At 73.5% G+C, this 57,671-nt stretch carries 44 protein-coding genes, 9 tRNA genes and 1 other RNA gene (1 of these 54 only partly in view); 30 read left to right on the plus strand and 24 right to left on the minus strand.

Features of this window, described 5'->3' with window-relative positions; translation table 11 throughout:
- The first annotated feature begins 28 nt into the window (after positions 1 to 28).
- The 6 genes from ffs (at position 29) to AC0693_RS23925 (ending at position 8,478) form a co-directional block, all read left to right on the plus strand.
- An RNA gene (gene ffs, locus AC0693_RS23900) (signal recognition particle sRNA small type) lies at positions 29 to 127 on the plus strand.
- 166 nt (positions 128 to 293) lie between these two features.
- Positions 294 to 2,468, plus strand: a complete 2,175-nt coding sequence (locus tag AC0693_RS23905) for a DNA polymerase III subunit gamma and tau (protein WP_478802809.1) — start codon at positions 294 to 296, stop codon at positions 2,466 to 2,468.
- 61 nt (positions 2,469 to 2,529) lie between these two features.
- Entirely contained in the window at positions 2,530 to 3,783 is a 1,254-nt protein-coding gene (purD, locus tag AC0693_RS23910; protein ID WP_468466882.1) for a phosphoribosylamine--glycine ligase, read from the plus strand.
- A 332-nt stretch (positions 3,784 to 4,115) separates the two neighbouring features.
- Complete coding sequence (locus tag AC0693_RS23915; RefSeq protein WP_469330926.1) at positions 4,116 to 5,780, plus strand: M48 family metalloprotease; 1,665 nt, start codon at positions 4,116 to 4,118, stop codon at positions 5,778 to 5,780.
- A gap of 202 nt (positions 5,781 to 5,982) precedes the next feature.
- Entirely contained in the window at positions 5,983 to 7,458 is a 1,476-nt protein-coding gene (locus tag AC0693_RS23920) for a N,N-dimethylformamidase beta subunit family domain-containing protein (protein WP_356403534.1), read from the plus strand.
- 108 nt (positions 7,459 to 7,566) lie between these two features.
- Positions 7,567 to 8,478 (plus strand): phosphoribosylaminoimidazolesuccinocarboxamide synthase, encoded by a 912-nt coding sequence (locus AC0693_RS23925; RefSeq protein ID WP_469319912.1) that lies wholly within the window; start codon positions 7,567 to 7,569, stop codon positions 8,476 to 8,478.
- 114 nt (positions 8,479 to 8,592) lie between these two features.
- Here the strand turns inward: AC0693_RS23925 and AC0693_RS23930 are convergent.
- From AC0693_RS23930 to AC0693_RS23945, 4 genes are all read right to left on the minus strand, one after another.
- Positions 8,593 to 8,665, minus strand: a tRNA-Gly gene (locus AC0693_RS23930).
- Positions 8,666 to 8,823: 158 nt separating this feature from the next.
- Positions 8,824 to 8,896 (minus strand) — tRNA-Gly (locus tag AC0693_RS23935).
- A gap of 92 nt (positions 8,897 to 8,988) precedes the next feature.
- Positions 8,989 to 9,060, minus strand: a tRNA-Gly gene (locus AC0693_RS23940).
- A 98-nt stretch (positions 9,061 to 9,158) separates the two neighbouring features.
- Positions 9,159 to 9,476: a histone-like nucleoid-structuring protein Lsr2 gene (locus AC0693_RS23945; protein WP_356403540.1), complete on the minus strand. Its 318-nt coding sequence runs from the start codon at positions 9,474 to 9,476 to the stop codon at positions 9,159 to 9,161.
- A 327-nt stretch (positions 9,477 to 9,803) separates the two neighbouring features.
- Between AC0693_RS23945 and purS the strand changes: the two genes are divergently transcribed.
- The 5 genes from purS (at position 9,804) to AC0693_RS23970 (ending at position 14,445) form a co-directional block, all read left to right on the plus strand.
- A complete protein-coding gene (purS, locus tag AC0693_RS23950) occupies positions 9,804 to 10,049 on the plus strand; it encodes a phosphoribosylformylglycinamidine synthase subunit PurS (RefSeq protein WP_042801325.1) in 246 nt (81 codons plus the stop codon).
- 2 nt (positions 10,050 to 10,051) lie between these two features.
- Entirely contained in the window at positions 10,052 to 10,732 is a 681-nt protein-coding gene (gene purQ / locus AC0693_RS23955) for a phosphoribosylformylglycinamidine synthase subunit PurQ (RefSeq protein ID WP_478802810.1), read from the plus strand.
- Entirely contained in the window at positions 10,729 to 12,978 is a 2,250-nt protein-coding gene (gene purL / locus AC0693_RS23960; RefSeq protein ID WP_478738332.1) for a phosphoribosylformylglycinamidine synthase subunit PurL, read from the plus strand. Before purQ ends, purL begins: the two co-directional genes overlap by 4 nt.
- Positions 12,979 to 13,103: 125 nt before the next feature.
- Complete coding sequence (locus AC0693_RS23965; protein WP_478802811.1) at positions 13,104 to 13,643, plus strand: hypothetical protein; 540 nt, start codon at positions 13,104 to 13,106, stop codon at positions 13,641 to 13,643.
- A 10-nt stretch (positions 13,644 to 13,653) separates the two neighbouring features.
- Entirely contained in the window at positions 13,654 to 14,445 is a 792-nt protein-coding gene (locus tag AC0693_RS23970; protein ID WP_478802812.1) for a maleylpyruvate isomerase family mycothiol-dependent enzyme, read from the plus strand.
- 27 nt (positions 14,446 to 14,472) lie between these two features.
- Here the strand turns inward: AC0693_RS23970 and AC0693_RS23975 are convergent, their stop codons facing one another.
- Together AC0693_RS23975 and AC0693_RS23980 are read right to left on the minus strand one after the other, a co-directional pair.
- A complete protein-coding gene (locus tag AC0693_RS23975) occupies positions 14,473 to 15,927 on the minus strand; it encodes a sulfatase family protein (RefSeq protein WP_478802813.1) in 1,455 nt (484 codons plus the stop codon).
- A 111-nt stretch (positions 15,928 to 16,038) separates the two neighbouring features.
- Positions 16,039 to 16,134, minus strand: a complete 96-nt coding sequence (locus AC0693_RS23980) for a putative leader peptide (protein ID WP_356403555.1) — start codon at positions 16,132 to 16,134, stop codon at positions 16,039 to 16,041.
- A 159-nt stretch (positions 16,135 to 16,293) separates the two neighbouring features.
- On the opposite strand from AC0693_RS23980, the gene purF reads away from it, so the two are divergent.
- Together purF and purM are read left to right on the plus strand one after the other, a co-directional pair.
- A complete protein-coding gene (gene purF / locus AC0693_RS23985; RefSeq protein ID WP_356403558.1) occupies positions 16,294 to 17,811 on the plus strand; it encodes an amidophosphoribosyltransferase in 1,518 nt (505 codons plus the stop codon).
- Between the two features lie 49 nt (positions 17,812 to 17,860).
- On the plus strand, positions 17,861 to 18,931 hold the full coding sequence (gene purM / locus AC0693_RS23990; protein WP_356403561.1) for a phosphoribosylformylglycinamidine cyclo-ligase: 1,071 nt from the start codon (positions 17,861 to 17,863) through the stop codon (positions 18,929 to 18,931).
- 163 nt (positions 18,932 to 19,094) lie between these two features.
- On the opposite strand, the gene AC0693_RS23995 is transcribed toward purM, so the two are convergent.
- The gene (locus AC0693_RS23995) at positions 19,095 to 19,358 is read right to left on the minus strand and encodes a DUF3073 domain-containing protein (protein ID WP_356403564.1); all 264 of its coding nucleotides are present in this window, start codon (positions 19,356 to 19,358) and stop codon (positions 19,095 to 19,097) included.
- Between the two features lie 335 nt (positions 19,359 to 19,693).
- Entirely contained in the window at positions 19,694 to 20,803 is a 1,110-nt protein-coding gene (locus tag AC0693_RS24000; RefSeq protein ID WP_469319907.1) for a Leu/Phe/Val dehydrogenase, read from the minus strand.
- A gap of 189 nt (positions 20,804 to 20,992) precedes the next feature.
- On the opposite strand from AC0693_RS24000, the gene AC0693_RS24005 reads away from it, so the two are divergent.
- Entirely contained in the window at positions 20,993 to 21,847 is an 855-nt protein-coding gene (locus AC0693_RS24005; protein ID WP_356403570.1) for a DUF8083 family protein, read from the plus strand.
- A 512-nt stretch (positions 21,848 to 22,359) separates the two neighbouring features.
- Complete coding sequence (gene bldC, locus AC0693_RS24010) at positions 22,360 to 22,566, plus strand: developmental transcriptional regulator BldC (protein WP_003949541.1); 207 nt, start codon at positions 22,360 to 22,362, stop codon at positions 22,564 to 22,566.
- 344 nt (positions 22,567 to 22,910) lie between these two features.
- Here bldC and AC0693_RS24015 read toward each other — a convergent pair whose 3' ends face one another.
- From AC0693_RS24015 to hrpA, 3 genes are all read right to left on the minus strand, one after another.
- The gene (locus AC0693_RS24015) at positions 22,911 to 23,066 is read right to left on the minus strand and encodes a DUF6274 family protein (RefSeq protein ID WP_469319906.1); all 156 of its coding nucleotides are present in this window, start codon (positions 23,064 to 23,066) and stop codon (positions 22,911 to 22,913) included.
- A 130-nt stretch (positions 23,067 to 23,196) separates the two neighbouring features.
- Positions 23,197 to 23,270, minus strand: a tRNA-Asp gene (locus AC0693_RS24020).
- A 79-nt stretch (positions 23,271 to 23,349) separates the two neighbouring features.
- The gene (gene hrpA, locus AC0693_RS24025) at positions 23,350 to 27,273 is read right to left on the minus strand and encodes an ATP-dependent RNA helicase HrpA (RefSeq protein ID WP_478802814.1); all 3,924 of its coding nucleotides are present in this window, start codon (positions 27,271 to 27,273) and stop codon (positions 23,350 to 23,352) included.
- 118 nt (positions 27,274 to 27,391) lie between these two features.
- On the opposite strand from hrpA, the gene AC0693_RS24030 reads away from it, so the two are divergent.
- Genes AC0693_RS24030 through AC0693_RS24040 form a run of 3 tightly spaced genes read left to right on the plus strand, consistent with a single transcriptional unit; the run spans position 27,392 to position 29,415 of the window.
- The gene (locus tag AC0693_RS24030; protein WP_469319904.1) at positions 27,392 to 27,787 is read left to right on the plus strand and encodes a hypothetical protein; all 396 of its coding nucleotides are present in this window, start codon (positions 27,392 to 27,394) and stop codon (positions 27,785 to 27,787) included.
- 60 nt (positions 27,788 to 27,847) lie between these two features.
- Positions 27,848 to 28,573, plus strand: a complete 726-nt coding sequence (locus tag AC0693_RS24035) for a DsbA family protein (protein ID WP_478802815.1) — start codon at positions 27,848 to 27,850, stop codon at positions 28,571 to 28,573.
- Entirely contained in the window at positions 28,570 to 29,415 is an 846-nt protein-coding gene (locus AC0693_RS24040) for a cytochrome c biogenesis CcdA family protein (RefSeq protein WP_469330914.1), read from the plus strand. Before AC0693_RS24035 ends, AC0693_RS24040 begins: the two co-directional genes overlap by 4 nt.
- A gap of 36 nt (positions 29,416 to 29,451) precedes the next feature.
- Here the strand turns inward: AC0693_RS24040 and AC0693_RS24045 are convergent.
- The 4 genes from AC0693_RS24045 to AC0693_RS24060 form a co-directional block, all read right to left on the minus strand.
- Positions 29,452 to 29,528 (minus strand) — tRNA-Phe (locus AC0693_RS24045).
- 22 nt (positions 29,529 to 29,550) lie between these two features.
- Positions 29,551 to 29,624: transfer RNA gene (locus tag AC0693_RS24050), tRNA-Asp, on the minus strand.
- 39 nt (positions 29,625 to 29,663) lie between these two features.
- Positions 29,664 to 29,736, minus strand: a tRNA-Glu gene (locus tag AC0693_RS24055).
- Positions 29,737 to 29,856: 120 nt separating this feature from the next.
- Positions 29,857 to 30,207, minus strand: coding sequence for a metallopeptidase family protein (locus AC0693_RS24060; protein WP_330331644.1), 351 nt, complete (start codon positions 30,205 to 30,207; stop codon positions 29,857 to 29,859).
- A 101-nt stretch (positions 30,208 to 30,308) separates the two neighbouring features.
- Between AC0693_RS24060 and AC0693_RS24065 the strand changes: the two genes are divergently transcribed.
- The 5 genes from AC0693_RS24065 (at position 30,309) to AC0693_RS24085 (ending at position 35,068) form a co-directional block, all read left to right on the plus strand.
- Positions 30,309 to 30,797 carry a FluC/FEX family fluoride channel gene (locus tag AC0693_RS24065; RefSeq protein WP_356403708.1) on the plus strand — a complete coding sequence of 163 codons (489 nt, stop codon included), beginning with the start codon at positions 30,309 to 30,311 and terminating at the stop codon, positions 30,795 to 30,797.
- Positions 30,794 to 31,171 (plus strand): fluoride efflux transporter FluC, encoded by a 378-nt coding sequence (locus AC0693_RS24070; protein WP_478802816.1) that lies wholly within the window; start codon positions 30,794 to 30,796, stop codon positions 31,169 to 31,171. Before AC0693_RS24065 ends, AC0693_RS24070 begins: the two co-directional genes overlap by 4 nt.
- Before the next feature lie 113 nt (positions 31,172 to 31,284).
- Positions 31,285 to 31,833 (plus strand): hypothetical protein, encoded by a 549-nt coding sequence (locus tag AC0693_RS24075; protein WP_478802817.1) that lies wholly within the window; start codon positions 31,285 to 31,287, stop codon positions 31,831 to 31,833.
- Between the two features lie 287 nt (positions 31,834 to 32,120).
- Positions 32,121 to 34,490 (plus strand): DEAD/DEAH box helicase, encoded by a 2,370-nt coding sequence (locus AC0693_RS24080; RefSeq protein WP_478802818.1) that lies wholly within the window; start codon positions 32,121 to 32,123, stop codon positions 34,488 to 34,490.
- Positions 34,491 to 34,696: 206 nt separating this feature from the next.
- A complete protein-coding gene (locus tag AC0693_RS24085) occupies positions 34,697 to 35,068 on the plus strand; it encodes a protease inhibitor I9 family protein (RefSeq protein ID WP_469319898.1) in 372 nt (123 codons plus the stop codon).
- Here the strand turns inward: AC0693_RS24085 and AC0693_RS24090 are convergent.
- The 4 genes from AC0693_RS24090 to AC0693_RS24105 all read right to left on the minus strand — a co-directional run bounded on the left by AC0693_RS24090 (position 35,052) and on the right by AC0693_RS24105 (position 38,683).
- A complete protein-coding gene (locus AC0693_RS24090; protein ID WP_478802819.1) occupies positions 35,052 to 36,266 on the minus strand; it encodes a S8 family peptidase in 1,215 nt (404 codons plus the stop codon). The two genes, AC0693_RS24085 and AC0693_RS24090, sit on opposite strands and share 17 nt — an antisense overlap.
- 156 nt (positions 36,267 to 36,422) lie before the next feature.
- Positions 36,423 to 37,634: a S8 family peptidase gene (locus AC0693_RS24095; protein WP_469330901.1), complete on the minus strand. Its 1,212-nt coding sequence runs from the start codon at positions 37,632 to 37,634 to the stop codon at positions 36,423 to 36,425.
- Positions 37,635 to 37,832: 198 nt separating this feature from the next.
- Positions 37,833 to 37,905: transfer RNA gene (locus tag AC0693_RS24100), tRNA-Lys, on the minus strand.
- Between the two features lie 187 nt (positions 37,906 to 38,092).
- Positions 38,093 to 38,683, minus strand: coding sequence for a TetR/AcrR family transcriptional regulator (locus AC0693_RS24105; protein WP_478738358.1), 591 nt, complete (start codon positions 38,681 to 38,683; stop codon positions 38,093 to 38,095).
- Positions 38,684 to 38,769: 86 nt separating this feature from the next.
- On the opposite strand from AC0693_RS24105, the gene AC0693_RS24110 reads away from it, so the two are divergent.
- The 4 genes from AC0693_RS24110 to AC0693_RS24125 all read left to right on the plus strand — a co-directional run bounded on the left by AC0693_RS24110 (position 38,770) and on the right by AC0693_RS24125 (position 42,201).
- The gene (locus AC0693_RS24110) at positions 38,770 to 39,264 is read left to right on the plus strand and encodes an FBP domain-containing protein (RefSeq protein ID WP_468466847.1); all 495 of its coding nucleotides are present in this window, start codon (positions 38,770 to 38,772) and stop codon (positions 39,262 to 39,264) included.
- 95 nt (positions 39,265 to 39,359) lie between these two features.
- A tRNA-Met gene (locus tag AC0693_RS24115) sits at positions 39,360 to 39,433 on the plus strand.
- 204 nt (positions 39,434 to 39,637) lie between these two features.
- Complete coding sequence (locus AC0693_RS24120; protein ID WP_469319920.1) at positions 39,638 to 40,804, plus strand: PP2C family protein-serine/threonine phosphatase; 1,167 nt, start codon at positions 39,638 to 39,640, stop codon at positions 40,802 to 40,804.
- Positions 40,805 to 41,097: 293 nt separating this feature from the next.
- Positions 41,098 to 42,201, plus strand: a complete 1,104-nt coding sequence (locus AC0693_RS24125; protein WP_478802820.1) for a M23 family metallopeptidase — start codon at positions 41,098 to 41,100, stop codon at positions 42,199 to 42,201.
- Here AC0693_RS24125 and AC0693_RS24130 read toward each other — a convergent pair.
- The 3 genes from AC0693_RS24130 to AC0693_RS24140 all read right to left on the minus strand — a co-directional run bounded on the left by AC0693_RS24130 (position 42,167) and on the right by AC0693_RS24140 (position 46,183).
- Positions 42,167 to 43,492 (minus strand): PrsW family intramembrane metalloprotease, encoded by a 1,326-nt coding sequence (locus AC0693_RS24130; RefSeq protein WP_478802821.1) that lies wholly within the window; start codon positions 43,490 to 43,492, stop codon positions 42,167 to 42,169. The two genes, AC0693_RS24125 and AC0693_RS24130, sit on opposite strands and share 35 nt — an antisense overlap.
- Before the next feature lie 103 nt (positions 43,493 to 43,595).
- The gene (trmB, locus tag AC0693_RS24135) at positions 43,596 to 44,402 is read right to left on the minus strand and encodes a tRNA (guanosine(46)-N7)-methyltransferase TrmB (protein ID WP_469319892.1); all 807 of its coding nucleotides are present in this window, start codon (positions 44,400 to 44,402) and stop codon (positions 43,596 to 43,598) included.
- A gap of 62 nt (positions 44,403 to 44,464) precedes the next feature.
- Positions 44,465 to 46,183 carry a sporulation protein gene (locus tag AC0693_RS24140; protein ID WP_478802822.1) on the minus strand — a complete coding sequence of 573 codons (1,719 nt, stop codon included), beginning with the start codon at positions 46,181 to 46,183 and terminating at the stop codon, positions 44,465 to 44,467.
- A 591-nt stretch (positions 46,184 to 46,774) separates the two neighbouring features.
- On the opposite strand from AC0693_RS24140, the gene AC0693_RS24145 reads away from it, so the two are divergent.
- Complete coding sequence (locus AC0693_RS24145) at positions 46,775 to 49,033, plus strand: asparagine synthase-related protein (protein ID WP_478802823.1); 2,259 nt, start codon at positions 46,775 to 46,777, stop codon at positions 49,031 to 49,033.
- A 693-nt stretch (positions 49,034 to 49,726) separates the two neighbouring features.
- The gene (locus AC0693_RS24150; protein WP_478802824.1) at positions 49,727 to 53,215 is read left to right on the plus strand and encodes an ATP-binding protein; all 3,489 of its coding nucleotides are present in this window, start codon (positions 49,727 to 49,729) and stop codon (positions 53,213 to 53,215) included.
- Here AC0693_RS24150 and AC0693_RS24155 read toward each other — a convergent pair.
- Together AC0693_RS24155 and AC0693_RS24160 are read right to left on the minus strand one after the other, a co-directional pair.
- Positions 53,202 to 55,127 (minus strand): sigma-70 family RNA polymerase sigma factor, encoded by a 1,926-nt coding sequence (locus tag AC0693_RS24155; RefSeq protein ID WP_478802825.1) that lies wholly within the window; start codon positions 55,125 to 55,127, stop codon positions 53,202 to 53,204. The genes AC0693_RS24150 and AC0693_RS24155 overlap by 14 nt on opposite strands.
- 333 nt (positions 55,128 to 55,460) lie before the next feature.
- Entirely contained in the window at positions 55,461 to 56,243 is a 783-nt protein-coding gene (locus AC0693_RS24160) for a TetR/AcrR family transcriptional regulator (protein ID WP_469319887.1), read from the minus strand.
- 342 nt (positions 56,244 to 56,585) lie between these two features.
- Between AC0693_RS24160 and AC0693_RS24165 the strand changes: the two genes are divergently transcribed.
- On the plus strand, positions 56,586 to 57,671 hold the 5' portion of the coding sequence (locus AC0693_RS24165) for an NAD(P)/FAD-dependent oxidoreductase (protein WP_478802826.1). The gene runs 330 nt beyond the window's last position; the window shows 1,086 of its 1,416 coding nt (coding positions 1-1,086); the start codon lies at positions 56,586 to 56,588; the stop codon falls past the right edge of the window.

Consider the following 57,671-nt stretch of genomic DNA (forward strand, 5'->3'; position numbering starts at 1 on the left):
TCCGGGGGCATCCATCCGCTAGGGTGGGGCCAGCCCCTCACGTGGCGCTATCTCACCGAACTCCCCCAGGGCCGGAAGGCAGCAAGGGTAAGTGGGCTCTGGCGGGTGCGTGGGGGGCGCTTTGCGTTCCGGGGCGGGTTCGCAGGGTTGGCCGTGCGAGTGGCGTCGGGCGCCGCGCGGAGGCCGGTGCGGGCGTACTGGCCGGTGCTGGGCCGACCGGCGGGCGGATGTTCCCCGGGTCCCGGCCGCTCGACTGCGTCGCGTTGTCGGCGGGCCCGGATAACCTCGTAAGTGTGTCGTCCCTTGCGTTGTACCGCCGCTATCGCCCCGAGTCGTTCGCCGAGGTCATCGGGCAGGAGCATGTCACTGCCCCGCTGATGCAGGCCCTGCGCAACAACCGGGTCAATCACGCGTACCTGTTCAGCGGGCCGCGGGGGTGCGGCAAGACCACCAGCGCCCGCATCCTGGCGCGCTGTCTGAACTGCGAGCAGGGCCCCACGCCCACGCCCTGCGGGGAGTGCCAGTCCTGCCGGGACCTCGCGCGCAACGGACCGGGGTCCATCGACGTCATCGAGATCGACGCCGCCTCCCACGGTGGTGTGGACGACGCCCGTGACCTGCGCGAAAAGGCGTTCTTCGGGCCCGCGTCGAGCCGGTACAAGATCTACATCATCGACGAGGCGCACATGGTCACCTCGGCGGGCTTCAACGCCCTGCTGAAGGTGGTCGAGGAGCCGCCGGAGCACCTCAAGTTCATCTTCGCGACCACCGAGCCCGAGAAGGTCATCGGGACGATCCGGTCGCGCACGCACCACTACCCCTTCCGGCTCGTGCCGCCCGGCACCCTGCGCGACTACCTCGGCGAGGTGTGCGGCCGCGAGGGCGCCACCGTCGAGGACGGGGTGCTGCCGCTGGTCGTGCGGGCCGGCGCCGGTTCGGTGCGTGACTCGATGTCCGTCATGGACCAGCTGCTCGCGGGCGCCGCGTCCGACGGTGTGACGTACGCCATGGCCACCTCCCTCCTCGGCTACACCGACGGCTCGCTGCTCGACTCCGTCGTCGACGCCTTCGCCGCCGGCGACGGCGCGGCCGCCTTCGAGGTCGTGGACCGGGTGGTCGAAGGGGGCAACGACCCGCGCCGGTTTGTCGCCGACCTGCTGGAGCGGCTGCGCGACCTGGTGATCCTGGCCGCCGTGCCCGACGCCGGCGAGAAGGGGCTCATCGACGCCCCGGCCGACGTGGTGGAGCGGATGCAGGCCCAGGCCTCCGTGTTCGGGGCCGCCGAGCTGAGCCGCGCCGCCGACCTCGTCAACACCGGGCTCACGGAGATGCGCGGGGCGACCTCGCCGCGGCTCCAGCTGGAGCTGATCTGCGCCCGGGTGCTGCTGCCCGCCGCCTTCGACGACGAGCGGTCCTTCCAGGCCCGGCTCGACCGGCTGGAGCGCGGCGGAGCGGCCGCTTTGGCCGCCGCCGGCATCGGCGCGGGCGTCGCCGGGCCGGTCCCGCTGCCCGCCTCGGTGCCCCCGCCCGCCCACGCCGCCCACGCTCCCGCGCCCGCCGCGGCCCCGGTCGCGCAGCCCGCGCCCGCCGCACCGTCCATGGGCTACGTCGCAGGGCCCGAGGCGCACGCCATGGCGCCCGCCCCCGCCTCCGCACCCCCCGCCGCCCAGACTCCCGCCGCGCCCCCCGCCGCGCCCCCGGCCCCCGCGCCCGGGGCCTGGCCGGGCGCCGCGCAGCCGGGGCGCGGGGCGTGGCCCAGCGCCGCCTCCCCGGGTTCCGCCTCCGCGGGCGCCGCGGCTCCGGCGCCCGCGGCCGCCGTACCGCCGCCCGCCCACGCCGCCCCGACCGGGCCCGCCGCCCCCGCCGCCTCCGGTCCCGCGATGGCCGCCGGGGCCGGGCAGGTCCAGGCGATGTGGCCCGGGGTCCTGGAGGCGGTCAAGAACAAGCGCCGCTTCACCTGGATCCTGCTCAGCCAGAACGCCCAGGTGGCCGGCTTCGACGGCGCCACCCTCCAGCTCGGCTTCCCCAACGCCGGAGCCCGCGACAACTTCGCCAGCAGCGGCAGCGAGGACGTCCTCAAGCAGGTCCTGTCCGAGCAGTTCCAGGTCAACTGGAAGATCGAGGCCGTGGTGGGCGGCGGCCAGCCCGCCCCCGTCTCCACCTCCTACGCGGCCCCGCCGCCGTCCTACGCGCCTCCGGCCCCGGCCCCCGCGTACCAGCCGTCGCAGCAGCCCCCGCCGCAGCAGTCCCCGGGCCCGGCGCAGCCGCCGCAGCAGCAGTCCCCGGGGCACCGCCAGCAACAGCCCCCGGCCGCGCCGCCGCCCGTACCGGCACGGGAGCCCGTACGCCCGGAGGACGACGTACCGGAAGAGGACGATCCGGACCTCGTGGACAGCGCGCTGACCGGCCACGAGCTGATCGTGCGCGAGCTGGGGGCCACCGTTGTGGAGGAATACACGAACGACTAGGGGGCCCGTCATCGGGTGGCCGCACGAAAGGCATCGGCGCAGGCGGGCTAGGCTGCACCCCGTGAAGGTCCTCGTCATCGGCGGCGGCGCCCGCGAACACGCCCTGTGCCGCTCTCTGTCCCTCGACCCCGACGTCAGTGCGCTCTACTGCGCCCCCGGCAACGCCGGCATCGCCGAGGTGGCGGAGCTGCGCCCGGTGGACGCCCTCGACGGCGACGCCGTGGCCCGGCTGGCCACCGAACTGGGGGCGGGCCTGGTCGTCGTCGGGCCCGAGGCGCCCCTGGTCGCCGGGGTCGCCGACGCCGTGCGCGCGGTCGGCATCCCGGTCTTCGGCCCGTCCGCCGAGGCGGCGCGGCTGGAGGGCTCCAAGGCCTTCGCCAAGGACGTGATGGCCGGAGCCGGTGTCCCGACCGCCCGGTCCTACGTCTGCACCACCCCCGCGGAGGTGGACGAGGCCCTCGACGCCTTCGGCGCCCCGTACGTCGTCAAGGACGACGGACTCGCCGCGGGCAAGGGCGTCGTGGTGACCGACGACCGCGCCGCGGCCCGCGCCCACGCGCTGGCCTGCGACCGGGTGGTCATCGAGGAGTTCCTCGACGGCCCCGAGGTCTCCCTCTTCGCCATCACCGACGGCGTCACCGTGCTCCCGCTCCAGCCCGCGCAGGACTTCAAGCGCGCGCTCGACGGCGACGAGGGCCCCAACACCGGTGGCATGGGCGCCTACTCGCCGCTGCCCTGGGCCGATCCCAAGCTCGTCGACGAGGTCATGGCGAGCGTGCTCCAGCCGACCGTGGACGAACTGCGCCGCCGCGGCACCCCCTTCTCCGGGCTGCTCTACGCCGGCCTGGCGATCACCTCGCGCGGCGTGCGCGTCATCGAGTTCAACGCGCGCTTCGGGGACCCCGAGACCCAGGTCGTCCTCGCCCGGCTGCGCACGCCGCTCGCGGGCGTCCTGCTGAACGCGGCCCTCGGCACCCTCGACGCAGAACCGCCGCTGTCCTGGCGCGAGGACGCGGCCGTCACCGTCGTGATCGCCTCCCACAACTACCCGGAGACCCCGCGCACCGGGGACCCCATCGAAGGTCTCGCCGAGGTCGCCGCCGAGGACGCCCCCGAGGCGTACGTCCTGCACGCGGGCACCCGCCGGGACGGCGACGCGGTCGTCAGCGCGGGCGGCCGCGTGCTGTCGGTGACGGCGACCGGTTCCGATCTGGCGCAGGCCCGCGAGAGGGCGTATAAGGCCGTCGCGCGGATCCGGCTGGCGGGCTCCCAGTACCGCACGGACATCGCGGCCCGGGCCGCCGAAGGCCGCTGACCGCGGGACCACGCCGCCCCACGGGGCGCTGACCGGCGGGGTCACTCCCCGGTCACTCCCCCACCACCTCGACGCGGGCCCGGAGCGCACACCACGCGCTCCGGGCCCGCGCGTGCGACTGCATCCGGCCGCGTTCGAACGCACCCAGCTTTACCCAAAGCCATTCCATCGGGTGATCGAAGCCCGGTCCGCCTGACGGCCGCCCGGCCCCCAACTAGGGTGCGGCGGAAGCATTCCGGCACTTGGCCCACCGGCATTGCGATGTCGGTGGCGGGTGTCACAGTGGGGGAGTGACCAACACCGTCGCAGGGCAGAGGGGGTGACGTCCGGCCGTGTCCGGAACCGTTTCGACCATGCAGGTGGGCGCGCAGTCCGCGCGTTCCCGAGCCTTGGCCGTGCTGCGCGTGCGCAGCAGGGCACTGGCCCTCGCGCTGCTCCCGGCCGCCTTCGCGGTGGTCCTGGTGGCCGCGCGGACGACCGGGCGGCTCACCGGGGACTCCTGGGGCACCGCCACCCTCGTCGTGTGCGCCGTCGCGGCGCTCGTCCTGCTGGTCGCCGGTGTGTTCGGCGCGGTGGTGCTGCGAGCCGCCCCGGCCGTGACGCCGACGGTCGCGCTGACGGAGGCCGCGGCGCCCGACCTCTACCGGATGGTGCGGGACCTGGCCGACCGGATGCAGGTCCCGGCGCCCTCCGCGATAGCACTGACACCCGACTGCGACAGCTGGCTGGAGGACCGTACGCACGCGGCGCACCGACGGCGGGGCGCGGCCGCCGGCCCGCAGGCGGCCCCCGAGTCGGTTCCCGGCGCGGCTCCCGTCCTGGTGATCGGCTCGCCCTTCCTGTGGTGGATGCGGGTCGCCGAGCTACGGGCGGTCCTCGCCCCGGTCGTCGCCGGGACGGGACCCTCCGCGCACCCCGACATAGCCGACGCCCGCCGCTTCGTGCGCGGGCTGGACGCGGCCGCCGACGTCGGCAACCGGCCCGGCCTCGGCTGGATCGGCCGGACGGCCCGGCTGCTGCTGCGGCTGTGCCGGACGGACGCGGCCGAGATGGAGCGTGGGGTGGCGGCGGCGGCCTCCGATCGTGCACAGGATGTGGACTACGGGCTGCGCATCCTCGCCCAGGAGCAGGTCGGACTCGCCTACGCGGGCTGGGACCGGCTGCTGACCCGGGTCGCGCTGCCCGCGTGGCGGATGGGCCGCTGGCCCGCGCACCTCGACACCGGGGTGGTGCGCGCGCTCACCGAGCTGTCCCGGCGCGACCGGCTGGCCGAGGGCTTCACCTCCCGGCTGGGCGAGCGGCCCGCCTGCGATCTGCTGGAGCAGCCCGGGGTGGTCGACGAGGCGGCCTCGCTGCTGGCCGCGCGGCTCTTCCACGGCGGTCCGGCCGAAGTGGGTCCGGACTGGTCGCCGGTGGAGTGGGCGGCGTATCCGGAGGAGGTCGTGGACCGCAAGTGGCGCACCGAGGCGGCCCGCCTGCACCGGTCGCTGGACGTCCTGGCCGGTGCGGCGCCGCAGGGCGCGGCGGCGGCCGTGGACCCGGTGGGTGCACCGACGCTGGAGCGGGTGCTGCGCCACCTCGCCTCCGGCGGGGACGACGGCGCCGCCGCGGACCTGCTGGCCGGGCGGCTGAGCGGGGACCTGGCGCGCGAGGAGCGCGCGGCGGCCGAGCGGGCCGGCGCGGGTGCCGCCGCCGGAGCGGCGAAGGGGCGCGGCGCGGACGCGGTCCCGCTGTTCCCGCTGCAGGCCCCGCGCAGCGGCCGGGACCTGCTGGCCGACCACGTCATGGCGCTCGTGTGCTGCGCGGCCGTCGACTCGGCGGGCGGTGCGCCCGGCCTGGACTGGCTGGACGGGCCGGTGCTGCTGGTCGCCGGGACGCGCTGCGCGGACCTGGCGCCGCCGGTGCTGGCGCTCGTGGAGGACGGCGATCCGCTGCCGCTGCGCGGCTGGCTCGCGGCGCTCGGAGTCCGGCCGGAGAAGCCGGTCCGGCTGGGGTGACCGGGGGCGGCCCGTGCCGCCGTGGCCCCGCGCGTCCCCGCGCCCGTCGCACGCACAAGCGGATGTGAATGTTCCGTTCACGTCGATTCGCGACGAACGGTGACGGAGTGCGTGCGTTATGTGATGTGCTGGGACCGGCTGCGGACATGGGCCGCGCCGGGACCGGGCATGTGTGTTCGGGGGAGCGAAGGAGGGGAACGGTATGGGTGCGGACCAGATCCGGCGTTGGGAGTCAGGTGCGCTCGCGCACGCGGTGACCGACCCCTTCGGCCAAGGACCCCTGCCCTGGTTCCGGGGCAGCGAGCTCTACATCGGCGACGCCGGCCAGGTGCTCCCCTGGTACGTCGACCCGTCCCTGGCCCCCGGCCAGATCCCCCGCGCCCGCACCAGCGGCCCCCGTACCGCCGACGACGTGCACCGCCAGATCAAGGGCTTCGCCTCCACCGGAGCCGTCGCCCCCGGCGAGGCCATCGACTTCCGCATCACCGTGGACCCGCCGCAGCAGTTCTCGGTCGACATCTACCGGATCGGTCACTACGGCGGCGACGGCGCCTCGAAGATCCACTCCAGTCCGCGGCTCTCCGGAATCGTCCAGCCCGCCCCGCTCGCCGCCGACCGCACCGTCTCCTGCCACCACTGGTGGCTGTCCTGGCGGCTCCAGGTCCCCTCGTACTGGAACCTCGGCGCCTACGTCGCCGTCCTGACCACCGACGACGGCTACCGCTCCCACATCCCCTTCACGGTCCGCGACGACCACCCCGCCGACCTGCTGCTCCTGCTGCCCGACATCACCTGGCAGGCCTACAACCTCTACCCGGAGGACGGGCGCACCGGTGCCAGCCTCTACCACGCCTGGGACGACGAGGGACGGCTGCTGGGCGAGGAGGACGCGGCCATCACCGTCTCCTACGACCGCCCCTACGCGGGCGCGGGCCTGCCCCTGCACGTCGGCCACGCCTACGACTTCATCCGCTGGGCCGAGCGCTACGGCTACGACCTGGCCTACGCCGACACCAGCGACCTGCACGCGGGCCGCGTCGACCCGACCCGCTACCGGGGCCTGGTCTTCCCCGGCCACGACGAGTACTGGTCGGTGCCCATGCGCCGGACCGTCGAGCGGGCCCGCGCGCACGGCACCTCCCTGGTCTTCCTCTCCGCCAACACCATGTACTGGCAGGTGGAGCTGTCCCCCTCGCCCTCCGGCACCCCCGACCGGCTGCTGACCTGCCGAAAACGCCGCGGCCCTGGTCGCCCCGCCCTCTGGCGCGAAGTGGACCGGCCGGAACAGCAACTGCTGGGCATCCAGTACGCGGGCCGCGTCCCCGAACCCGCGCCGCTGATCGTGCGCAACGCCACCCACTGGCTCTGGGACTCCACCGGCGCCACGGAGAACGACGAACTGCCCGGCCTGGTCGCGGGCGAGGCTGACCGCTACTTCCCGCGCACCCAGCTGCCCGAGCACCAGGACCGGATCCTGCTCGCGCACTCCCCGTACGACGACACCGAGGGCCACCGGCGCCACCAGGAGACCTCCCTGTACCGGGCCCCCAGCGGCGCCCTCGTCTTCGCGTCCGGCACTTTCGCCTGGTCCCCGGCGCTCGACCGCCCCGGCCATGTCGACGAGCGGGTCCAGAAGGCCACCGCCAACCTCCTCGACCGGATCTGCAAGCGGGACTGAGGCCCGCGGGGCGACACGGGGGCGGCCGGACCCGGACCCCTGCGGCCGGGCAGCGTGCCCGGTGCGGGAGAATGGGCCTGCGCTCGTACAGAACCACAGGGAGAACCCGTGTCCGGATTCGTCGAAAAGCCCGAGCCGGTGCAGGTGCCGGGCCTCGTCCACCTCCACACCGGCAAGGTGCGCGACCTCTACCGCGACGGCGACGGCCGGCTCGTCATGGTCGCGAGCGACCGGATGTCCGCCTACGACTGGGTGCTGCCCACCGAGATCCCGGACAAGGGCCGCGTGCTGACCCAGCTGTCCCTGTGGTGGTTCGACCAGCTCGCGGACCTCGTGCCGAACCACGTGATCAGCACCGACCTGCCGGCCGGCGCCCCCGCCGACTGGGCCGGCCGCACGCTGGTCTGCCAGAGCCTCGACATGGTCGCGGTCGAGTGCGTGGCCCGCGGCTACCTGACGGGCTCGGGCCTCGCCGAGTACGAGCAGACCCGGACGGTGTGCGGACTCGCCCTCCCCGAGGGCCTCGTGGACGGCTCCGAACTGCCCGCCCCGATCTTCACCCCGGCGGCGAAGGCGGCGGTCGGCGAGCACGACGAGAACATCTCCTACGAGGAGGTCGCGCGCACCACCGGCCCCGAGACGGCGGCGCTGCTGCGCCAGACCACCCTGGCCGTGTACGGGCGGGCCCGCGACATCGCCCGGGAGCGCGGGATCATCCTGGCCGACACCAAGTTCGAGTTCGGGTTCGACGCGGACGGCGCCCTGATCGCCGCCGACGAGGTGCTGACCCCGGACTCCTCCCGGTTCTGGCCCGCCGAGACGTGGGAGCCGGGCCGCCCCCAGGCCTCCTTCGACAAGCAGTACGTCCGCGACTGGCTGACCTCCCCGGCCTCCGGCTGGGACCGCCACGGCGAGCTGCCGCCGCCCGCGCTGCCGCAGGACGTGGTGGAGCGGACGCGCGCCAAGTACATCGAGGCGTACGAGCGGCTGAGCGGCCAGAGCTGGAAGAGCTGGGCCTGAGAGGCGCCTCCCGGGCCCGCCGCGCGGGCCCGGGAGGACCCGGCAGCAGCCGCGCGCACGCGCGGCGCACACGAAGAAACCCCCGGTCGCAGACCGGGGGTTTCTTCCTTACAGAGCGGACAACGCGACTCGAACGCGCGACATCCACCTTGGCAAGGTGGTGCTCTACCAACTGAGCTATGTCCGCAGGCGCCGTAAGGCGAGACCTACTATACCCAATCCCGGGCGTGCTCGGCACACGCCTTCCGGCGTCCGGTCCGCGATCACGCCGGGGTGGTCGGCGCCCGGCAACGCGGAAGGCCCCAGTCGATGACTGGGGCCTTCCGGTGAAACTCTTGGAACAAGAGCGGACGACGAGACTCGAACTCGCGACATCCACCTTGGCAAGGTGGTGCTCTACCAACTGAGCTACGTCCGCAAACTCGCGATGATCGCTTCCCGGGGGAAGCCACCAAGCGGTTGCGAGCATCACTCTACCCGATCCACCACAGTGGTCGGGAAAGCGTGCAGAGCGGGTGACAGGAATTGCACACTGCGCCTTCCTCCTGGAAGGAGGATGTTCTGCTACTGAACTACACCCGCACGACCTTCGGGGCTCTGACCTGCGGTCTGGCCCCTCGGCGTGATCCACACACTAGCCGATCCCCGGGGGTGGATGGCAAATCGGGGTGGGGGCGGGGTCAGTGGGCGGCGTTGTACGCCTCGTAGACCTTCTTGGGGATGCGGCCGCGGGGCGGCACGTCGAGCTGGTTGGAGCGCGCCCAGGCGCGGACGACCGCCGGGTCGGGCGCGATCGCCGTGTGCTTGAAGGTCCGCCCGGAGCGGGACTGCCGGCGGCCGGCGGCCACGTAAGGGGCGAGGCCCTTGCGGAGCTTCTTTGCGTTGGCGACATTGAGGTCGATCTCGTACGACTTACCGTCCAGAGCGAAGACGACCGTTTCCGCCGCTTCTCCGCCGTCGATGTCGTCGGAGATCGTGACTACTACGCGCTGCGCCACGGATATCGGTCCCTTCGTGCGGCACCCGCGCCTGTTGACGTGCGGGGATGCCGACTGTGTGGATGCTTCGGAGTATTGCTTCTTTCCCCCGTTTTCACGAGGGATTCCTTTGTACCGTGATTCGCGTTGTATAGCGAAGCCCAGTTAATTCGCTCCGCGTGTCCCGCCGCAATCCCGGGGGCGTGTTTTTCCGGTGGATTTTGCGAATCGTTGGTGAAGCCGAAACCGTGCAGAGCGTACCTCCAACCCGAATCTACCCGCGTAGAAATTTTGGCCGGGTACGCTGATGGAACCGCCTTCGCACCAACCACCTCATCGGGAGTGCCAGTGGCACGCGTCGTAGTCGACGTCATGCTCAAGCCGGAGATCCTCGACCCCCAGGGCCAGGCGGTGCAGCGTGCACTGCCGCGTCTGGGCTTCGACGGGATCGCCGACGTCCGCCAGGGGAAGCGCTTCGAGCTGGAAGTGGAGGGACCGGTCGACCAGGCCGCCCTCGACCGCATCCACAAGATGGCCGAAACGTTCCTCGCCAACACCGTCATCGAAGACTTCACCGTGAAGGTCGAGGCCTGACGGTGACCACTCGCATCGGAGTCGTCACGTTCCCCGGGACGCTCGACGACCGTGACTCACTGCGGGCCGTCCGCCTCGCGGGGGCCGAGCCCGTCTCGCTGTGGCACCGCGACAAGGACCTGCACCAGGTCGACGCGGTCGTCCTCGCGGGCGGGTTCAGCTACGGCGACTACCTGCGCGCCGGAGCCATCTCCCGGTTCTCGCCGGTGATGGAGACCATCATCGAGCAGGCCAGGGGCGGCCTGCCCGTCCTCGGCATCTGCAACGGATTCCAGGTCCTCACCGAGGCCCACCTGCTGCCGGGCGCGATGCTCCGCAACAACCACCTGCACTTCATCTGCCGCGACCAGAAGCTGCGCGTGGAGAACGCGGAGACCGCGTGGACCGGCGACTACACCGCCGGCCAGGAGATCTCCGTACCGCTGAAGAACATGGACGGCCGCTACACCGCCGACGAGCACACGCTCGACGCGCTGGAGGCCGAGGGCCGCGTGGCCTTCCGGTACCTCGACGGCAATCCGAACGGGTCGCTGCGGGACATCGCCGGCATCACGAACGCGGCGGGCAACGTCGTGGGCCTCATGCCGCACCCCGAGCACGCGGTCGAGCCGCTGATCGGGACCGGCCGCACCGACGGCCTGGGATTCTTCACCTCGATCCTGAAGAAGCTGGTCAGCGCATGAGCCTGGACACCGTCAAGCACGCCACCGACACCCCGGACGCCTCGCAGCCCTGGAAGGAACTCGGCCTCAAGGAGGACGAGTACGCCCGGATCCGCGAGATCCTCGGCCGCCGTCCCACCGGCGCCGAGCTCGCCATGTACTCGGTCATGTGGTCCGAGCACTGCTCGTACAAGAGCAGCAAGGTCCACCTGAAGCAGTTCGGCGAGAAGGCCCCCGAGAACACCGCGATGCTCGTCGGCATCGGCGAGAACGCGGGCGTCGTCGACGTCGGCCAGGGGTACGCGGTCACCTTCAAGGTCGAGTCGCACAACCACCCCTCGTACATCGAGCCCTACCAGGGCGCGGCCACCGGCGTCGGCGGCATCGTCCGCGACATCCTGGCCATGGGCGCCCGCCCGGTCGCGGTCGTGGACCCGCTGCGCTTCGGCGCGGCCGACCACCCCGACACCCGGCGCGTGCTGCCCGGCGTCGTCGCGGGCATCGGCGGCTACGGCAACTGCCTGGGCCTGCCCAACATCGGCGGCGAGGTCGTCTTCGACGCCTGCTACCAGGGCAACCCGCTGGTCAACGCCGGCTGCATCGGCGTGATGAAGCACGAGGACATCCACCTCGCCAAGGCCTCGGGCCCCGGCAACAAGGTCATCCTCTACGGCGCCCGCACCGGCGGCGACGGCATCGGCGGCGTCTCGGTCCTCGCGTCCGAGACCTTCGACGACACGAAGCCCACCAAGCGGCCCGCCGTGCAGGTCGGCGACCCCTTCCAGGAGAAGCTCCTCATCGAGTGCACCCTGGAGATCTTCAAGGAGAAGCTGGTCGCGGGCATCCAGGACCTCGGCGGCGCCGGGCTCTCCTGCGCCACCTCCGAGCTGGCCAGCGCCGGCAGCGGCGGCATGCGCGTCGAGCTGGACACCGTCCCGCTGCGCGACGCGACCCTCTCGCCCGAGGAAATCCTCATGAGCGAGTCGCAGGAGCGCATGTGCGCGATCGTCGAGCCGCAGCACGTCGCGCGGTTCATGGAGATCTGCGAGAAGTGGGACGTCATCGCCACCGTCATCGGTGAGGTCACCGAGGGCGAGCGCCTGGAGATCTTCTGGCACGGCGAGCAGATCGTGGACGTGCCCCCGGGCACCGTCGCCCACGAGGGCCCCGTCTACCACCGCCCGTACGCCCGCCCCGAGTGGCAGGACGCGCTCCAGGCGGACGACGCGAACAAGCTGGCGCGCCCGGCGACCGCGGCCGAGCTGCGCGAGCAGGTCCTCGCCCTGGTCTCCTCCCCGAACCAGGCCTCGAAGTCCTGGATCACCGACCAGTACGACCGGTTCGTGCAGGGCAACACGGTGCTCTCGCAGCCCGAGGACGCGGGCATGGTCCGCATCGACGAGGAGACCAACCTCGGCGTGGCCATGGCCACCGACGGCAACGGCCGCTTCGCCAAGCTCGACCCGTACACGGGCGCGCAGCTGGCGCTGGCCGAGGCCTACCGCAACGTCTCCGCGACCGGCGCCAAGCCGCTGGCCATCTCCGACTGCCTGAACTTCGGCTCCCCCGAGGACCCGGGCGTCATGTGGCAGTTCGCCGAGGCCTGCCGCGGCCTCGCGGACGGCTGCCTGGAGCTGGGCATCCCGGTGACCGGCGGCAACGTCTCGCTGTACAACCAGACGGGCGAGACCGCGATCCACCCGACGCCCGTCGTGGCGGTCCTCGGCGTGATCGACGACGTCAACCGCCGCACGCCGATGGCGTTCACGGAGCCCGGCCAGCTGCTGTACCTGCTGGGCGACACCGCCGAGGAACTGGGCGGCTCCGCCTGGTCCGAGGTCGTCCACCGGCACCTCGGCGGCATGCCGCCCAAGGTGGACCTCGCCCGCGAGCAGCTGCTCGGCGAGATCCTCATCTCGGGCTCGCGCGACGGCATGATCGACGCCGCGCACGACCTGTCCGACGGCGGCGTCATCCAGGCGCTCACCGAGTCCTGCCTGCGCGGCGGCAACGGCGCGCGGATCGTGGTCCCGGAGACCCTGGACGCCTTCACCTTCCTCTTCTCCGAGTCCGCGGGCCGGGCCGTCGTGGCCGTGCCGCGCAGCGAGGAGCTCCGCTTCACCGACATGTGCGGCGCGCGCGGTCTGCCCGCCACGCGGATCGGTGTCGTGGACGGCGAGGAGATCGAGATCCAGGGCGAGTTCAGCATCCCGCTGACCGAACTCCGCGCGGCCCACGAGGCGACGATCCCGGCCCTGCTGGCCTGATCCGCAGCCGGTCGTCGCCGTTCGCGGCGGTACGGGCCCCCGTCCGGGACTTCCGGACGGGGGCCCGCCGCATGTGGGGGCCGCGGTCCCTTGCCGGTGATCACGGGGCGCCGTACCGTCGCCGCATGGACCAGCCCGTGAGTAGGAGGAAGCCGCTCGTGGCCGCCGCCGTCGCGGCCGCCGTGGTGCTGGGCGGCTGGGGCCTGTACGCGTGGGACCGGATCCGCCAGGAGCGCGCTGACAGCCGGGCGGCGATCACCGAGGCCTGCCAGGGCCTGGTGGACCCGGACACCGTGATGCGGTTCGGCGGCCCCGCGCGCATCGTCGACGCGGGCCCCGCGGGGGACCACCTGTGCGTGCTGCGCCGGGCGGTGACCTTCGAGGGGCAGCGGGACATGGCCGAATACTTCTCACTCACGGTGGTCCCCTCCCGGGACGCCGAACCCGGCGTCAGCCGGGTCGAGAGCGGCTCCGGAGCCGTCACCGTGACGGCGGTCTGCGCCGCTCCGGCGGCCGCGAGCGCGGTGCGCGCCCTGCGGGTCACCGCCGCCTCCGAGTACGACCGCGCGGACCGCGGCGAGGCCGGGGCGCTCGCGGCGCTGGCGCGCGGGGCGGCCCTGCGCGCGGCGGCGAAGGCGGGCTGCGCGACCAGCCTGCCCGAGTAGGGTCGGCCGCATGCCGCCCGCCAAGAAGAAGCCGCGCACCTACGACTCCGCCCGGACCAGGGCCGCCGTCACGGCGCAGTTCGCGCACGTCGCGGACGCCGTGCGGACCCTGAGCGCGGAGCAGTCGGCCCGCCCCGCGCACCTCGGCACCTGGACCGTCGGCGAACTCGCCGCCCACATCGCCTGGATCGCGGATTCGCTCGCCGGCGGCCTGGCCCGGCCGCCCGCGCCGAAGGCCGTGCTCCGCGCCGCCGAGTGGCCCTTCGCGACCGCCCCGCTGGCCGGCCGGATCGCGCAGGCGGCGGCCGAGACCCTGGGCGGGGCGCCGCTGCCCGAGCTGTACGAACGGGCGGCGGACCGCATGTCCGCAGCGCTGGCCGCCCACCGCGACGACCGGGTGCTGGACCTGTGGATCGGGGCCATGACCCTGGGGGACTTCCTGGTCACCCGCACAGTGGAGCTGGTGGTCCACACCGACGACCTGAACCGGGCGGCGGGGCTGGACATCCCGGTGGACCGGCAGGCGCTGGCGGCGTGCGTCCGGCTGCTCGCCGACGCCCTCGCGGAGAAGGCCCCGGGCGGCTCGGTCGAGGTACGGATCCCCCCGTTCGCCGTGGTCCAGTGCGTCGAGGGGCCCCGGCACACCCGGGGCACCCCGCCCAACGTGGTGGAGACGGACCCGCTGACCTGGATCCGGCTGGCGACCGGCCGTACCGCGTGGGCCGAGGCCCTCGCCGACGCCCGGGTCAGCGCGAGCGGCGAACGGGCCGACCTGGCCGCCCTGCTCCCGCTGATGCGGTGACGCGCTGACGCGCGTCCAGCGACGCGATCAGCGGGGGTACGGGAGCAGTCCCGCGGCCGTCGACTCCCAGGCCGCCCGCAGCTCCGCGAGGAGGGCCGGCTCCCGGGCCGCCTTGTCGGCCTGTTCGCGGAGGTCCCCGGCCAGCTGGAACAGCTGGTCGCGGCCCGTCGTGCCGCGGTAGTACTTCCAGTCACCGCGGCGCAGCGCCCGCTCCCCGCGGACCCGCCAGAACAGGTCGTGCTGCGGGGCCTTCTCGCCGCGCAGCAGGTACCCGGCCAGGCTCCGGCCGTCGAGCGGGAAGGCGCGGTCGGGGCGCACCCCGGCCAGTTCCAGCAGGGTCGCCGTCCAGTCCGGGGTGACCACCGGCACGTGGCTGACCTGGCCGCCGTCGATCCGGGCGGGCCAGCGCAGGACGGTGGGGACGCGGATGCCGCCTTCGAGGAGGGAGGCCTTGTTGCCGCTGAGCGGCCAGTTGTGGGAGAACCGCTCGCCGCCGTTGTCGCTGGCGAAGAAGACCAGGGTGTCGTGGGCCTGCCCGGACCGGTCGAGCGCGGTGAGCACCTCGCCGACGGAGCGGTCGAGGTCCTCGACCATCTGCCGGTACTTCTCGACCGAGCCGCCGTCCTGGTGCCACAGCGCGCGGGCGTCCCCCGCCTTGATCCGGCGGACGATCTCCCTGCTCTCGGCGGTGTCGCCGTCGGCGATCCAAGGCCAGTGCGGGGTGGTGAAGTTGAGGTTCAGCAGCCACGGCCGGTCGTGCCGGCGGCCGACGTACTCGCTCGCCCGCTCGGTCAGGATCCGGGTGTAGTAGCGCAGGTCCTTGTACGCGGCGTCGCCCTCGTAGAGGTCGTACTCGCCGCCGAGGCCCAGCTTGGAGTAGTACTCCAGCGCCCCGCCGAAGTTGCCGAAGAACTCGTCCCATCCCGACTTGGTGGGGCTGTAGTCGGGGAGGTAGCCGCAGTGCCACTTCCCGATCAGCGCCGTGGCGTAGCCGCCGGCCCGCAGCAGCGAGGCCAGCGTGGGGTGGCGGGGGTCCAGGCCCACGGACGTGTCGGCGATCGGCTCGGCCAGTCCGCCCTCGGTGCGGCCCGGGTAGCGGCCGGTGTAGAGGCTGAAGCGGGTCGGCGAGCAGGTCGCCGACCCCGCGTAGGCGTCGGTGAACCGGACGCCCTGGCGCGCCAGCCGGTCCAGGTGCGGGGTCCTGATGTGCGGGGCGCCGTACGAGGACAGGTCGGCCCAGCCCAGGTCGTCCCCCAGGATGAACAGGATGTTCGGGCGGCGGGCGGAGCGGCCCCGCGCGGCGGTGAACTCCCGCTCCCCGGACCGCGCGTACTGCGCTCCGGTCGAGGACGCGGGCGGGGCGGCGGCGGCCGGGGCCGCCCCGGCGGGAGCGGCGGCAGCGAGTCCGGCCGCGGTGGCGGCCGTGGCGCCGACCGCACCGCCGAAGGCGCGCCGGGACAGCTCGGATCGGTTGGTGCTCACAGAGGTACTCCAGTCCAGGGCGGAGCCGCCGACGGACGTCATCCGGCCGGCCCAGACAGAAAAGACCCGGAAAGGGTCGGAAAAGGGAAAAGAACCGCGAAATGTGAGTGGTTACGCGGAACAGCGACAGATAGCGCTCGCGACACGGACCAGGTCTACGTGGCGGCGCTCGACAAGGGTGACGGAAGCGTCACCGAGGGGCTGCATGGCGTGGAGCTTGTGCGAACCCACAGGCCCCTGTCAACCACGGCATCCCGGATATCGAGACGGTCACCCTGCGTCCGGTTTACCCGACTGTCCGCACTGTGACCTTTTCCGGCCGTCCCCAATTCGGACCAGTGGTCGATCTCGCCTACACTCGGGAACGTGCCTCGTGGTGATGGACGACTCAACCACGACCTGCTCCCCGGTGAGAAGGGCCCCCAGGACGCTTGCGGCGTCTTCGGTGTCTGGGCTCCGGGTGAAGAGGTCGCCAAGCTCACCTACTTCGGACTGTATGCGCTGCAGCACCGTGGACAAGAGTCCGCGGGAATCGCTGTGAGCAACGGTTCCCAGATCCTCGTCTTCAAGGACATGGGCCTCGTGTCCCAGGTCTTCGACGAAACCTCTCTCGGATCCCTCCAAGGTCATATCGCGGTCGGTCACGCCCGCTACTCGACCACCGGAGCCTCCGTCTGGGAGAACGCTCAGCCCACCTTCCGCGCGACGGCCCACGGCTCCATTGCCCTGGGTCACAACGGGAACCTGGTGAACACCGCCGAGCTCGCCGAGATGGTCGCCGACCTTCCCCGGCAGGACGGCCGTGCCACCCAGGTGGCGGCGACCAACGACACCGATCTCGTGACGGCGCTGCTCGCCGGCCAGACGGACGACGACGGCAGGCCCCTGACCATCGAGGAGTCGGCCACCAAGGTCCTCCCGCAGGTCAAGGGAGCCTTCTCGCTCGTCTTCATGGACGAGGGAACCCTCTACACCGCCCGTGACCCGCAGGGCATCCGCCCGCTGGTCCTCGGCCGGCTGGAGCGCGGCTGGGTCGTCGCCAGCGAGACCGCCGCCCTCGACATCTGCGGCGCCAGCTTCGTCCGCGAGGTCGAACCGGGCGAGCTGATCGCGATCGACGAGAACGGTCTGCGCTCCTCCCGATTCGCGGAAGCGAAGCCCAAGGGCTGTGTCTTCGAGTACGTCTACCTGGCGCGCCCGGACACCGACATCGCCGGCCGCAACGTCTACCTCTCGCGTGTCGAGATGGGACGGCGCCTGGCCAAGGAAGCCCCGGCCGAGGCCGACCTGGTGATATCGACGCCGGAATCGGGCACGCCCGCCGCCGTCGGCTACGCCGAGGCCAGTGGGATCCCGTACGGCGTGGGCCTGGTCAAGAACGCCTACGTGGGCCGGACCTTCATCCAGCCCTCGCAGACGATCCGCCAGCTCGGCATCCGGTTGAAGCTCAACCCCCTCAAGGAAGTCATCCGGGGCAAGCGCCTGGTGGTCGTCGACGACTCGATCGTCCGCGGCAACACCCAGCGCGCCCTGGTCAAGATGCTCCGCGAGGCCGGTGCGGCCGAGGTCCACATCCGGATCTCCTCCCCGCCCGTGAAGTGGCCCTGCTTCTTCGGCATCGACTTCGCCACCCGTGCGGAGCTGATCGCCAACGGCATGACCGTCGACGAGATCGCCACCTCCATGGGCGCGGACTCCCTCTCGTACATCTCGCTCGACTCGATGATCGAGGCGACGACCATCCAGAAGCCCAACCTCTGCCGGGCCTGCTTCGACGGCGAGTACCCCATGGAGCTGCCCGACCCGCAGCTCCTGGGCAAGCAGCTCCTGGAGACCGAGCTGGCCGGCGGCAAGGACGCCGCCGACGCGCTCCGTCGTCCCTGATCACGCACCCGCAGTAACCGCAGTAACGACACGAAAGCTCATCCCTGTCATGACAGAGAAGACCACCGGTGCCAGCTACGCAGCCGCGGGCGTCGACATCGAAGCGGGCGACCGCGCCGTCGAGCTGATGAAGGAGTGGGTGAAGAAGACGCAGCGCCCCGAGGTCCTCGGCGGCCTCGGCGGTTTCGCCGGCCTCTTCGACGCCTCCGCCCTCAAGCGCTACGAGCGCCCGCTGCTGGCCTCGGCCACCGACGGCGTCGGCACCAAGGTGGACATCGCCCGCCGGCTCGGCGTGTACGACACGATCGGCCACGACCTGGTCGCGATGGTCATGGACGACATCGTCGTCTGCGGCGCCGAGCCGCTCTTCATGACGGACTACATCTGCGTCGGCAAGGTCCACCCCGAGCGCGTCGCGGCCATCGTCAAGGGCATCGCGGAGGGCTGCGTCCTGGCCGGCTGCGCCCTGGTGGGCGGCGAGACCGCCGAACACCCGGGTCTGCTGGGTCCGGACGACTTCGACGTCGCCGGCGCCGGTACGGGTGTCGTCGAGCACGACGCCCTCCTGGGCGCGGACCGCATCCGTACGGGGGACGCCGTCATCGCGATGGCGTCGTCCGGACTTCACTCGAACGGGTACTCGCTGGTCCGCCACGTCCTCTTCGACCAGGCCAAGATGGCACTGGAGAGCCACGTGGAGGAGCTCGGCCGGACCCTCGGCGAGGAGCTCCTGGAGCCGACCAGGATCTACTCGCTGGACTGCCTGGCCCTCACCCGCACCGCCGAGGTCCACGCCTTCTCGCACATCACGGGCGGCGGCCTCGCGGCCAACCTCGCCCGGGTCATCCCCGACCACCTGCACGCCGCGGTGGACCGCTCCACCTGGGCCCCCGGCGCCGTCTTCGACCTGGTCGGCCGCGCCGGCAAGGTCGAGCGCCTGGAGCTGGAGAAGACGCTGAACATGGGCGTCGGCATGATCGCCGTGGTACCGCAGGAATCCGTGGACGTGGCCCTGACCACGCTGGCCGACCGGGGCGTCGACGCCTGGGTCGCGGGCGAGATCGAGGACCGCGGCGCGCACACCGAGGGCTCGACCCTCACCGGCGACTACGCCAACTGAGCGAGGCCGACCGGCCGCGAAGGGCCCGGCGCACACCGCCGGGCCCGGGCCGTGGACCCCACGGAAACCCGGGCCGGAACGCACGGAAACCCGGTCCGGGGCTCAGCCCCGGACCGGGTTTCCGTATTGCATGGCTGCTGGTGCGGTGTGGACGCTGGATGCGTCAAGCGCCGCGACGCTGCGCGGAGGGGCCGGACTCTTCGTCCTCGTCCTCGTCATCGCCGTTGTACAACTTCGCGTACTTGGCGTACGGGTCGTCGTCGTCTTCCAGCTCGTCATCGACCTCGACCGGCACGCTGACAGGCAGCGGCTCCGCCGGCGATGCGCCCAGCTCATTGGCCAGACGCGAGAGGTCAGTCCCGCCGCTGTTGTACTTCAGCTGGCGGGCGACCTTTGTCTGCTTGGCCTTGGCCCGGCCGCGCCCCATGGCTCGACCCCCTCGGTGACGGGGCTCGACGGCCCCAGAGTCTGACACGCGTTCATGGTTCGGAGCGGGCTCTCCGTGGAGAGACCGTCCGTAGAGCTTTAACGGTACCTGCTTCCGCGGCCATACGGTACGCCGCCCGCATGACGTGCCCCGGCACAGTGCCTGCGAGACGCCCCGTACTCGCTGGTCAGCTGCGATTTTAACCCTATATTGGCGAGCGACCCGCCGAAGCGCAGTGAGTTCCGTCTCTCCGCAACCCCGGCGGGTGCAAACCCCCGCCGTACGGGGCCGGCGCCGGTTTCCCACCCGCGCCGGACCCCTGTGGCGGAACCCGGTTACGCGCCCCGCGCGGCGCGTCCCTCGGCCATCCGCTGCTCGGCGATCCGGTCGGCCGCCGCGGCGGGCGGAATCCCGTCCGACTTCGCACGTGCGAATATGGCCAGCGTGGTGTCGAAGATCTTCGTCGCCTTGGCCTTGCAGCGGTCGAAGTCGAAGCCGTGCAGTTCGTCGGCGACCTGGATGACCCCGCCCGCGTTCACCACGTAGTCCGGCGCGTAGAGGATGCCGCGGTCCGCGAGGTCCTTCTCGACGCCGGGGTGGGCGAGCTGGTTGTTCGCCGCGCCGCACACCACCTTCGCGGTCAGGGCCGGCACGGTGGCGTCGTCGAGGGCGCCGCCGAGCGCGCAGGGCGCGTAGATGTCCAGACCGGGCAGCCGGATCAGCGCGTCGGTGTCGGCGACCGCCGTCACCTTCCCGGGGTGCCGGTCCAGGATCCGCCGCACGGATTCGGCGCGGACGTCGGTGATGACGACCTCCGCCCCGTCCTCCAGCAGGTGCTCCACCAGGTGGTGCCCGACCTTGCCGACGCCCGCGACGGCGACCTTGCGGCCGCGCAGGGTCGGGTCGCCCCAGAGGTGCTGGGCGCTGGCCCGCATGCCCTGGAAGACGCCGAAGGCGGTGAGGACCGAGGAGTCGCCGGCGCCGCCGTTCTCGGGGGAGCGGCCGGTGGCCCAGCGGGTCTCGCGGGCGACGACGTCCATGTCCGCGACGTAGGTGCCGACGTCGCAGGCGGTCACGTAGCGGCCGCCGAGGGAGTCCACGAACCGGCCGTAGGCCAGCAGCAGTTCCTCGCTCTTCAGCGTGTCCGGGTCACCGATGATCACGGCCTTGCCGCCGCCGTGGTCGAGCCCGGCGAGGGCGTTCTTGTACGACATGCCGCGGGCGAGGTTGAGGGCGTCGAGGACGGCCTCCTCGTCCGAGGCGTACGCGTGGAAGCGCGTACCGCCGAGCGCGGGGCCCAGTGCGGTGGAGTGGAGGGCGATGACGGCCTTGAGGCCACTGGCGCGGTCCTGGCAGAGCACGACCTGCTCGTGGCCGCCCTGTTCCGTGCGGAACAGGGTGTGCAGGACGCCGTCGGTCATTTCGGTCACGGTGGTGACTCCCATGGATGAGATGCGGCGGGAAGCGCCCTCCTGCGGGTGGGGAGGGCGGTGTTGGGAGCAGCGTAAGACCTGGGGGCCGCGCCGGACCGGCCTGTCCGGGGATCGGACCCCCGCTCGGACTTCTGACCGGATTTCTCCCCCTCGGGGGCGCGCGGCCGCGTACGGGCGCCCGGCGCGGGGGAGTACGAGAGCGTGAGCGAATCCCCCGAACCCCGGCTGCCCGCCGCGCGCCAGGTGCCGACCGTCCCCTACGCGTCCTACCTGCGCGTCTACGAACCCCTCGCGGCCTTCGCCGAGCCGGAGCGCGCGCACTGGGCGGACTACGCCCGGCGCGGGCACACGCCGACGGCCCAGGACGAACTGCGCCGGTCGCTGGCCGACCTGGTCCGCGTGCCGCCGGTGGGGGTGCCGGCGCACGAGAGCGCGGACGCCTTCACCGCGGAGGTGGACGGGGTGCTGCTGGTGTGCCCGTGGCGGACCCGGCTGCGCGGCTGGCTGGCGCTGCAGGAGCTGGTGGCGGACTTCCCGGCCCCGGTGCTGGACGCGGCGCTGCCGCCGGGGGTGCGCCGCCGGGCGGCCGATGAGTACGAGGCCTGGCGGGCGCGGAACCCGGACGCGCGCCCGTGGATCCGTACCGCGGTGTGGCAGGTGCCGCTGCGCTGGTTCGTGCTGGTGGCCGACGAGGAGCGGGAGTACGTGCCGGGGGAGGTGCTGCGCTACCGGACGCCGATGGTCCAGGCCCGGCGGCGGCTCGCGCGCGGGCTGCGGACCCTGCGCGAGGCGGAGGGGTACGGGGCGCTGGCGGACGGCCTGGTGGAGGTCGGCAGCTGGCTGGAGGAGTTCCATCCGCGCTCGATGGTCGAGCTGGACTACGGCGGGCTGGTGCACGGGCTGCCCGCGGCGGGGCTGGAGCAGGACCGGTCGGCGGCCGAACTGGCGGCGGGCATCGCGGCGCTGCGGGCGGGCGATTCTGACGGAGCCGTGGAGACGTACGTCATATTGGCCGACCGCTGGCGGGCCGTTCGGGAGAGACTGTTCGCCAACTAGCCCTTTGGTCCCAACAGTCACAAGCCGTGGCACTTCAGGACGATTCACTCATTGGGGTCTTAGTTCCAGGACCTACGTCCCGATCCGGGCCATTGGCTCAAGCGTGACGGACCGCACTTTCCACACCCTTGCGCCCTTCCCCTACCCTCGTGCCAAAATAGGACAAGGAGTCCGGGGAGGGTTCCGTCCGTCCAACTTTGGGCGGATTGCTCGACATTGCACGCTATGGGGGGTCTGGCGACTCCTGATCGCTCTGTGACTGATCGTCACAGTGGGGTGACTGTCCGTTATGGGCCAGTCCATCGGCTTCCGTCGCTGATGAACACCTCGGAGGGCAATTCCATCGGTTTGGCCGACGAGGCTGGACAGATGGTGTAGTTGTAGTGCCGAGGACAAGCCGTTCGTCCTATAACCGACTCGGCCTTCGTCTGTCCATTTCGGGCAACGAGGGCCAAGGTGCAGAATTTAGAGGAAAGAACCGAGATGGTTCGGTTCTCCCGAGGAGGCCGCTCATGACCGCTCGCACCCCTGATGCCGAGCCGCTGCTGACCCCGGCTGAGGTTGCCACGATGTTCCGCGTGGACCCGAAGACGGTCACTCGCTGGGCCAAGGCTGGCAAGCTCACGTCCATCCGCACCCTGGGTGGGCACCGCCGCTACCGCGAGGCCGAGGTTCGCGCACTGCTCGCGGGAATTCCGCAGCAGCGCAGCGAAGCCTGAGGTACCGCAGCACAACGTTTTACCGGGTAGAAATCGGATCCCCCAATCCGACGAAACCCACCGCGCTTCATGCGGCCGGACCTGCCCCAACAGGTTCCCCAGCCGTCGGTCGCGCTGGACTCCGCCGGGTCCAGCGCGATCTTTTTTTATGCCCGGAAGGGGCGCGCGGGCCGCGGTCGGCGCCCCCCTGCGGTGGGGGTGCCATTGCACATATTAAATCGAAGGTGCGTATGTGCGTGATAAATGTGGGGGCCCCAAAAACTCGTGTGGTGACTCCCATCACAGCTAACAACTCTTGTACATCCGGCATTGCACCCCGTAATGGGGTCCTCCGGAGCTGGGCGTCAGCCGGCCGGGGGACCTTGGTCCCGCCGGGCCGCCTCCCGGGCGAGGCGCAGGAGCCGGTTGCAGACCAGGCAGTGGCGCCTGAGGTGGCGGCGTCCGCGCGAGGCCGCCAGATGGGCCTTCAGGAGCGCTCTGAGCTCGTCCCGGGCATTCATGAGGGGAAACCCGCCTCCCGTGCCTGTGGTGGCCGCAGGGGCCGCTGGGAGCCGCCACCGCGCCGGGCGTGTGTGCCGTGGAACGCGTCAGGGCCCGTATCCCTGGGGGATACGGGCCCTGACGTCACTGCGAACCTGACGGGACTTGAACCCGCGACCTCCACCTTGACAGGGTGGCGAGCTAACCAACTGCTCCACAGGTCCTCGTTCGCGGCCACTTGGTGGCTGCGAAACCGACTGTACAACAGCTCGGGGGGTGTGGTCTAACCCGATCACCGCGAGGTCACGGAACCAGGGCGTCGATCGCCTTCACGATGCGCTTGTCGGAGACCGGATGGGCCGTCCCGAGTGCGTGCGCGAAGTAGCTCACCCGCAGTTCCTCGATCATCCAGCGGATGTCCGTGACCGCCGTAGGCACCGGCCGCCCCTGGGGCAACTGCTCCAGCAGCCAGGCGTACTCGTCCTGCATCTCGTGCACCTTCTCCATGCGCGTGGTGTCGCGCTGGACGGAGGTCGGCATCTGCTGGAGCCGCCGGTCGGCCGCCACCAGATAGCGCATCAGATCGGGCAGCCGCCGCAGCCCGGTGAGGGTCACGAAGCCGGCCGGCACCAGGGCCGCCAGCTGCTTCTGCACGTCCTGGACGTTGCGGAGCAGGGTGGGGCTGTTCGTCGCCTTCAGCCGCCGCTCACAGGCCTGCCAGGCGGCCAGCACCTGCTGCACCTGGGTGACCGTGCGTACGGTCGTGTCCACCAGGTCCGTACGCACGGCGTCGTAGAGCTTGCGGAAGCCCGCCTCGTCCCAGGCGGGCCCGCCGTGGTCGGCGATCAGCTTGTCGGCCGCCGCCGTGGCGCAGTCCTCGAAGAGCGCCTGGACGGAACCGTGCGGATTGCGGGACAGGGCCAGCTTCGCCTGGTTGCCGAGCTTGTCGGACGCGAACTTCGCGGGGTTCACCGCGATGTTGAGCAGGATCAGCTTCCGGGTCCCGCGCCACATCGCGAGCTGCTGCTCGGCCTCGGTGTCGAAGAGGCGTACGTCGACGCTCGCGCCGGCGTCCACCAGGGCCGGGTAGGCCTTCACCGGCTGGCCCGCCCGGCGGGTCTCGAAGACCCTGGTCAGGGTGCCGATCGTCCAGTCCGTCAGCCCGGTCCGCTCGATGGTCTCGCCGCCCGCGCGCTCGGCGGTCGCCGCGGCGGCCTGGGAGAGGGCCTGGCGGGCCTTGGGCCGCAGCCGCAGCCGCAGCGCCTCCAGGTCCTTGTCCTCGGCGATGTTCCTGCGGCGCTCGTCGACGATCCGGAAGGTGATCTTCAGGTGGTCGGCGATCCGGCTCAGGTCGAAGTCCTCGGCGGTGACCGGCACGCCGACCATCCGCTTCAGCTCGCGCGCGAGCGTCACCGTCAGCGGCTCCTGGAGGGGCACGGCCGTGGCCAGGAAGCGGGTCGCGAAGTTCGGCGCGGGCACGTAGTGCCGGCGGATCGGCTTGGGCAGCGAGCGGATCAGCTCGGTGACGACCTCCTCGCGCAGCCCCGGGATCTGCCAGTCGAAGCCCTCGTCGGTGACCTGGTTCAGCACCGTCAGCGGGATGTGGACGGTCACGCCGTCCGCGTCCGCGCCCGGCTCGAACTGGTAGGTCACCCGGAACTTCAGCGGCCCCTGGCGCCAGGAGTCCGGGTAGTCGTCCTTGGTGACCCCGGCGGCCTTCTCGGTGAGCAGCATCTCGCGCTCGAAGTCGAGCAGCTCCGGCTCGTCCCGCTTCTTGTGCTTCCACCAGGAGTCGAAGTGCGCGCCCGAGACCACGTGCTCGGGGATCCGCTGGTCGTAGAAGTCGAAGAGGGTCTCGTCGTCGACCAGGATGTCCCGGCGCCGGGCCCGGTGTTCCAGCTCCTCGACCTCGGTCAGCAGCTTGCGGTTGTCGGCGTAGAACTTGTGGTGCGTGCGCCAGTCGCCCTCGACCAGGGCGTTGCGGATGAACAGCTCGCGCGAGACCTCCGCGTCGATCCGGCCGTAGTTGATCTTCCGCTGGGCGACGATCGGGACGCCGTACAGCGTGACCTTCTCGTACGCCATCACCGCCGCCTGGTCCTTCTCCCAGTGCGGCTCGCTGTACGTGCGCTTGATCAGGTGCTGGGCCAGCGGCTCGACCCACTCGGGCTCGACCTTGGCGTTGACCCGGGCCCACAGCCGCGAGGTCTCCACCAGCTCCGCCGACATGACGAACTTCGGCTGCTTCTTGAAGAGCGCCGAACCGGGGAAGATCGCGAACTTCGCCGACCGCGCGCCGAGGTACTCGTTCTTGTCGGTGTCCTTGAGCCCGATGTGCGACAGCAGGCCCGCCAGCAGCGACACGTGGATGTGCTGCTCCGGGGCGTCCGCTTCGTTGACGTGGATGCCCATGGTCTTGGCGACCGTGCGCAGCTGCGAGTAGATGTCCTGCCACTCGCGGATCCGCAGGAAGTTCAGGTACTCCTGCTTGCACATCCGGCGGAAGGAGCTGGAGCCGCGCTCCTTCTGCTGCTCGCGGACGTAGCGCCACATGTTCAGGAACGAGAGGAAGTCGCTGGTCTCGTCCTTGAAGCGGGCGTGGTGCTGGTCGGCCTGGGTCTGCTTGTCCGAGGGCCGCTCGCGCGGGTCCTGGATCGAGAGGGCGGCCGCGATGACCATGACCTCGCGCACGCAGTTGTTCTTGTCCGCCTCCACCACCATGCGGGCCAGGCGCGGGTCCACGGGCAGCTGGGACAGCTGGCGGCCCATCGGCGTGAGCCGCTTCTTGTGGTCTTTCTCCGCCGGGTCCAGCGCGCCCAGTTCCTGGAGCAGCTGCACGCCGTCGCGGATGTTGCGGTGGTCCGGCGGGTCGATGAAGGGGAACTTCTCGATCTCGCCGAGGCCCGCCGCGGTCATCTGGAGGATGACGGAGGCGAGGTTGGTGCGCAGGATCTCGGCGTCGGTGAACTCGGGCCGCGTGAGGAAGTCGTCCTCGGAGTACAGCCGGATGCAGATGCCGTCCGAGGTGCGGCCGCAGCGGCCCTTGCGCTGGTTGGCGCTGGCCTGCGAGATCCGCTCGATCGGCAGCCGCTGGACCTTGGTGCGGTGGCTGTAGCGGGAGATCCGGGCGGTGCCCGGGTCGATCACGTACTTGATGCCCGGGACGGTCAGCGAGGTCTCGGCGACGTTGGTCGCGAGGACGATCCGGCGCCCGGTGTGCTGCTGGAAGACGCGGTGCTGCTCGGCGTGCGAGAGGCGCGCGTAGAGGGGGAGCACCTCGGTGAACCGCAGGTTGCGTTTGTTGAGCGCGTCCGCCGTGTCGCGGATCTCGCGCTCGCCGGAGAGGAAGACCAGGACGTCGCCCGGGCCCTCGGACTGCAGCTCGTCCACCGCTTCGCAGATCGCGGTGATCTGGTCGCGGTCGCTGTCGTCGCCCTCCTCTTCGAGGAGCGGGCGGTAGCGCACCTCGACCGGGTACGTACGGCCGCTGACCTCGACGATCGGGGCGTCGCCGAAGTGCCGGGAGAACCGCTGGGGGTCGATCGTCGCCGAGGTGATGATCACCTTGAGGTCGGGGCGCTTCGGCAGCAGCGTCGCCAGGTAGCCGAGCAGGAAGTCGATGTTCAGCGACCGCTCGTGGGCCTCGTCGATGATGATCGTGTCGTACGCGCGCAGCTCGCGGTCCGTCTGGATCTCGGCGAGCAGGATGCCGTCCGTCATCAGCTTCACGAAGGTCGCGTCCTGGTCCACCTGGTCGGTGAACCGGACCTTCCAGCCGACCGTCTGGCCGATCTCGGACTTCAGCTCCTCGGCGATCCGCTCCGCGACGGTGCGCGCCGCGATCCGGCGGGGCTGGGTGTGGCCGATCATGCCCCGGACACCGCGCCCCAGCTCCATGCAGATCTTGGGGATCTGGGTGGTCTTGCCGGAGCCGGTCTCGCCCGCGACGATCACGACCTGGTGGTCGCGTATCGCCTCGGCGATCTCGTCCTTCTTCTGGCTGACCGGAAGGTTCTCGGGATAGGTGACCTCGGGCATCCGCGAGGCGCGCCCGGCCAGTCGCGCGGCGGCCTTCTCGGCCTCCGCGGCGATCTCGTCGAGTACGGCCTGCTTGGCCTCGGGCTTGCGGATACGGCGGGCGCCTTCGAGGCGGCGGCCGAGGCGGTGCGCGTCGCGGAGGGAGATCTCACCGAGAAGCGTCTGCAGGGCGGCGAAGGAAGTAGACATACCTGGTCGAGGATCTCACCCGTGGGCGTCGGGTGGCGAACGCATTTGTGGGGCGGCCCCGTACCATTTCCGGACGAGTCACCCCAAGAACCCCGGCCGAGTGAGTGAGAGGCCCGCCATGTCCCGCCCCGCCCCGCGCCAGTGGTGCCTGCTGGGCGCCGTGCTCGCGGTGCTGCTGGGGTGCCTGGCGCCGGTTGCGTCGGCGGCGCGGGCCGGATCCGGACCCGTGTACGGGTACGCCGCCGGGCCCGTCACGTCGCCTCCGAGCCGGGCCGCGGCCGTCCCGGAGGCGGTGCCCGCCGAGCGCGGGCCCTCCTGCTCCCCGGCGGACGCGGACCAGGGGCGGGTTCCGGCGGTGCCGCAGCGCCCGACCGGGGACCACGGCCACCCGCCGCTCGCGCGGTGCCTGCCGGAGCAGCCCTGGCACGGCAAGGGCGCGCCGCTGCGCGTGCTCGCGCGCGGGCCGGACCGGGTGGCGCCGGGGCCGCTGGAGCTGTCCGTGATGCGGGTCTAGGAGAACCGGTCCCGCCGGTCCCGCTTTCCTCCCCTTCACCCACCACTCCGGAGCACCTCCATGCCTTCCTCCGCGCGTTCCGCCCGCAAGCCCCTGCTCATCTCCGCCGGGGTCGCGCTCGCCGCCGTCACCCTCGGCCTCGTCTCCTGGCAGGCCACCGCCCCGAAGGACGCCACCGACTCCGGGTCCGCCCCGGCGTCCGCGCCCCGGGCCCCCGACGCCCGGGCCGAGCTGATGAAGCTGGCCCGCCGCGACGCGGCCGACAAGCTGACCACCGGCCGCGCCGACGCGCCCGTCGTCCTCATCGAGTACTCCGACTTCGCATGCGGTTACTGCGGCAAGTTCGCCCGCGACACCGAACCCGAACTGGTGAAGAAGTACGTCGAGGACGGCACCCTGCGCATCGAATGGCGCAACTTCCCGATCTTCGGCGCCGAGTCCGAGGCCGCCGCGAAGGCCGCGTGGGCCGCCGGACAGCAGGACCGGTTCGCCGCGTTCCACGCCGCCGCCTACGCCGAGGGCTCCAAGGAGAAGGGCTTCGGCGCGGCCCACCTGCGGGAGATCGCCCGGCAGGCCGGGGTCCCGGACCTGGAGCGCTTCGCGCGGGACAGCGCCGGCGAGCGGGCCTCCGCAGCGGTGCGCACCGACCAGGAGGAGGGCTACCGCATCGGCGTCACCTCCACCCCGTCCTTCCTCGTCAACGGGCAGCCGATCGCGGGCGCCCAGCCGGTGGAGGCCTTCACCGAGGCCATCGCCAGGGCCCAGCGGGCGGCGGCCGCGAAGTGACCGGCATCGGATACCTGGCCGCCCTGCTGGGCGGCCTCCTCGCGCTGCTCAGCCCGTGCAGCGCGCTGCTGCTGCCCGCCTTCTTCGCCTACTCCATCGACTCCGCGTCCCGGCTGCTGGCCCGGACCGGAATCTTCTACGCGGGGCTCGCGACCACTTTGGTGCCGCTGGGCGCGGCCGGCTCGTACGCGGGCCGCTTCTTCCACGGCAACCGGGACGCCCTGGTCCTCTTCGGCGGCTGGCTGATCATCGCGCTGGGCCTGGCGCAGATCCTGGGCCTCGGCTTCGCCTCGCGGCGCCTCACCGGCCTGTCCGGCCGGATCCGTCCGACGACCGCCCTGTCGGTGTACGCGCTGGGCGCGGTCTACGGGCTGGCGGGCTTCTGCGCGGGTCCGATTCTGGGCAGCGTCCTGACCGTCGCGGCGGTGAGCGGCAGCCCCGTCTACGGCGGCCTGCTGCTGGCCGTGTACGCGCTGGGGATGGCCCTGCCGCTGTTCCTGCTGGCCCTGCTCTGGGAGCGGTTCGACCTCGGGCGGCGCCGCTGGCTGCGCGGCCGGGTGGTCCGGGCCGGCCGCTTCGAGCTGCACACCACCACGCTGGCGTCCGGCCTGTTCTTCATCGCGCTGGGCGCGATGTTCCTGGCGTACGACGGGGCGAGCGCGCTGCCGGGGCTGCTGGACGTGGACGACTCGTTCGCCGTGGAGGAGTGGGTGCGGTCCGTCGCCGGCGCAGTGCCGGACTGGGCGCTGCTCGGGCTGATCGCGGCCGGGGCATCGGCCTTCGGCCTGGCGCGGTGGCGCCGCGCGGTCCGTACCGGTGAGGCGGCCGGGGGCGAGGGGTAAAGCAGAAGGCCCCGTCCGATGGACGGGGCCTTCTCGTGGTGGCTGGGGCCGGGGTCGAACCGGCGACCTATCGCTTTTCAGGCGATCGCTCGTACCAACTGAGCTACCCAGCCACGAAGCTCTCGCGAGCTTCAGCGAACCTGACGGGACTTGAACCCGCGACCTCCACCTTGACAGGGTGGCGAGCTAACCAACTGCTCCACAGGTCCTTGCTATGTGCGAGCGCAAGTCTCGCACATGGTGTTGCGTACCCCCAACGGGATTCGAACCCGTGCTACCGCCTTGAAAGGGCGGCGTCCTGGGCCACTAGACGATGAGGGCTAAAGGCCCGCCTAGGCACTTTCCAGCGCGTCGGGGACGTGAGAAGCATATGGGATCGGAGCGGCGATCGCCAAAACGGTTTCCCCCGGTCGGCGGCCGGGCCCCGCGGCGGGCGCGGCCTCAGCCCCAGCCCAGTTCGTGGAGGCGGTCGTCGTCGATGCCGAAGTGGTGGGCGATCTCGTGCACGACGGTCACGGCGACCTCGTGCACCACGTCGTCGGGCGCCTCGCAGTACCGCAGGGTCGGACCCATGTAGATCGAGATCCGGTCCGGCAGCACCCCGGCGTACCACTCGCCGCGCTCGGTGAGGGGCGTCCCCTCGTAGAGCCCGAGCAGTTCCGGGTCGTCCGCGGGGGGTTCGTCCTCCACGAACACGGCCACGTTGTCCATCACCCGGGTCAGCTCGGGCGGGATCCGGTCCAGGGCCTGGGCCACCAGCTCTTCGAAGTCGTCGCGCGTCATCTGCAGCACCCGCCCATTGTCCGGGAGGGACGCGCCCTCCGGGAGGGATGCGCCCCGGCGCGTGAGAATGGGCCCGTGGTGACAGTGGCGAGGTGTGCGGCGGGCGGCGGATGACCCGGCCGGCCGGGGGTTTCGAGGCGATCGACCCGGATGTCGACCTGCACGTGCCGGAGCAGCGCGGCGAGCCGCGGCTGCGCGTGCTCGCGGCGGTGGCGGCCGGCGGCGCGGCGGGCGCCTCGGCGCGCTACGGGGTCGGGCTGCTGTGGCCGGCGGCGCCCGGGGCCTTCCCGTGGGGGACGCTCTGGGTCAACGTGACGGGCTGCGCGCTCATCGGCGTCCTGATGGTGCTGATCAGCGAGGGCGGCCGGTCGGCGCACCCCCTCGTGCGGCCGTTCCTCGGGACCGGGGTGCTCGGCGGGTTCACCACCTTCTCCACCTACGCCGTGGACTTCGCCCGGCTGCTGGACGCCGGGGAGGCGGGGACCGCGCTGGCCTACGCCGGCCTCACGGTGGTGGCCGCGCTGGGCGCGGTGGCGGTGGCGGCCCGGGTGACGCGCCTCGCGGTGGCCGGCCGCGGCGCGGCCGGGGCGGTCCGGTGAACTGGCTCGCGGTGGTGCTGGGCGCGGTGGTCGGCGCCCCGCTGCGCTACCTGGCCGACCGCGCGGTGCAGGGCCGCCACGATTCCGTCTTCCCCTGGGGAACCTTCGCGGTGAACGCGGGCGCCTGCCTCCTGCTGGGGGCGCTGACGGGGGCGGTGCTCGACGGGGCGGCGTCCTCGCGGCTGAGCCTCTTCCTCGGGACGGGGCTGTGCGGGGCGCTGAGCACCTACTCGACCTTCTCCTACGAGACGCTCCGGCTGGCGGAGCGGGGCCAGGGGTTCCTGGCAGCGGCGAACGTGGCCGCGTCCGTGCTGGCCGGACTGGGCGCCGTACAGCTGGGCCTGCAGGTGGCGCGGGCGTACACCGGGGGCTGACCGAGGGGCGCGCGAGCCGGTGGCGCCGGGGGCGTGTCTCTTACGGGGCAAAGAGAGTTGGGCACATTGACCCGTTCACCACGGAACCCCGCCCAGCCCCGGAGGTGCCACCCGTGCGCCACTTGCCCGCTTCCGTCCGACTGGCCGTCGCCACGCTCGCGCTCGCGGCCTCGGCGGGCTGCATGAGCGTCGGCGACGACGCCGCCAAGCCCGGCGCCACCTCCCCCGCGGATCACCAGGGAGCCGCCTCCGGATCCGCGGGCGCCTCCGCCGGGGGCAAGAACGGCGGAACGCACGGCGGGGGGCACGACAAGAAGGACGCCGCGGGCGCCAAGGGCGCCGTCGTGGGCCCCGACGGAAAGGTTTTGCCACCGGGCGCCCCGGCCAGCCCGGGGGCCGTGGCGGCGGGCGTTCCCGGCGGTCCCTCGCCGTCCGCCGGGCCCGGGGCGTCCGCGGGCGGGGGCGCCGGCGGGCCGGTGGGACCGGGGCCCGGCCCCGGGACGCAGCTGCCGCCCTCGGCGGGCGGGACCACCGCCGGCTCGGGTGGGACGGGAGGGGGCACCGCGCCCTCTCCGGCGGCCAGTCCGTCCGATCCGGGTCCTGTGACTCCGCCCACTCCCTCCCCCTCCGCGGCGGACCCGTCGCCGTCGCCGGGGAGCTAGTCCGAAGCCCTCCTCCGGGTGGCTGAACGGGAGTGCGGAGGCTCGTACTCACGTTCGGCCGCATGGCATTCGGGCAGGTCAGAGGCCTCGTGGTCGAGGTGACTTGCCAGAGTGGGGGGAGGGTGCGTATGGTTATAGATCGTTTGATCCCATTGCCCGGCGCCGACTCCGAAGAGCGCCGCGTGGCGCGTACTCTCCCCTACCGTGGCTGACCGCATTGAGGCGGTCGATTTGCGATTCACGGAGTTTGGGCGCGTGCCGAGACTCCGGAAGGTTTCGCATTTCGCATGTCCATTTCCAGTTCTGACCGTGCCGTCATGCCCGAGAACGACTCCATCGAGGCCGTAGAGGCCGTCGGGAGCCCCGAAATCGTCGAGAGCACCGAGATCCTCGTGCTCGACGAGATCGTGACCGACTCCCTCGCCGCCGACATCGACGAAGCTTTTGAGGCCGAATTGACGACCGACCAGTCCATCGACGCCATCGCTGCCGACGAGGTTGCCGACGCCGAGCCCACGCTCACCTTCGGCGACCTCGGTCTGCCGGACGGCATCGTCCGCAAGCTCGCGCAGAACGGCGTCACCGCCCCCTTCCCGATCCAGGCCGCGACCATCCCGGACGCCCTGGCCGGCAAGGACATCCTCGGCCGTGGCCGCACCGGCTCCGGCAAGACCCTCTCCTTCGGTCTGCCGACCCTGGCCTCGCTGGCCGGCGGCACCACCGAGAAGAAGAAGCCCCGCGCGATCATCCTCACGCCGACCCGTGAGCTGGCCATGCAGGTCGCCGACGCGCTCCAGCCGTACGGCGACGTCCTCGGCCTGAAGCTCAAGGTCGTCTGCGGCGGTACCTCGATGGGCAACCAGATCTACGCCCTGGAGCGCGGCGTCGACGTCCTCGTCGCCACCCCGGGCCGTCTGCGCGACATCATCAACCGCGGCGCCTGCTCGCTGGAGAACGTCCAGGTCGCGGTCCTCGACGAGGCCGACCAGATGTCGGACCTGGGCTTCCTGCCCGAGGTCACCGAGCTGCTCGACCAGATCCCCGGCGGCGGCCAGCGCATGCTCTTCTCCGCCACCATGGAGAACGAGATCGGCACGCTCGTCAAGCGCTACCTGTCGAACCCGGTCACCCACGAGGTCGACAGCGCGCAGGGCAACGTCTCGACCATGACCCACCACGTCCTCGTCGTGAAGCCGAAGGACAAGGCGCCGGTCACGGCCGCGATCGCCGCCCGCAAGGGCCGCACGATCATCTTCGTCCGCACCCAGCTGGGCGCCGACCGCATCGCCGAGCAGCTCATCGAGTCCGGCGTGAAGGCCGACGCGCTGCACGGCGGCATGACGCAGGGTGCCCGCACCCGCGTCCTGGAAGACTTCAAGAAGGGCTACGTCAACGCGCTCGTCGCGACCGACGTCGCCGCCCGCGGCATCCACGTCGACGGCATCGACCTGGTCCTGAACGTGGACCCGGCCGGCGACCACAAGGACTACCTGCACCGCTCGGGCCGTACCGCCCGCGCCGGCAAGTCGGGCGTCGTGGTCTCGCTGTCGCTGCCGCACCAGCGCCGCCAGATCTTCCGGCTGATGGAGGACGCGGGCGTCGACGCCTCGCGCCACATCGTCGGCGGAGCCGGCGCGTTCGAGCCCGAGGTCGCCGAGATCACCGGCGCCCGCTCGCTCTCCGAGGTCCAGGCCGACTCCGCGAACAACGCCGCGAAGCAGGCCGAGCGCGAGGTCGCCGACCTCACCAAGCAGCTGGAGCGCGTCCAGCGCCGCGCCGTGGAGCTGCGCGAGGAGGCCGACCGCCTCGTCGCCCGTTCCGCCCGTGAGCGCGGCGAGGACCCGGAAGCCGCGGTGGCCGAGGTCGCCGAGGCAGCGGAGGCCGAGGTGGCGGCCGAGGCCGCGGCCGCGGCTGCCGCCGCCGAGGCGCAGGCCGTCCAGCGCCGTGACGACCGCGGCAACTTCGAGCGTCGCGACGACCGCGGCGAGCGCAGCGGCCGTGGCGGCTTCAACCGCGACGACCGCGGTGACCGCGGTGGCGACCGCGGCGGGTTCCGCTCCGGTGGCGACCGTCGTGACGAGCGTCCCTCGGGTGGCGGCTTCCGCCGCGACGACCGTCCGTCCGGTGGCTTCCGCTCCGGTGGCGACCGTCGTGACGAGCGTCCCTCGGGCGGTGGCTTCCGCCGCGACGACCGTCCCTCGGGCGGCTTCCGCTCCGGTGGCGACCGTCCCGCCGGTGGTGGCTTCCGTCGTGACGACCGTCCGTCCGGTTCCTTCCGCCGCGACGACCGCCCCTCCGGCGGCTTCAACCGTGACGACCGTGGCGGCGACCGCCCGGCCGGTGGCGGCTTCCGCCGCGACGACCGTCCCTCCGGCGGCTTCCGCTCGGGTGGCGACCGTCCGGCCGGTGGCGGCTTCCGCTCCGGTGGCGACCGTCCCGCCGGTGGTGGCTTCCGTCGCGACGACCGCCCCTCGGGTGGCTTCAACCGTGACGACCGCGGTGGCGACCGTCCCTCCGGCGGCTTCCGCTCCGGTGGCGGCGACCGCCCGTACGGCCGCCGTGACGACCACCGTCCGTCGGGCTCCGGCTCCGGCTCGTCCTTCGGCGGCGGCACCGCCCGTCGCGACGACAAGCCGCGCTGGAAGCGCAACGGCTGATCGTCGGCCCTAGTACCACCTGACGCCTGATCCAGGCGTCCGCTCGGCCCCCACGGCACTCCGGTGCGGTGGGGGCCGAGTGCGTTGCGGGGACCGTGTCCGGCACGGGAGTCGGCCGCGGGCTCAAGTTCCCGGGCCGTCCGGCCGAAGGAGCGGGGGCGGCCGGTTCCCTCCGGCCGACCGTCCGTCCGACCCGAGGAGTTCCCATGCGCCCGATCCTGCGTCCCGTGGTGGCCGCCGCCCTGCTGCTCGCCGCCCCCGTCGCGCTGGCGCCCGCCGCGTACGCCGCGGACGACGACCGGGGCACGGAGGCCGCCGCTCCCGAGGCCGACGGGCGGGGTGCGTACGTCGTCACCCTGGCCCCCGGCGCCGATCCCGGGCGGGTGATGCGCGAGACCGGCGTGGCCGAGCCCCGGTTCGTCTACCGGAGCACGGTGCGGGGCTTCGCCGCCGACCTGAGCGGGGCCCAGGTGGCGGCGTTGCGGGCGCACCCCGACGTCGCCGCGGTGGAGCGGGACGGCGGGGTGGCCGCGTCATCGGTGGAGCGGGTGGCGCCGGGGGCTACAGGCCGCCGGTGAAGAGGATCTGGTTGGGGGAGCTCTTGCTCACCTTGGACAGGACGTCCTTGGTGGCGTGGTCCTCCAGGTACTCGGCGATCTCGGCCGGGTCCGCCTTGGGGTGGGCCTGCTTGTAGAGGACGACGGCGCCGGTGACGTGCGGGGCGGCCATCGAGGTGCCGTTCTCGGAGACCGATCCGCCGCCGAGCTTCGCGGAGACGATGTCCTCCCCGGGGGCGTAGAGCGCGACGCAGGGGCCCCAGTTGGAGAAGTCGGTCTCTTCGTCGTACTTGTTGCTGGCGGCGACGGTCACGACCCGCTGGGCGGAGGCGGGGGAGACGAAGCCGCAGTCCTTGGAGTCGTTGCCGGCCGCGAGGACGGGGAGGACACCGGCGTCGGACAGGGCGGTCGCCGCGTCGTTGAGGCTCTGGGACTTGTCGCCGCCGAGCGAGCCGTTCAGGACGGCGGGCTGCTTGGCGTTCTTGGCCACCCAGTCCATCCCGGCGATCATCCCGGAGTACTCGCCCTTGCCCTCGCAGTTCAGGACCCGGACGCTGACGACGTTGGCCTTGGAGGCCACGCCGTAGGTCTTGCCCGCGACCGTGCCCGCGACGTGCGTGCCGTGGCCGTTGCAGTCCATGCCCTGCTTGCCGTCGCCCACGGCGTCGAAGCCGAAGCCGGCGCGGGTGTTGTCGGGGCCGCCGAACTCGGTGTGCTGGTAGTCGATGCCGGTGTCCAGGATGTAGGCGGTCACGCCCGCGCCGTTGCCCTCGGCGGTGAAGTTGCCGTCGAGCGGGAGCTTCTGCTGGTCGATCCGGTCCAGGCCCCAGAGCGCGGTCGGGCTGCGGCGAGTGGAGGGGGTCGCCGCGCGGTCCCACGCGGGCGAGGACACCTTCCCGTCCTCCTCCACGGACTTCACGCCGAGGCTGCTGCGGACGATGGTCAGCTGGAGCGGGGTCAGCGGGACGGCGAAGCCGTTCATCGCCTTGCTGTAGAGGAACTTCGGCTTCAGGCCCAGCTTCTTCGCCGCCGCGGCCGGGTCCACCGGCTTGTCGAGGGTGACGATGTACTGGCCGGGTACGGGATTGCCCGCGCGGACCAGCGGGGCCGGCTGCGGCTCCGGTGCGGCGGTGGACTGCGAGGCGCTCGCCAGCGGGGCGGCGAGGGCGAGGGCCGCGGTGACGGTGGCCGCGAGGGCGAACTTGGTGCGCGTGTTCATGCCGGGCAGAGGATCATGCAGAGACGATCACCACCTAGGACATTGCACGTGTCCGGCGGCGCGGCGTGAAGCGTCACCGCAATGCTGTGGGCCATCTGCCGCCAGATGCCCCGGCGGGGGCCGCCGGGGCTTTCGGACAGGTCTTGGACGGGCCCGCTACAGGCCGCCGGTGTGGAGCAGCCGGTTGGGGCTGCCCGGGGAGACCCGGGTCAACACCCCCTCGGTGGACTCGCGCAGGAGGAATCCGGCCACCTCCTCGGGCAGCGCGTTCGGCCGGGCCTGCTCGTAGAGGGCGGCGACACCGGCGGCGTGCGGGGAGGCCATCGACGTACCGTCCAGTGCCTCGCTGCCGCCGCCGAGCCTCGCGGAGACGATGGCCTCGCCGGGCGCGTACAGCTCCACGCAGCGGCCGTGGTTGGAGAAGGCGCTCTCCTGGTCCCGCCGGTTCGAGGCCCCGACCGTGAAGGCGCGCTCGGCCGAGGCGGGGGAGGTCAGGCAGGCGTCGTCCGCGTCGTTGCCCGCGGCGATGACCGGCAGGACGCCCGCGTCCGCGAGGGCGTTGACCGCCTGGTTGAGGGCGTCGGAGTAGTCCCCGCCGAGCGAGCCGTTCAGGACGGCGGGGTGCCGGGCGTTCGCCGCCACCCAGTCGATGCCGGCGATCATCCCGGCGTAGGAGCCCCTGCCGTCGCAGCCGAGGACCCGGACGCTGATCAGGTCCGCCTTGGGCGCCACCCCGTAGGTCCTGCCGCCGACCGTGCCCGCCACGTGCGTGCCGTGGCCGTTGCAGTCCATGCCGGCGCCCCCGTCGCCCACCGCGTCGAAGCCGAAGGTGGCGCGCCCGCCGTCGAACTCCTCGTGCGCGTAGTCGATTCCGGTGTCCAGGATGTAGGCGCTCACCCCGGCGCCGTCGTGCCGGGCGTCGTAGCGGCCGTCGCCCGTGCCCTGGTCCGCGTTCCAGTTCCGCTGGTCGATCCGGTCCAGGCCCCAGGAGGCGGCCGGTGCCCGGGTGCCCGGCTCGGTGACCGGCCGCGGCGGGCGCGCGACCTCGGCGTCCTGCTCGACGGCCTTCACGCCCGGGCTCACCCGGACGCTCTCCAGCTGGTCCGGGGTCAGCGTGACGGCGAAGCCGTTGAGGGCCTTGCGGTAGACGAACGCCGGCTTCACCCCCAGCCGCTCCGCGACCGCGGCCGGGTCCGCGCCCTTGTGCAGGATCACGATGTAGCTGCCGGGCACGGGGTGCGGCGCGCTGGACAGGGGGGCCGGGGTCGGTTCGGGCGCGGCCGCGGACGGCGAGGCGGTCGCCGCCGGGGCGGCGAGTGCGAGCGCCGCGGCGACGGCGGCGAGCACGAGCGTGGTGCGAGTGGTCATGGCGGGCAGGGCATCATGCGCGAACGGTCATCGCCTACGACATTTTTCCGGTGTCCCCGCGAGGACCCGCAGCATCACCGCAATGCGCCCGGCCCACTGCTCCGGGCGGGTCGCCGCCCGGGTCCGTACGGGCCCCGGAGCGCGGGAACGACGGAGCGCCCCACCCGGCCGGAACCGGGTGGGGCGCTCGGTGAGCGGTAGGCCATGTCGGACTCGAACCGACAACCAACGGATTAAAAGTCCGCTGCTCTGCCAATTGAGCTAATGGCCCGCGGAGTGCTCACCCCAGAGCATAGCCGCAGAGGGGCGCGGGACCGATCGGGTATCACCCGGAGCGGCTCCGGCGGTTTCCTGCCACGGCCCGTGCCGGTGAAGGGGCGGGCGGGCGCGGCCGGTTCGGCGGCGTCGTGCAGCGCGGAGCCGCGGCCGGGTGCCAAACGCGGGGTGCCGGAGGCGAGTTAGGGCTGCCGCGCGGCCGGGTCCGTACGGGGCCAGTTGACCAGCAGGGTGTGCAGGGCGGCGGTGATCCGGGCCCAGGACCGCGGGACGGGGCGCGGGTGGCCGAAGGAGCCGGTGGCCTCCAGGGCGGCGAAGCCGTGGAAGGTGCTGCGCAGGAGTCGGACCGCGTCGGTGAGGTCGGGTTCGGGCAGCGCGTACGCGTGCAGCATCGACGTGGTGAGTTCGATCATCCGCAGGTGCCCGGGCGAGGCGGCGACCACCTCGGGCGGCAGCCGCAGCTGGGTGGCGGCGTACCCGCCGGGGTGTTCGAGGGCGTAGGCCCGGTAGGCGTCGGCGAAGGCGGTCAGCGCCTGCTCCCCGGCCCGGCCGGCCAGTGCCTCGCCGAGCCGGTCGGCGAACTGGGCGGCGGAGCGCACGGCGAGGCGGGCGCGCAGGTCGTCGAGGCCGCGGATGTGGGAGTACAGGCTGGCGTCCTTGACGCCGAAGCCGCGGGCGAGGGCGGAGACGGTGACCTGGTCGAGGCCCGCGGAGTCCGCGAGGGCGGCGGCCGCTTCGACGATGCGGTCGGGGGTGAGGCCTGCTCGGGACAAAGGGGTGACTCCTCGGGTTCCTCGGGATCTGGCGAAAGCCGTTAATGATTTGCCTAGATGCTCTAGGCAACCCTAGCGTGGGTCCCATGAAGGCACTGACCGAGAAGGACATCCGGGGCTCGTTCGTGAACTGCTCCAAGGGCGAGGCGGCCCGCATACCGCTGCCCCGGGACCTCGCCGCCCGGCCGTGGGAGGACCTCGACTTCCTCGGCTGGCGCGACCTGTCCGCCCCCGACCGCAGCTACCTGGTCACCGGCGGCGCCGACGGCGGCCGGCCCGTCGGGGTGACGCTGCGCTTCGCGACCGTCAAGCGCGGGGCGCTGCACCGCAGCATGTGCGGCCTGTGCCTGACCCTCCACCCGGGCGGCGGGGTCTCCCTGATGACGGCACGCAAGCGCGGCAAGGACGGCCGCGAGGGGAACTCGCTCGGCCTCTACATGTGCACCGACCTGGCCTGCTCGCTCTACGTGCGCGGCAAGAAGCTGCCGGAGGCGGGCGGGCGGTTCGAGGAGACCCTCACCGTCGAGGAGCAGATCGAGCGGATGACGGGCAATCTGACCGGGTTCCTGGACCGGCTGTGACAGGGGTGGTGACGGCGGCTCCGGGGGGCGTCCGGCGGCCCGGCCGATAAGTGGTCGGAGGGCCGCCCCGGATGGCGTAGAGTTGGGTTTACCGACGCGGGGTGGAGCAGCTCGGTAGCTCGCTGGGCTCATAACCCAGAGGTCGTAGGTTCAAATCCTGCCCCCGCTACGAAAGCCCTCAGGGGCGATGACGAAGGCCCGGATCCTCACGGATCCGGGCCTTCGTCGTTCCCGGACCGCGTGGCCGCGCCCGTTTCACCCGGACGGCTCCGGCCGGTTCGCCGCCTGCTCCCGCGGCCCGCACCCTTGAGGGGCGGGGCGGCAGCGGCCCGCGCCCGTGTGAGGGAGCCGGCAGGAGAAGACCTTGGTGGGGCTGGGGCAGCGGGACGACTCCCACGGCGCGGGAACCAATGGCGCGACCCGGCTGGCCCGGCGCATCGTCCGCGTGCTCCCGGCGGTCCTGGTCGTCCTCGGCCTGGTCTTCGACCTGCTCACCCCGCCCAGCTACACCGGCTCGCCCTTCTTCTCCGCCGCCCCGCTGGTCGCGGCGCCGCTCTTCTCCCTCGGGACGACCCTGCTGACCGGCGCCCTCGCCTCGCTGGCGGTGGTCGCGCTGCACGTCTACAACGGCACCACCTGGCAGGGCGAGGCCCTCACCGAGCTGGTGACCGTCCTGACCGTCTCCGGATTCGCCCTGCTCATCAACCGGGTGGTCCGGCGCAGCGGGGCCCGGCTCGCCTCCGCGCGCGGAATCGCCGAGGCGGCGCAGCGCGCGGTCCTGCCCACCCCCGCCGAGCGGATCGGGGGGCTGCGCATCGCCGCCCGGTACGAGGCCGCGGAGGCCGACGCGTTCATCGGCGGGGACCTGTATGCCGTCCAGGACACCCCGTACGGCGTGCGGCTGGCCGTCGGTGACGTACGGGGCAAGGGGCTGGGCGCGGTGGAGGCGGTGGCGGTGGTCCTCGGCGCCTTCCGGGAGGCGGCCGAGCAGGAGCCCGCGCTGGAGGGGGTGGCCCGGCGGCTGGAGCGGGCGCTGGCCCGGGAGGGCGTGCGGCGCGACAGCCTGGACGCCTTCGAGGGGTTCACCACCTGTGTGCTGGCCGAGATCCCGCGCGGTACGGGGCTGCTGCGGATCGTGAACCGGGGTCACCCGGAGCCGCTGCTGCTGGGCCCCGACGGTTCCGTGGCGCCGCTGTACCCGGCGGAGGCGGCGATGCCGCTGGGCATGGGGCAGCTGGGCAGCTGGCCGGACCGGGCGGACGAGTGGGCCTTCCCGGTGGGCGCGACCCTGCTGCTGTACACCGACGGGCTGAGCGAGGCGCGTGACCGGGCGGGGGAGTTCTACGATCCGCCGGCCCGCTTGCGGGGGCGGGTCTTCCCGGGACCCGAGGAGGTGCTGGACGCGCTCACCACCGATGTGCGCCGCCATACCGGGGGCGGGGCAACGGACGACATGGCGCTGCTGGCGGTGGCCCGGCCGGGCGGGGGCCGTTCGGGCCGGCGGCGGACCGTACCGGCCGTTCCGCACGAGCGGGCCTGACGGTGCGTGAGGGGAAAGGGGGCCCCGCATCGGCAATTGACGGCCCGTCATGAGATGTGGGTGGCTGGAGATGCGCGGGTGGGTGCACCCATTCGCCCGGTCTCGTCATGTATTGAGGCGGAAAGTCAAGGCCAAAGCTGCGCGGTGGGTGGCTGATTGGCGTGAACGATCAATCGCAACTGCTTGGAATCACTCCCTCGCGTCTATTACCGTTCGATAACGCAGCGCGGTCGCCACCGCCGTCGCAAGAGACGGCACAGTGCGCGTGCGCGGATTTCGAGGAGTGTGCCCCGGTGCCGTCCCAACTGCCCGCCCCCGACGGCGTCGACATCCAGGAGGCGCCCACCGCCGGTGCCTGGGGCGAGTGGAACCCGACCGAGGACTCGGCCCGCCCGGTGCGCGGAAAGCACCGCGTGGCGCGCCAGCGCGGCAGTCTGGCCCGCAGCTCCACCGTGCTCGGGGTCGGCGTCATCGCGGCCGTCGGCGCGGGCGGGATCGCCACCGCGCAGGACCGCCCACAGGTCGGGATCAGCATCCCGTCACTGAGCGACCTCGGCGGCCTCGGCGGCCCCGGCGAGGCGTCGGAGCAGGCCGCGGAGGGCTCCGCGAACGGCATCGTCCAGGGCCGCGACCAGGCCGCGGACCAGGCGCAGCCGGCCGCCGGGCCGGGGCACGTCCGGCAGGCCGCCGGTTTCGACCCGGGCGAGGTGCTGCGCCACCGGATCCTCCAGCAGGCCGAATCCCAGCAGGACGCCGCAGCGGCCGCCGCGGGGGCGGAGAGCGAGCGGGCCGCGCGGCAGGCCGCCGCCGAGGAGGCCGGGCAGAAGCGGGCCGCCGCCGAGGAAGCCGCCCGCACCGCCGCGGAAGCGGAGGCCAAGGCCCGCGAAGAGGCGGAAGCGGCCGCCGCCGCGGCGGCGCGGCGGGCGGCGGACGCCGTGCCGGCCGGTGCGCCCGCCTCCGCCGGTGCGCCCGCCCCGTCCGGCTCCGCGGCCCCGGCCACGGGTGGCTACGCCCTCCCGACCTCGGCCTACACCCTCACCTCCCACTACGGCGACGCCGGTTCCATGTGGTCCTCCGGGATGCACACCGGCCTCGACTTCGCCGCCCCGACCGGCACCCCCGTCAAGGCGGTGCACGGCGGCACGATCACCTCCGCGGGCTGGTCCGGCGCGTACGGCTACCGGATCGTGCTCCGCCTCGCCGACGGCACCGAGGTCTGGTACTGCCACCTTTCCTCGATGTCGGTGACCGCCGGCCAGGTGGCGACCGGCGACACGATCGGCCGGGTCGGCGCCACGGGCAACGTCACCGGCCCCCACCTCCACCTGGAAGTGCGTACGGACGGTCAGACGCGGGACCCGCTCACCTGGCTGCGGGGCAAGGGTCTGGCTGTCTAGGCCGCCGGGCAGCCGGAACGGGCACGGGCAGCGGTACCCGCACCTGAGCCGGCACCCGGACGAGCGTGCGCCCCGCGCTCGTCGTCCGCAGCGGCGGCGCCGCGTAGAGCTGCTCCATGACGGCCGCCCGGGCCAGCGCGGGCGCCGCGGCCGCCCGGCCCCGCAGCAGCCGCTCCAGCAACTCCCGCTCCCGGGCGGCGAAGTCCGCCGCCCGGCGCGGACCGCCGGTACGGGCCTCGTCGCGCAGCAGGGCGAGGGCCGCCGCGTCCGCCGTGTAGGCCGCGACCACCCGGGCCGCCGGCCGCCCTCCCGTACTGCGGGCCAGCGCGCGGGCCAGTGACCTCGCCGGCACCGACGCGAGCGCGGGCACCTCGGCCGGGCCCAGCCAGCCCGCCCCCGCGTACACCCTCAGCTCGCGGTCGACCGTACGCAGCTGCCCGCGCCGCAGCCGCACGGCCAGCCACACCAGCGCGGCGAAGGCGGGCACCATCACGGAGCCGTAGACGACGTAGAAGCCGTACGCACCCAGCTCGGACGAGCTGTTCCACAGGGCGTGCGCGGCCATGGCGAGGGCCAGCCCGAGCGGCGGCAGCCCGGCCCGCACCCCACGGCGGGTGCTGCGCGCGGCCGCGCCCAGGCCGAGCCCGGTCAGCGCGGTGAACAGCGGGTGGGCGAACGGCGACAGCATGATCCGGACGAAGAAGGTGGCCGCGGTCATGGAGTCGAGCACGCTGGTGCCGCTGCCGAGGTCCTCGCCGAAGGCGTTGCCGAGGTAGAGGATGTTCTCGGTGAAGGCGAAACCGGTGGCGGTGAACCCGGCGAGGACCAGGCCGTCCGCGGGACCGGTGAAGTGCCGTCTTCGGAAGACGAACACCAGCAGCGGGGCGGCGCCCTTCGCGCACTCCTCCACGACGGGGGCGATCGCCACCGAGCCGAGCTGGTCGGCGGCGGAGGGGTCGGTGGCCGCCGCGGCCATCCACTCGGTAGCGAAGTCGTTGGCCACTATGGCGATGAGGGCGGCCGTGCAGGCTCCCCACCCGGCGCAGAACAGCAGCCGCGACCAGGGCAGCGGCGCGGCCCGGCCCAGCCACCGGAACGCCGCCATGAGCGGGGCCACCGGCAGCAGGGCCAGGCCGAGGCCGACGAAGAACCCGGCGGTGCCCGTCTGTTCCCGGACGAGCTCCAGGATGGCCACGCCGGACAGCGCCACGCAGGAGAGCAGGACGACGAGCACGCACGTGCGGACCGCGCCCGACGGACGTGCGAGCACACCGGGGAGCGCTCGGAACACGTCATCACCCTAGCGAGCGGGTCCGACACGCGCAGTGACGTTCGCTGTTCTCCCCGTTACGGGGTACAGCCGCGCGGGGCAACCGGGGTGCGGGAGAGGGGTGTTACGGGACGCGGCGGAAGAGAAGGTCGCGGACGACGTGCCCCTTGTCCAGGCCCTGGCCCTCGAACCGGGTCAGCGGCCGGAAGGCGGGGCGCGGCGCGAAGCCGCCGTCCGGCCGGGTGTTCTCGAACCGGGGGTGCGCGCCGAGGACGTCGAGCATCTGCTCGGCGTACGGCTCCCAGTCGGTCGCGCAGTGCAGTACGGCTCCGGGCGCCAGCCGGGTCGCCGCCAGGTCGAGGAACTCGGGCTGGATCAGCCGCCGCTTGTGGTGGCGGGCCTTGGGCCACGGGTCCGGGAAGTACACGCGCATCCCGGCGAGGGAGTCCGGCGGCAGCATCTCGCGCAGCAGGATGATCGCGTCGCCGTTGGCGACCCGGACGTTCTCCAGGCCGCCCCGCTCGGCCAGCGCGAGGAGGTTGCCCTGCCCGGGCGTGTGCACGTCGACGGCGAGGATCCCGGTGTCCGGGTCGGCGGCGGCCATCTGCGCGGTGGCCTCGCCCATGCCGAAGCCGATCTCCAGGACGACGGGGCGGCCGTCGAAGAGCCGGCCGAGGTCGATGACCTCGTGCCCGTCGATGTCCAGCCCCCAGGTCGACCACTTCCGGCGCAGCGCCTCGCCCTGGCCGGTGGTCACCCGGCTGCGGCGCGGCTGGAAGCTGCGGATCCGCCGCTCGTGGTGCGACCCCGCCGGATCGGGCGCCGGCCCGTCGGGAAAACGGGGCTCCGTGCGCCAGCGCGGCGGAACGTGGGAAGCCGCCCCCTCGGGGGCGTCGGGGGTACCGGGCTGCGGATTCAGAGACTCAGACACAATGCCCCGATTCTACGACCCGCCGCCCCCCGCCCGCCTCGGCGCGGCGCCGCGCGGGGGCGCTACGCGGGCGTGACCAGTAGCGGCCGGGCCCGTTCGCGCAGCTCGGCGACGCGCGGCTCGTCCCCGTACGGTTCCAGCCGGTGCAGCAGGTCCCGTACGTACTCGGTGGTCCGCGCCGAGGAGATCCGGCCCGCGACCTCCACGGCCCGGGTCCCGGCCGCGCACGCCGCGTCGAGGTTGCCCGACTCCAGCTCGGCCACCGCGCTCACCACCAGCCGCAGCCCGTGCGAGCGCACGTACTCCTCGGTGGGGCGGGACAGCGCCTGCTCGGTGAACCGGCGCACCTGCCGGGGCAGTTTGAGGTCCCGGTAGCACTCCGCCGCGTCCGCCGCGAACCGGTCGTACGAGTAGAAGCCCAGCCACGTCGGGTCCGGGTCCCCCTCCCGCGCCCGCTCCAGCCAGCCCTCCGCCGCCCGCAGCGCGGCGCCGGCCGCCACCGGATCGCCCGACTTGGCGTGCGCCCGGGCCTCCACCAGCCGGAAGAAGCTCATGGTGCGGGCGGTGGCCAGACCCCGGTTGCGTTCCACGGCGGCCTGCGCGAGGTCCACGCCCTCGTCCGGGAAGTCCCGGTAGGTGGCCTGGAGGGACATCGAGGCCAGGACGTACCCGCCGAGCGGCACGTCGGCGGCCGCCCGGGCCAGGCGCAGCGCCTGGATGTAGTAGCGCTGGGCGGCTTCCTGCTGGCCGGTGTCGAAGGCCATCCACCCGGCCAGCCGGGTCAGTTCGGCGGTCGCGCCGAACAGGGCCCGGCCCACCTCGTCCGTGTAGGAGCCCAGCAGCAGCGGGGCCGCGTCCACCCGCAGGCACTCCGGCACCATCGAGGAACGCCAGTCGCCGCCGCCGTACTTGGAGTCCCAGCGGCGCGCGTCCTCGGCCGCCTCGCGCAGCTTGGTCACATCGCTGTGGCCGACCCGCTGCGGGGTGGGGTCGGGGGCGTGCGCGGCTGTCGACTGACCGGGGGCGCGGGGCGTTTCGGGGCCGGAGCGCGCGGGCACAAAGGAGGACGGTAACGCCGCGCCCGGGGCTGCCGGACCGCCCGGAGCGCCATCCGCGGCGTCCGTGGAACCCGCAGCGCCCGCAGTGCTCCCGACGACCGCAGTGCCCGCAGCGCCCCCGACGGCCGCGGCGCCGCCCGTAGGACCCGCGGCACCCGCCGTGCCCGTACCGCCAGTACCACCCGTACCGCCCGTACCGCCCGTACCGCCCGCCGTACCGCCCGAGAGAAGGGGGGCCGCCGTCGTGGACTCACGCGCGACCGAGCCGTCCGCCGGAGATATCAGCCAGCGCGAGGCGGGCGTCGCGTACGCCGCCACGGAGAAGGATCCGGCCAGGGACTGCCAGATACCGCCGCCCCCGCGCCGCCCCGCGAGGTCCAGCCGGTAGAGGTCGGTGGCCGAGCGCACCGCCGCCCCCACGTCGCGCGGGAAGGCCAGGCCCACCTCGGGCGCGGGGTCCGCGTCCGCCAGCCCGATCTCGTGCAGCGGTACCGGCCGCCCCAGCTTGGCGCCGATCGCGGCGGCGATCAGATGGGGCGCCGCGCCCTGCGGCACCATCCCCTTGGACACCCACCGGGCGACCGAGGTCTTGTCGTACCGGAGCGTCAGTCCGCGCTGCGCTCCCAGGTCGTTGACCCGCCGGGCCAGCCCCGCGTTGCTGATGCCCGCGAGGGCGAGGACGGCGCCGAGCTTCTCGTTCGGCTCACGGAGCTCCCTGGACATGCGCCACCCCTCGTCACACACGTGGAACGCAGACCGTCATCGGGGCATAGGCGCCCGGCAACGTAAACCCAGCGTAGTTCGCCGCATCCCAAGCGTTAAGGGCCCGCCTTCCGGATGGCGAGATTGTTGTCCGTGCGCACAGTCGTGGCCGGGGTCGTACCCGGGGCGCACGTGTCAGCGCGTGCTCCGCCCGTGTGGCCGTGCGCCCGCCCGTGCGCTCTGGCCCGCCCCGGGGTCCGGCGATTCGATGTGCGGTGCGTGGGTCGGCCCGGCGCGTGGATCCGGCGGGCCGTAAGACGCCGCCGCCCCAGTCCCCGCGGGCGTCGGTACGGTCCGGGAGGTGGACGCCGCTTCCCGGGCCGCGCTCGCGCCAAGGCGCCCGGGGCGGCTGAAGAATGGCTGAAACCGACCTATGGGGCGGGGGGCACGGAACGCCAAATACCGCGTGCGTGGGGCGTGTTCGTTTGCATGTGCGCCCCCCTTAACCCCTCTCGCACGCCTGTCTCGTGGCAGCATGGACCCGAGCCACCCGGGGTCCTGCCGTCCGGCCGTCCGGCCCCGGTCACGTGCCCACAGGCTGGGGAGACGGCTATGCGGTGGTTGGTGGGCTGGAGCAGTATCGCCGCAAGCTTCGGCACGGCCGGACGGGTCGGCGAGCCCGCCCGGGGGTCCGACGGGCCGCGCGGCGGCCTCGCGGACGCCCCGCGCGCCTCGTACGCCGCCCCGCCCCCCTACGGCTCGACGGGTTTCGACCGCGGCGCCTCCCCCGACCAGGGCGCCTACGGCGCCTACGGCGAGCCCGACGAATACAGCGAACGCACCTTCCACCCCGTCGGAGCCCAACTCCTGTGGGGCGACCCCGACCCCTTGTGGGCGGTCGGCGACTGGCGCCCCGACGAGATCCGCACCATCACCGCCGACCCCGCCGACCCCTTCACCCGGCTCGCCGTCCTCGGCTGCTGCGGCGCCGGCGACGCCGAACTGCGCCGCGCCCTGTACGCCGCCCGCGGCGGCGCCCTGCGCCACCTCACCCAGTGGCCCGGCAGCTACACCGCCGTCGTCCAGGCCGGCCGCCGGATCACCGTCGTCGGCGACCTCGCGGGCGCCCGGCCCGTCTTCTACACCCCCTGGGCGGCCGGAACGGCGTACGCCACCGCGGCCCTCCCGCTCGCCGACCTGATCGAGGCCCAGCTCGACATCGGCCACCTCGCCGCGCTGCTGGCCTGCCCCGACAGCCCCGAGGCACTGGGCGACGGCACACCGTACGCGGGGGTCCGCCGGATCCCGCCCGGGCACGCGCTCATCCTGCGCGAGGGCTCCCGCGAGATCACCGGGTACGAGCCCGTCGCCTCCCTCGCCGTCGCCGCCCCCGAGATGGAACCGGGGGCCGCGACCGAGGGCGTACGGGAAGCACTGGTCGACGCGGTGCGCGCCCGGCTCACGGCGCCCCGCCATGCCCCCGACACCGTCTCCCACGACCCCGGACCGGTGCCCGGAATGGGCCCCGCCGACCGTCGCGCCGCCCGCGGCGCCCCCGCGCCCGGCGTGGGCGCCGACCTCTCCGGCGGCAGCGCCTCCGCCACCCTCGCCCTCCTCGCCGCAGGACTGCCCGGCGCCCCCGGCACGGTCCTCGGCCACGGCTCGGGCGCCGGTGAACGCCTGCTCGCCGTCACCTTCAACGACCTCACCACCCCCCGGGGCCGCGAGGGCGACCTCGAACGCGCCCACGCCATCGCCGCCGACCCCCGCCTCCACCACGTCGTCGTGGCCGCCGCCGAAGAGGCCCTCCCGTACGCCGACCTCGACGGCCCGCTCACCGACGAACCCGGCCCCTCCCTCGTCCTCGCCGCCCGAGACCGGCGCCGGCTGGCGGCGGGCAGCGCCGACCACTTCGTCGGCCACGGCGCCCGCCAGGTCCTGGACGCGCACCCCGCCCGGCTGGCCGACCTCCTCATGGACCGCCGCAGACGCCACCTGCTGCGCCCGGTCGCAGCCCTGGCCCGCTCGGCCGGCGCGGAAGGCCGGTCCGCCGGCCCGTCCCTGCTGGTCCCCCTCACCGTGTACGCCGCCGCCCGCCGCCTCGCCCGCACGCCCTACCGCGCCGGCATGGAAGAGGCCGCCGCCCGGCTCCGCGAAGGCCGCCTGCCCGGCGGCGCGGCCACCCCGCTCGACGCCTCCCTCGCCGCCCTCACCTGGTGCCGGCCCGGCCCCGCCGCGAGCTGGCTGACCGGCGAAGCCCTCGCCGAGGTCGCCGTCCGGCTCGCCACCGCCGCCGGTCGCCCCCCGCTCTCGCTGCGGCCCGGCGAGGCCCGCGCCCGCTCGGTCCTGGCCCGCCACGCCGCCGACCACCGGGTCTTCGAACAGGCCGTGGAGGTCCGCAGCCAGCGCCTGCACGCCCCCTTCCTCGACAACCAGGTCGTCCGCGCCGCCCGCGCCCTCCCCGAATCCCTGCGCGTCCAGCCGGGCGCCCGTGCCGCGATCCTGCGCACCGTCCTCGCGGGTACGGGCGTACGCGCCCTCCCGCCCGGCTGGGGCGCCCCCGCCCACGCCGCGAACGAGAGCGCGGTCCGCCTCGGCCTGCGCGCCGCCCTGGACCCGCTGCTGGCCCTCTTCACCGCCCCGCTGCTGGCCGACGCGGGCCTGATCGAGGCCCGGGTCATCCAGCAGGCCCTCATCGACGCCGCCGACGGCCACCCGGTCCCGCTGGACGGCCTCGCGGAACTCGTCTCGGTCGAACTCTGGCTCCGCCGCCTCCTGTCGCGCCGCGGCACCTGCTGGACGGGCACCTCCTCCCCCCGCCGCCGAGCCGTCCCCACAGGCGTCCCCCTCCGCCGCCCGGCCTTGTCCTGACCCGGGCCGGCCGGCGTGGCCGGGGCCTTGGGCGGCCGCTGCCTGCGGCTGCCCGGCGCGTGCCCTACCGGTGCCCCGGGCGGAGGCGCGGGGTGCGGGCCGGGGGCGTGTGCCCCGCTGGTGCCTCCGGCGGGCCCTCAAGCGCCGGGCGGGCTGGGTGTGGCTGGCCACGGCTTGCCCCTGGCGCGGCGGCGGGCCCGGCTGTTTGCGGGCGTCGGCCCCACTCGTGCCTCCGGCGGGCCCTCAAACGCCGGGCGGGCTGGATTCGCCCCGTCCGCGGCAGCGACGACCTCGGCTGGCCCAGCAAATCCAGCCCGTCCGGCGTTTGAGGACCGGGTCCGGGCGGAGCCCGGTTTCGGGAAGGGGCGGGTAGGGGACCAGCCCCGCGCAGCGGCCCACCCCCGGCCCGTTCATCACCCCGGCCCACCCGACGCCGGGCCCGGTGCAGGGGCCGACCAGGGAGCCCGCGCCCCCTGGGACACCCCGGCCCCGCACCCCGGCCCTCCCCGCGGCCCCGGGTGGCCAGGGAGCCCGCACCCCGGGGCCAACACCCCGGCCCCGGCCCCGGGACAGGGCCGACCAAGGCGCCCGCGCCCAAGGCCAACGCCCCGCCCCCGCGCAGCGGCCCACCCCGCGGCCCCCGCCCCGGGCCCACTCACCCACCCGCCCCACCGGCCAAGGCAAAATGACCCCGTGCGGTACCTGATCCTCGGCACCACCCAAGCCCGTGACGCATCCGGCGCCCCCCTCCCCGTCAACGGCGCCCGCCTCCGCGCCCTCCTCGCCGCCCTCGCACTCCGGGCCGGCGGCCCCGCCGTCCCGGTATCCGTCCTCGTGGACGAGGTCTGGGGCGAGGACCCGCCCCAGGACGCCCCCGCCGCCCTGCAGGCCCTGGCCTCCCGGCTGCGCCGCGCCCTCGGTGGCAAGGACACCGTCCAGGCCGACCCCACCGGCGGCTACCGCCTCGACGCCACCCCGGAGGACGTCGACCTGTACGTGTTCCAACGCCTCGCCCGCCAAGCCGCGCTTGCCCTCGCCACCCCCGACCCCGCTCCCGCCGCGTCGCCCGACCCCGCATCCCCCACCGGCCCCCCGGCCACACACCCGGAACCGCGGACCACCACCGCCACCACCGCCACCACCCCCGCCACCCCCGCCCAAACCCTCCGCACCGCCCTCTCCCTCTGGCGCGGCCCCGCCCTCGCGGACCTCCCCGACCCCGCCACCCGCGCCACCCACGCCACCCGGCCGGAGGCCCAGCGCACCGCCGCCCTCCGCGACCTCATCGAGGCCGAACTCCGCACCCCCGCCACCGATCCGGCCACCCTCCTCCCGGAGATCGAGGCGCTGATCGCGGCCCACCCCTACGACGAGAAGCTGCGCGTCCAGCAGCTCCGCGCCCTGCGCGGTGCGGGCCGCACCGCCGACGCCCTCGCCGCCTACGACCGCACCCGCCGCGCCCTCGCCGAAGGCCTCGGAACCGACCCCGGCCCGGAACTCACCGCCCTCCACGCCGACCTCCTGCGCCCCGATCCGGCCCCCGCCTCCCGGCACACCCCCGCATCCCCGCCCCCCACCGACCGCCGCGGCAACCTCCGCCCCCGCCTCACCTCCTTCGTCGGTCGCGAGCCCGAACTCGCCGCCATCCAGGCCGATTTGGACCGCTCACGCCTGGTCACCCTCACCGGCCCCGGCGGCTCCGGAAAGACCCGCCTCGCCGAACACGCCGCCGCCCAGCACGCAGCGCGCACCGCCCAGCACGCCGCCCGCACCGGCGAGGCCGCCCCCGCCGAACCGGCCTGGCTGGTCGAACTGGCCCGCCTGGACCACCCGGCGGCCGTCCCCGCCGCCGTGCTCAGCGCCCTCGGCCTGCGCGACACCGCCCTCGTCGGCCGCGACAAGCCCACGGCCCAGGACCCCACCACCCAGCTCCTGGACCACTGCGCCCAGCGCCGCCTCCTCCTCGTCCTCGACAACTGCGAGCACGTCATCGGCGCCGCCGCCGAACTGGCCGAGCGGCTCCTCACCCACTGCCCGGGCGTCCGCATCCTGGCCACCAGCCGCGAACCCCTCGGTGTGCCCGGGGAGACCGTCCGCCCCGTCGAACCCCTGCCGCCCGACCCCGCGCACCGGCTCTTCGCCGACCGCGGGGCCGCTGCCCGGCCCGGCTTCGCCGTCGCCGACGATCCGGCCGCCGTCGCCGAGATCTGCCGTCGTCTGGACGGTCTGCCGCTGGCCATCGAGCTGGCGGCGGCGCGGTTGCGGCTGCTGACCCCGCGGCAGATCGCGGACCGGCTGGACAACCGTTTCCGTCTGCTGACCAGTGGGAGCCGTACGGTGCTGCCGCGCCAGCAGACCCTGCGGGCGGTGGTGGACTGGTCCTGGGAGCTGCTGGACGCGTCCGAACGTACGGTCCTGGCCCGGCTGTCCGTCTTCGCGGGCGGCTGCGACCTCACTGCCGCCGAAGCCGTCTGCGCCCACGACGGCGACGGCGAAGACGGCGCCAAAACCACCGGCATCCCCGCTGCCCCCGCTGCCCCCGACGTAGCCCACGTCCTCGGCGCCCTGGTCGACAAGTCCCTCGTCCTGGCCGAACCCGGCCCGGCACCCGCCACCATGCGCTACCGCATGCTGGAGACCATCCACGAGTACGCCGCCGAACGCGCCGCGGAGGACCCCGCCGACCGGGCCGCCACCGCCCGCCGCCACGCTGACCACTTCACGGCCCTCGCGGAAGAAGCGGAACCCCGCCTGCGTTCCGCCGAGCAGCTGCCCTGGATCGCCCGGCTGGAGACGGAACTCGACAACCTCCGCGCCGCCTTCACCGCCGCTGTCTCGGGCCCTGCCCGGGCCCCCGGCACCGGCCCCCGCCCCGACACCGAAACCGCCCAGCGGCTCGCCTTCGCCCTCGGCTGGTTCTGGTGGCTGCGCAACTACCGTTCCGAGGGCGGCGACTGGACCGCCCGGGTGATCGCCCTCGACCCCGTGGAGCCGGCGCCCGACACCCCCGCGTACTGGCGCTGGATGCGCCTCCAGCTGCTCCACGTGTTCCTCGTCGCGGAGACCCGTCCGCTCGCGGAGTTCCGTACGCCCGAACGCATCGCCCTCGCCGAGCGCCTCCAGCGGGCCTTCCGCCGCAGCGGCCCGGAGACCGCCCGCTTCCCCGGCATGATGTGGCCGCTCACCTGCTACCTCACCGGTGACGCCCTCGACTTCCACGCCGGACTCGACGAGACCGTCGCCAACTGCCGCCGGTACGGGGGCGAATGGGAACTCGGGGTGACCCTCATGCTCCGTACGCACGTCGCCGTCGACATCACCGGCGGGCTGCCGACCATCGACGCCGACCTGGCCGAACTGCACGAGATAGCCCGCCGCGTCGGTGACCGCTGGACCCGCGCGCAGGTCTCCAGCGCCGCGGGCGAGGTCGCGCTCTCCCGCGGCCAGTACGACTGGGCGCGCGCCGAGTACGAGGAGTGCCTGCGGCTCGCCCGGGAGGTCGGCACCGACTTCGAGGCGCCGTTCGCGCTCGCCCGGATCGCGGAGACCGCCTACTGCACGGGCGACGCGGCCGGCGCCGAGCGGCTGCTGGCGGAGGCGGAGGCCGGGGCGCGGGAGTCCGGCGTCACCGACGTGCACGCCTTCTCCCGGCTGCTCGCCGGGATGATCGCGCTGGACCAGGGCGATCCGGCCCGGGCGCGCGCCGCGTACGACCAGGCCCTGAGCGTCTCGCTCCGCTCGCCCGTACCGGCGCAGTTCTCCGCGGGCCTGGGCAACCTGGAGGCCCGCCTCAAGGGGCTGGAGGAGGACCCGGCCGCCGGACTGGCCGTGCTCGCGCCGACCCTGGAAGCGGCGGTCACCGGGCACTGCGCGGAGCGGGTGCTGGCGGCGCTCGCGGAGACGGCCGCGTGGCTGCTGGCCGACGCGGGCCGGGCCGCCGAGTCCGTACGGGCGCTGGCGGCGGCCACCGCGTGGCGCGGCGGGTGGCCCCGGTCCGTACCCGAGGAGGCGTTCGTGCGCGGGCTGCCGGACCGCACCCGGGCGGTCCTGGGCGCGCAGGCCCACGACCGCGAGGCGGCGGCCGGGGCGGCCCTGTCCCCCCGGGCCGTCCTCAGCACGCTGCTCGAAGCGGCAGCACCCGACCCCGCGCCCCAGGAAGGTGCGGGCCTCACGGACAGCTGATCACCGCGTCCGCCCAGGAGGCGAGGGTGAGGTCCGTGTACCGGTCGGCGTGCTCCACGACCAGCCGCAGCGTCTTGCGGCCCCGCAGCCCGACCTCGACCGGCACCGCGGGGTCCCCGTAGGAGAGGGCGGCGGACCGCCACAGCCGCACCCCGTCGCCGTAGACGGAGAACCGCACCGCGCCGTCACCCGGCAGCGACAGCCCGTCCACCCCGGCCCGCGCCGAGAACGCGCTGCACCTGCGGTTCAGGGTGATCTCCACCGAGGAACGGGCGTTGACGGTGATCCCCTGCGCGAACCGCCGCTCGCCGACCACCAGCCCCCACCGCTGCCACACCCAGCTGCTGCGCCAGGTCTGCACCTCGGGGCCCGTGTGGTCGCCGAGTACGGACTGACCCAGCCGCACCAGCTGGTACCCGGCGGCCGGTGCGGGCGGCGGCGTCGGCAGGGGCCGGGAGGGACTCGGCGCCGGCCGCGCCGGTCCCGGCTTCGCGGGAGCCGCCTTGGACAGCGTGGGCGAGGCCCGCGGCGGGCGCGGGGCCGCGCTCCGCGGAGACGGTACGGGCTTCCGCGCGACCGGCGGCTCCGGCGCGGGCGCCGCGGGCTTCGGCGGGAGCGGAGCCGGAGCCTGCGGGACCACGGGCGCCACCGCGGGTGGCTTCGGCGCCACCCGGGCCTGCGGCTTCGCATCGTCCCCGGCCAGCGCGAACACCACCCCGGCCGCGGCGGCGACCACGACCCCGGCGGCGATCGCGGCCTTGGCGGGCAGGCCGAGCCCCTCGGAGGCCAGCGCCCCCGCACCCGACCCCGCCCCGGCCCCCGCACCCGCCGCACCGGCACCGGCCGTCGAACCACCCGCGGCAGCGGCGGCCGCGCCCGCGCCCCCGGCCGCCACGACCCCGCCGGCCACCACCCCGGCCGCCTTGACCGCGTACCCGGCGGCGAACCACCCGATGACCGCGACCGGAAGCAGCGCCGGGATCCCGGCATTGACGTCCTTCAGCTCACCGGCCACCAGCCGGCACTTCACGCACTCCTCCAGGTGCCCCCGCAACCCCCGCTCGGCCCGCATCCGCAGCCCGCCCCGGGCGTAGGCGCCGAGCCGGTCGGCGTAGCGGGCGCAGTCCCCGCCCTCGCTCAGCGCGGTGCTCACGTGGGCCTGGAGGTAGGCCTGCTTGAGCCCCTCCCGGGCCCGGCTGGCCAGCACCGCGGTGGCATTGGCGGTCAGCCCGAACAGCGGGGCGATCGCGCTCGGCGACGCCTCCTCGACGGTGGTGTGCCACAGCACGGCCTGCCACCGCTCGGGCAGGCTGCGGAAGGCCTGCATGGCCAGTGACTGCTCGGCCGCGTGCATGGCGCGGACGTCCGCGCCCAGTTCGAGGGTGTCGGCGCCGGGCGCCAGTCCCGTCCCGGCCTCGGCTCCCGTTCCGGCCTGCTCCGCGAACAGCGCGAAGTCCTCGACGAGTTGCTCGCGCCTGGCGGTCTTCGCCCAGGTCGCGGCGACCCTGCGGACGGTGGTGAGGAGGTAGGCGCGCACGGCCTGGTCGGGCCCGGCCCCGCCGCGCACCGCCTGGAGGGTCCGGGCGAACACCTCGGCGGTCAGGTCGTCGGCCGTGTGGCCGTCCCGGCAGCAGGAGCGGGCGTAGCGGCGTACGGAATCGGCGTGCCGACGGAACAGCTCCTCGTAGGACCCGTCGTCGCCGGCCCGCATCCGGGCGATCAACTCGGCGTCCGAGGGCGGTGGTTCCGTCCCGGAAGCGCTCAGGGAGCCGGAGCTGCGCCCGCCGCCCGGCTCGCGCTGGGCCGGGACCTGTTCGGCCGGGGACTGACGGGCCGCCGGCGCTGCCGCGTCGGCTTCGCCGCCGGGACCCGCGGCTCCGGAGACCGGATCTTCGCGCCCGTCAACGCTCATCGCGCAAGCCCCCGCAGGACACACTCAACCGGTACACCGATCCAGCGTGTCACACGGCGACCACGCTCCGGGGCCGCTCCGGAGTTCATCCACTCATCCGGGCACGATCCGGCCCGTTCCCGTGTCCTGGCCCGTTCGTTCGAGTGAGGACCGTCCGAGGAGCCCCGCCCCGGATTCACCCGGGAAGCCGAGCGCGCGGACGGAGGATGTGCGGCGGGCCCTCCGGTCACCCGGCGGCCCCGCCGCACTCCTGTCACCCGACGAAGGCCGACTCGGCCGCACCCACCCGGCCGCAGCACCGCGGCCGCATCCGTACGGACGGCACGCGCCGACTCAGACGGTCCGCGACCGCAGCCCCTCCAGCAGGATGTCGAGCAGCCGGGCCGAAGCGGCCGCCTGCTGGGCCGGGTCGGGCAGCGCGGGCGCCGCCGTCGCTATGACCAGCAGGACATCGGCCACCGTCACGTCACGGCGCAGCTCACCGGCCTCCCGGGCGCGGTCGACCAGCCGGCCGACGACCTCCAGGAGCGCACCGGAGCCCGAGTCCTCCGACGGCTCGTCGTCGAGCTGCGTACGCCCGCCCACGACCCGCAGGTCCGGCTGGCCGCCGACCACGGTGGCCTGCCGCTGCTGCGGCACCCGCGCCGTGTCCACGGCCTCCAGGACGTCCTGACCGTCCTCGTCGGCCGCGCCGACCCGCAGCACCTGCGGCGGCAGCAGCCGCCCGGCGCCCGAGGCGACGGAGGTGCGCAGGAAGCGCGACAGCGCCTGCCAGGGCTCCTCCTCCTGGCCGAGCGCGGCCCGTGCCTGCTCGGTCAGCCGGGAGGTCTCCTCCTCGGCTATGCGCCGGACCAGTACGTCCTTGCTCGGGAAGCGCCGGTAGACGGTGCCGACACCGACGCGGGCGCGCCGCGCGACGTCTTCCATCGGAGCCCCGTAGCCCAGCTCGCCGAACACCTCGCGCGCGGCGCGCAGGACGTGTTCGAGGTTGCGCTGTGCGTCGACCCGCAGGGGCGTGGAACGGCCCACGCCGTGCGAGGTGCCGCCGGCCATCACGCGACTGGCGCTCTCGGCCGAGAGCGCGGTCGCAGAGCCATGGAAATCGGAAATGTTCATATGTTTCCCCCGGTAATCATTTGTCTCCCCCCGGAGACAGTCCCCGCCTTCGTGTCGAGGGGGGCCACGGTCATGTGGGCCCGGTCGTAACTCCTCGACGGGCTACGAACATAGTTGAGCCAGACTCAATTCAGAAGAGGCAGCCCCGTACGGACCATCGCCCGATCGGAGCATCGACCCCCACTTTTCCGTTCCAAGCCCCCGGAATTACCCGTTCCGCACTGCCTGACCTGCGCACCTCACCCCCCAACGGCACCTCCCGACCGGCCGCCCCCGGCCCCACCTCCGGTCACACAATGTGTCGGGCCTGTGGACAAACTCCCGGCCACGTTGCGTCATGGGATGGTGAAGGCTGCTAACTCCCGGGGCACGGCCCCCGGCACCCCGCCCCGGACACGCATCCTCGTCGTCGGCGGCGGGTACGTCGGCATGTACACGGCGCTCCGGCTCCAGCGAAGGCTGAGAGCCGACGAGGCCGAGGTCACGGTGGTCACCCCCGAGCCGTACATGACCTACCAGCCGTTCCTGCCCGAAGCGGCCGCCGGCTCCATCTCGCCCCGCCACGTCGTCGTACCGCTGCGCCGCGTGCTGAACCGCTGCCGCATCGTCATCGGCGAGGCCCGGAGCATCGACCACGCGAAACGGACCGCGACCGTCACCACCCTCGCCACCGACGAGGAGGGCACCGGCGCCATCGAGATCGAGTACGACGAGATCGTCATCGCCCCCGGCTCCGTGTCCCGCACCCTCCCCATCCCGGGACTCGCCGAGTACGCCATCGGCTTCAAGACCGTCGAAGAGGCCATCGGCCTGCGCAACCACGTCATCGAGCAGATGGACATCGCCTCCTCGACCCGCGATCCCGCCATCCGCGACGCCGCCCTCACCTTCGTCTTCGTCGGCGGCGGCTACGCGGGCGTCGAGGCACTCGCCGAGCTCGAGGACATGGCCCGCTACGCCGCCCGGTACTACCACAACGTCACACCCGAAGACATGAAATGGGTGCTGGTGGAAGCCAGTGACCGGATCCTCCCCGAAGTCGGCCCCGAAATGGGCAAATACACGATCAGGGAACTGCGCGCCCGCAACATCGACCTGCGCCTGGAGACCCGGCTCGAATCCTGCGAGAACCGCGTCGCCGTCCTCAGCGACGGCGCCCGCTTCCCCACCCGCACCGTCGTGTGGACCGCCGGCGTCAAACCCCACCCCGTCCTCGCCGCATCGGACCTGCCCCGCACCGAGCGCGGCCGGCTCGACTGCACCGCCTTCCTCACCGTCGCGGGCGTCGAACACGCCTGGGCCGCCGGCGACGCGGCCGCCGTCCCCGACATCACCGCCGCCGCGGGCACCGAATGCGCCCCCAACGCGCAGCACGCCGTCCGCCAGGCCAAGGTCCTCGCCGACAACCTGGTGCACGCCCTGCGCGAC

This window comes from Streptomyces sp. NPDC043876 (assembly GCF_056435825.1).

Coding starts and splice junctions, on each gene's coding strand:
- AC0693_RS24160 (WP_469319887.1), bottom strand. CDS start 56,243: ATGAACATTTCCGATTTCCATGGCTCTGCGACCGCGCTCTCGGCCGAG.
- hrpA (WP_478802814.1), bottom strand. CDS start 27,273: ATGTCTACTTCCTTCGCCGCCCTGCAGACGCTTCTCGGTGAGATCTCC.
- AC0693_RS23970 (WP_478802812.1), top strand. CDS start 13,654: ATGCCGCCCGCCAAGAAGAAGCCGCGCACCTACGACTCCGCCCGGACC.
- AC0693_RS24090 (WP_478802819.1), bottom strand. CDS start 36,266: ATGAACACGCGCACCAAGTTCGCCCTCGCGGCCACCGTCACCGCGGCC.
- AC0693_RS24080 (WP_478802818.1), top strand. CDS start 32,121: ATGTCCATTTCCAGTTCTGACCGTGCCGTCATGCCCGAGAACGACTCC.
- AC0693_RS24110 (WP_468466847.1), top strand. CDS start 38,770: ATGAAGGCACTGACCGAGAAGGACATCCGGGGCTCGTTCGTGAACTGC.
- AC0693_RS24155 (WP_478802825.1), bottom strand. CDS start 55,127: ATGAGCGTTGACGGGCGCGAAGATCCGGTCTCCGGAGCCGCGGGTCCC.
- AC0693_RS23980 (WP_356403555.1), bottom strand. CDS start 16,134: ATGCAGCCCCTCGGTGACGCTTCCGTCACCCTTGTCGAGCGCCGCCAC.
- purL (WP_478738332.1), top strand. CDS start 10,729: ATGAGCCTGGACACCGTCAAGCACGCCACCGACACCCCGGACGCCTCG.
- AC0693_RS23965 (WP_478802811.1), top strand. CDS start 13,104: ATGGACCAGCCCGTGAGTAGGAGGAAGCCGCTCGTGGCCGCCGCCGTC.
- AC0693_RS24145 (WP_478802823.1), top strand. CDS start 46,775: ATGCGGTGGTTGGTGGGCTGGAGCAGTATCGCCGCAAGCTTCGGCACG.
- AC0693_RS24000 (WP_469319907.1), bottom strand. CDS start 20,803: ATGGGAGTCACCACCGTGACCGAAATGACCGACGGCGTCCTGCACACC.
- AC0693_RS24030 (WP_469319904.1), top strand. CDS start 27,392: ATGTCCCGCCCCGCCCCGCGCCAGTGGTGCCTGCTGGGCGCCGTGCTC.
- AC0693_RS24035 (WP_478802815.1), top strand. CDS start 27,848: ATGCCTTCCTCCGCGCGTTCCGCCCGCAAGCCCCTGCTCATCTCCGCC.
- AC0693_RS24015 (WP_469319906.1), bottom strand. CDS start 23,066: ATGAATGCCCGGGACGAGCTCAGAGCGCTCCTGAAGGCCCATCTGGCG.
- AC0693_RS24085 (WP_469319898.1), top strand. CDS start 34,697: ATGCGCCCGATCCTGCGTCCCGTGGTGGCCGCCGCCCTGCTGCTCGCC.
- bldC (WP_003949541.1), top strand. CDS start 22,360: ATGACCGCTCGCACCCCTGATGCCGAGCCGCTGCTGACCCCGGCTGAG.
- AC0693_RS24140 (WP_478802822.1), bottom strand. CDS start 46,183: ATGTCCAGGGAGCTCCGTGAGCCGAACGAGAAGCTCGGCGCCGTCCTC.
- AC0693_RS24095 (WP_469330901.1), bottom strand. CDS start 37,634: ATGACCACTCGCACCACGCTCGTGCTCGCCGCCGTCGCCGCGGCGCTC.
- AC0693_RS23920 (WP_356403534.1), top strand. CDS start 5,983: ATGGGTGCGGACCAGATCCGGCGTTGGGAGTCAGGTGCGCTCGCGCAC.
- purM (WP_356403561.1), top strand. CDS start 17,861: ATGACAGAGAAGACCACCGGTGCCAGCTACGCAGCCGCGGGCGTCGAC.
- AC0693_RS23995 (WP_356403564.1), bottom strand. CDS start 19,358: ATGGGGCGCGGCCGGGCCAAGGCCAAGCAGACAAAGGTCGCCCGCCAG.
- AC0693_RS24065 (WP_356403708.1), top strand. CDS start 30,309: ATGACCCGGCCGGCCGGGGGTTTCGAGGCGATCGACCCGGATGTCGAC.